We start from the raw sequence: 56755 nt of genomic DNA, 5'->3' as shown, positions 1-56755 counted from the left end.
ATTCACTTGATCTGGAGTTTTAGCGTTTGCACTGTGTAAATGGGCGATTTTCTCTCCATTCTTGAATACCAATAATGATGGGATTCCCATGACGGTCTGTTCTTCGGCAATTTCCGGGAACTCATCTTTATCGATTGTGAACCATTTCTTATCTTGATGCTCAGCTGTGATGTCACCGATGAACATGTCGAGGCGCTTGCAATCCGGGCACCATGTTGTCGTGAAAATCCCGACCGTTAATTCATCTTGTTTGATTTGTTCGCGGTATTCTTGTTCTGTACTGATCGTCTTCATATTATTCTCCTCCGAGCTTTTATAAAAATAGCCTATGTAACATAAGTTACTCAGTGATAAATATATAGGTATTTCCCTCATTGTTCAAATTCTAGCTATGGGTCATCGCTTATATTCCCCGATTAGATAATATATCATGCTATTATATGCAAATAATTATTTTCACATTATATTTAATAATTAAGGTAGGAGATATCGTTATCAGTAAAAAAGATTAGCTCAGTGGCTAATCTTTCAGTTAGTAGACAACGTCGGGTTGGTAGATATTATCGCTAGATTGAAAATACTATTTTTTATATATTAAGAAAGGTCTCGTTTTGAACTAAATCACTTTGATAGATGTGAATTATATTCCAAGTCGATATTGGTATTCTTCGAGGATTTATTTTTAAATAGCATGCCAATGATAAAGCCAATAATGCCGGTAATGATCCAGCCTGCGCCGCTCGTGAAAAATGGAATGAATGAGAATAAGTCATTGATTGTTGAAGTGGCCACATTTGCATCCTTTAGTGCATCCAAAATGGCGACAAGTGTTACGCCCACAATGGTTCCGATATACACCGATTGAGCTCCGCCAAACAGTTTGTCTAAGAAAACTAAAGCAATTAATGCGATAGCAATCGGATATAACAACATTAAGACAGGAGAAGCCATGCTAAGAATCGTATTCAAACCAAAGTTCGTGATGATCAAGCTCACAGCAGAAATCAGAATCAACCATTTTTTGTAGGAAATCGATGGAATGATCCGTTCAAAATACTCTGCAACTGCCGCAAGACAAGCAACATTGGTTGTAATGCCTGTTAAGAAGATGACAACGCCGATTAAGTATAAGCCAACTTGTCCAAATAATGACTTAGAGGCCAACGCAATCAGTTCACCGCCATTTTGCTTATATCCGATGGCATCTATACTAGATGCGCCAATCCAAGCCATGGAAACTTGCAATAAAATCAAGCCTATGAGCGTGACGATCCCGGCTTTAATGAATACCGAAGATACTTCCCTAGCGGACTTTACGCCTAAGGCATCTACAGATTTAATAAAAATACCACCAAAGACAAATGCCGCTAAAACATCCATCGTAAAATAGCCTTGCGTAAAGCCTTTTAGAAAGGCAGCGGTCGATGTTTCATAGCCTGCACCCGATATCGGGGCGTGAATCGAACCCATAGGTGTGAAAATGGATTTTCCCACTAAAATGACTAGCAGGACCCCGAAGATAGGTGTGATCATTTTACCAAGACGATCCACGAATTTGGAAGTCTCCCACGATAAATAGATGGTAAGTCCTATAAAGATGACAGAGAATATTAATAAGAATAATACATGTAAGTTAGAACGAGGAATCAACTGGCGAATACCGATTTCATACACGACACTTGTTGTTCTAGGGATCACGTATAATGGCCCTAATGCTAAAAACAGTAACACGCTAAATACCACGGCGAACTTCGGATGAACCCGCCCCGCCAATTTCTCAACGGTGCCGCCACCCTTCGTTAACGCAATAATCGCCAGGATGACTAAACCAACACCTGTGATGAGAAACCCACTCATGGCAATCACCGTATTCGTACCTGCTTCTTGGCCAAGGACCGGAGCAAAGATGACATTTCCAGCGCCTAAAAACATGGCGAAGAGCATGAATCCAATGATAATGACTTGATAGTTGGATACAGATTTCATAGAAACGCCTCCAAATTAGTATGTTAGAAAAATTAAATAGAGAAGCCTGTTTCATACACATCATGGTGCTGTAATACAAAAAGGTGTTCCCCGGTAATCCATGCCGATCCTGTAATCTCCGGAATAATGGCTTCAATCCCCGCCACTTTTGTATGTTCAACTAGGGTCCCTTTAAACTTTGAACCTATAATACTTTCTTGAATGATAGATTCCCCGGATTTCAAATTCAATGTTGCTATTTTCGCACAAGTTCCAGTCCCACAAGGAGAACGGTCTATTTGTCCATCGCCAAATATGACAACATTACGATAATGATTAGGCCCGACCTTTTCGCTGATTTCTATTAGGTCCACGGTATTGATTTCCGGCTTTAACGGATGTTCGATGGATAGCTGACTGTTTAATTTATCACGAATTTCCAAAGCCTTATGTATCATTTCATTTTTATTATCCAGTGATATTTTCATCCCTAAATCTTGAGCATTCACTATTCCAAAAAAACTTCCTCCAAAGGCCACATCAACCGGAACCTGGAGATTGTTAGAGAGTTGTATCGGGGTATCTTTGTAGAGAACGAAGGAAGAAACATTTTTAAAAGAAACGCTTTCGACCACATGGTCTTTGTATGTAATCAAGCATTCTATCAAACCTGCAGGCGTATCGATAAACACTCGATCTTTTTTTGGGATGATCTCTTTCGTCAGGCACATCGTCACCGTGCCGATCGTTCCATGACCACACATGTTCAGGTATGATCCACTGTCCATGAAGATGACACCTATATCCGCCTTGGGATGAGTCGGTTTTGTTAAGATGGCTCCGAACATATCCTTATGTCCACGAGGCTCATTCATCAGCAGTTTTCGTAAATCATCATAATGATCTCGTACATAATTCTTCTTATCCATCATGGTGTCTCCCAAGATTTCGGGAAATCCATCGATGACGATTCGTGTCGCTTCCCCCATCGTATGTGTATCGATCGTTTTGATTCTCACATTATAATTCTCCATCTCATCCTCCTATTTTTAACAAAAATGAAAGTAATACACATCATAATCCATAAATATCATTTTGAAAAGATAGAAAATAAAGAAAATTCAGTATCGCAACTCTGAAAAAATATATATTTTTCCTTAAAAATCCTTTATTACCAATACTTATTTTTGAATTTTCAAATAAAATCTCAAAAAACCGATTTGATTTTCTTGAAAAAATATTATAATCTTCAAATAATTTCATAATTTAGGGGGCCATCACATGATTTTACGTGATTTCTTTATTCATCTGTCAGAAAATAGAACCTTGAACAGTGCTGCGCAAAGATACGGGTTAAAACTTGGGGCACAAAGTGTTGTCGCAGGAACGAACATCGAAGAAACGATTCATACCATCAAAAACTTGAATCAACAAGGCATTTCTTGTACGGTAGATAATCTTGGAGAATTCGTATTCGAGAAAAGTGAAGCGACGGCTGCGAAGGAACAAATTATCAAGGTTATTGAAGCCATTCATGAAAACCAGGCAGATGCACATATTTCCCTCAAGCCTTCTCAGCTTGGCTTAGACATTGATTATGATTTTTGCCTTCAGAATCTATTGGAAATCACTGCAAAGGCGAAGGAATATAATATTTTCATCAACTTCGATATGGAAAATTATGAACGCTTACATCCTTCATTCGATTTGATGGAAAAAGTGCAAGAGGAATTTGGAAACGTAGGGACCGTCATTCAAGCTTACTTCCATGAGTCGATGGAGAATATTGAAAGATTCAAAGATTACCGTTTAAGAATTGTTAAAGGAGCCTACAAGGAACCTGAAAATATTGCATATCAAAGCAAAGAAGACATCGATAAACACTATATTGCCTTGATTGAATACCATTTACTACACGGAAAATTCACATCGATAGCGACACATGATCACCGTGTCATTAACCATGTCAAAAAATTCGTTATAAAAAATAATATCTCTAAAGATAAATTCGAATTCCAAATGCTCTATGGATTCCGTAAAGAATTACAACTTGAACTAGCAAAAGAAGGCTATAATTTCTGTACATATGTACCATTTGGTGCCGATTGGTATGGGTATTTCATGAGACGCTTAGCGGAGAGACCACAAAACCTGACATTGGTCACAAAGCAAGTCTTCAACAAGAAAACGAATATCGGTATTGGCGTAGCGACAGGAGCTTTCATTTTAGGACGACTTTCGAAAAAACGTTTGGTCAAACAAAAAACACTATAAGGTGAACTAGATGATTCCCGTCTAATACGGGGGTCATTTTTTTTGTTCTGCTGAACATAAAAAACCCGAATAAGGTGTCCATTATTCGGGAATGTATGTTAATCATTGAATTTCTTGAGGCGATATTGCAGGCTTTGCCTTCGCAAGCCAAGTGCTTTTGCCGTTTGTGAAACGTTGCCATCGAACATTTTCAACGCATTTTGAATATAGTACTCTTCGACTTCATTCATGAATACGCTTAATGGGCGAATGTCTTTTTCATTTTCCGCTATGAACATGCTCCCGGTCGTATCGGAAAGCTCTTCACTTTGAACCTTCCACCGGAAATATATCGGCAGCATATCAAAGTCAATGAGCGTTTCATTCGTCATCGTGCTTGTTATATCATCGAGCAATACTTCCAGCTCTTTCAAATTACCTGGCCAATCATAATCGAGAAAGATCTGTTCCACTTTAGCTGAAAGTCCCTGGATCCGGCTCCCAGTAGTGTTGCGATAGCGCTTGAAATAGTCCGATATAAAGGGCTTGATGTCTTCTTTTCGGTCACATAGTGCAGGGACGTTTATACAAACGGATGCAAAGAAGTAATATAAATCCTTCGAAAGCTGCCCTCTCTCAATCAAATCAATCGGGTCTTTTCCGACACTTGCTATAAAAACGTGACTCTCCAGATGTTCCTTGAACAGATTAAGAATCTTTTCCTGGCCTCCAAGGGAAAGGTATTCCACACGCTCACAAAAAATCGTGACTTGTTCATTTTTATCGATTTGCCGCTTCAGCTGGTCAATCAATGCTTGTTCATCATTCCGGCAAATCAGTGTAATGAATTGATCATTTCCCGGGTTCAAATCATGATGGATCCCCTCTGCAATCATATCCTTTCCCGTTCCCGACTCTCCATAAAGCAAAACAGGCATTCTATTTTTGGCAGCCATTTTAGCCCTTTCAATAACACCTGCCATAAGCGGGGAAACAGCCGTAATGATATCGAATGTCAGGGGTTGACCATACCGTCGCAACGGTTGATAGGCCATTAATTCCCTTTCCGTAATATCCTTTGAAATCTCGACAGCCCCAATCAATACATCGTCTTTTATAATGGGATGGATATCGGATATCGTCACAATTTCTTGGCCTACGCTATTCCAGAAATTCTTTTTATAGTTCTTGATGGGCTCACACGTTTTTAAGACCCGGTAGAGATGGCTATCGTTGATCTTCGCAATCATCTCCTGTTCAAAATAATCGTCCTCAAGTGGCAAAATCCCTTTTAGCTCCCGCATTTTAGCATTATAAATCACTGTTTTACCTTGAGCATCCACGGCGTGTATCCCCGATGAAATATTGTCTGTTATATATTTATAGATTTCATGTAAATCTTGCTGTTTCATTGGATCACCTCTTTTTAATTTTTATAAATTTTCTGAAAAGATATTGAATTATGCCAAAAAATGTTGCATTATATATATATTAACAATAACATATGTGCACAATTATTTGGCACCATGATTATAAGGAGGATATTAAATTGATTCCATACACAACTGAAAAACTAACTGACTTTTCAAAAAAAGAAAATCAACAAGCATACATTGAGGCGCTTCAAAAAGTCCAAAGTGAACTTGGAAAAGATTATCCATTAGTTATTGGTGGGGAACGGATTACAACTCATGATAAAATCACTTCTTACAATCCAGCTAAAAAAACCGAGGTCGTAGGCACTGTATCAAAAGCAAACAAGGAACTCGCTGAAAAAGCGATGCAAGTGGCCGATGAAACCTTTAAGACATGGAGCAAAGTTAAACCGGAAGTACGGGCTGACATTCTATTTAAAGCAGCTGCGATTACAAGACGCCGTCGTCATGAAATGTCTGCAGTCATGACCCTTGAAGCGGGTAAACCATGGGTTGAGGCAGATGCTGACACAGCAGAAGCCATTGATTTCATGGAATACTATGCACGTCAAATGCTTGAATTGAAAGATGGTAAACCAGTACAAAGTCTTCCGGGCGAATACAATAAATTCGGTTATATCCCACTGGGTGTGGGCGTCATCATTTCACCATGGAACTTCCCTTTTGCCATCATGGCAGGGACGGCCGTTGCGGCAGTGGTTACAGGTAACACCATATTACTGAAACCAGCCTCTACAACACCAATCATTGCGTATAAATTCATCGAAATTCTTGAGGAAGCCGGACTTCCAGCTGGTGTCGTGAACTACATTCCAGGACCTGGCGGCGAGGTTGGCGATTATTTAGTCGACCATCCACGTACTCGATTCATTAGCTTCACCGGTTCACGCGATGTCGGTTTGCGCATTAACCAACGCGCGGCAGCCGTAAACGAAGGACAAATTTGGATCAAGCGCGTCATTGCCGAAATGGGTGGGAAAGATACAATCGTCGTCGACAAAGAAGCCGATCTTGAATTGGCTGCACAATCGATCGTTAAATCCGCTTTCGGCTTCAGTGGCCAAAAATGTTCGGCATGCTCACGTGCCATCATCGTCGAGGATGTTTACGATAGCGTATTGGATCGTGTAGTAGAATTGACAAAAGAATTAACGGTTGGAGATCCAACTGACCATAACAACTTCATGGCTACCGTCATTGACGAAAATGCCTTCAAAAAAGTGACAAGTTACTTTGAAGTGGCAAAAGAAGAAGGACGCATCGTAGCTGGTGGTGAAGCGGATGATTCAACTGGTTATTTCATTCAACCAACTGTTGTGGCGGATGTAGCACCAAGAGCACGCTTGATGCAAGAAGAAATCTTCGGGCCAATCGTCGCTATTTCAAAAGCAAAAGACTTTGACGAAGCCCTAGAAATTGCCAATAACACCGAATATGGGTTAACGGGGGCAGTCATTTCAACAAACCGTGACCATATTGAACAAGCACGCGAAGACTTCTTCGTGGGGAATCTTTACTTTAACCGCGGCTGTACAGGTGCTATCGTTGGTTACCAACCATTCGGAGGATACAATATGTCTGGGACCTGTTCAAAAGCAGGCGGTCCTGACTTCTTGACCTTGCACATGCAATCGAAATCAGTCTCTGAAAAACTTTAATATATTTCGAGTTTCTTCCTATTATATAGTAAATCTAAAAGGAACTGTCCAATCGAGGACAGTTCCTTTTTGTGTTTTTCTACTATTATATTTTAACTGGCTTTTTTGAATGTGATTGTTTTTTTAAAATAAACCAACACTCCAAGCAAGATGCACACCACTCCAATGATCAGGCACATGCCCTTGAAGATGTTCCCTCCTACAGTCGGTGACTCCCAGACCAAACCGCTTAGCAGCCCTACTGTAACTCCCAGACCGGTTAGGAATGAAGCCGTTTTATTATGATTTCCTTTACATACTCTAAGGCCCGTTAGCATGACTAGATATAAGAGCGTCATCATCATCAGTGCCGGGAACATCGGTCTGAACTTGGCCGCATATACAAAATGGTCCAGATTGGAAATATCCTTCGAATCCTCCACCTCTTCTGAAAAAGGCGTTGAATACTTCCATTCCCCTGATCGATCTAAAATTTCACTTCCTTCATACCACGCACAAAATGTGAATAGTAATAGAAACAGCATGGCTACTATTCCTTGTAATGCAAACTTCACGATTCACTACACCCCCTCTAAGATGAGTACAAAAATGATAAAACAAACCATAATAGAGCATAGCCGAAATCTATAAGGTAGACCCTTCTATTCTCTCTTAATCTATAACTTACAACCCCATCTATAATCGAACTTATACCTGCTACAATGAAAACCAGCTTTAAATAGAAAGAATCCAGTCCATCGAATAAGGCCATTACTAAAAGGACCGCCATAACTACTGCCACTATAATATTGCGAACCACACTCTGTTTTGTTCTTTTCTTATTTTCTCTTGTGTTAAACAATAATCCCATTTCAAAACCCCGCCTATTTAATATCATACATCTTACACTTATCATATAAACTCGTTTTGGCAATCCCTAAAAGCTTGGCTGCTTTTAGTTTATTTCCATCTGTAAATGCCAGCATCTCTTTAATCGCCTGTCTTTCAACTGTAGCCATTGTATCTTTTAATGGTTGTATCGGTATGGAAGTAACGATGAATTGATTATGATTGTTTTTTGTTTTCTGTTTAACAGTATAAGTATCTTCTAATTTTGGTTCTTTTAAATATAACGGCAAGTCATGTAGTTCTATTGTTTTATTTTCTAATACATTGATTGCTCGTTCAAGGACATTCTCAAGTTCCCGTACATTACCTGGCCATGTATGTTGATAGAATCTTTTCAGTACTTCAGGGGAGATAGCTACATTTTGTCGATAAAATTTCCTTTCCAATTTCCTAATTAGCATTTCTGATAATAAAGGAATGTCTTCTTTTCTCATTCTTAACGGAGGAATGTCTATGTTAATTACATTTATTCGATAAAATAGATCTTGTCGAAACGTTCCTTCCCTCACCATATTCTCTAAATCTCGGTGAGTTGCAGCAATAATCCTTACGTCAATTGAGATGATTTTTTGTCCACCAACAGGAAGTATTTCTCTTTCCTGTAATGCTCTTAATAACTTACTTTGCATAGACAATGACATGTCCCCAATTTCATCAAGGAAAATAGTACCGTTGTTCGCAATTTCAAAAAGTCCTTTTTTGCCACCTTTTTTTGCACCTGTAAAAGCTCCATCTTCATATCCAAATAGTTCTGATTCTAATAACTCCTCAGGTATGGCAGCACAATTAACTGGCACAAAAGGATTCTGGTCACGAAAACTACTATTATGAATGGCATTTGCAAATAATTCTTTTCCGGTTCCTGATTCCCCTGTTATTAATATGGAAGAATCATTTCCCGAAATAACTTTTGCAAAATCTTTCAATTTCTTAAAAACTGGACTTTCCCCTAATAAATCATGAAATGTATACTTGCTTTTCATATTCTTTTCAGCTGCTGACCGATAATATCTTATATCGTTAACCAACTGTTGAATATGATTCCTATACATCCTTAATTTTTCAGGGTCAGAAAACATAACCGTTCCTACTGCTCCCTCTATATTTCCATCAATAACAATAGGAAAACGATTGGCAACCATTACACTATTATTTATTGGCTGAAGTTCTTGTATCTCTTCTTTTCCAGTCCGAGCTACAATGTGCATACGTGAATTTTCAACAACCTCTTGAATTGGTAATCCAATCACTTCATCTTGAGTTGTATCAATGAAATCACAATATGCCTTATCCATATATAAGATAATACCTTTTCGATTAACAACCACTATTCTTTCATTTAATAAATTTATAATTTCTTCTAGCCACTCACGCGGAAGCGTTTTCATATTTTTTTACTCCTCAAAGGCCTAATCTGTCACTTTTTCATTACCATTATTATATCAAACTATATTAGCAATTACTTGTGTATAAATGGAAGAAAAAACAAAAAAACGCACATACAATTGTTTTCTTTTTACAAACAACCGGAGTGCGGATTTATTAAAATATTTATTAAAATATTTATTAATCTTTTAAAAAGCCACTAATTTTATCACTAAATAAATGCGTATCAAAAATTCCAGCCATATGCCCTTTTTTGCTTTCAATTTCAAATAACTCTGCATCTTTTCCTTGCGTGTTCATGATATCAATTGTTTGACGGTTATAGATGGTTGGTTGCAGTATATCACTTGTACTTGATACTAATAATACTTTTGCCGATATTTTATTAAGAGCATCCTCGAACGATTGATCTCCATAAGTTATATCATGCATCATTACTGCTCGGGAAGTATAGTACCAATGACTTGCATCAACTAATGCTGACCCTACCTTAATTGCTTCATATAATTGATTTTCATAGGCCGTTTTTATTGTAATATCTTTATACGTTCCCGTTTCAGTACTATCACGTTTATATGTCTCTTCGAAAAATTCAGGAGTATATGCTCCAACATTCATCATTTGGACCGCTAAACGTAGGGACTCCTCAGGTTCGTTTCCATCCTCATAATTTCCACCTTGCCATTTTGGATCCAGTTCAAGCACACGCATCGCATGTTGACAGACATTAAATGAAGTATGAACTGGATTCTGAGGATTAGTAATAACACCTACCATTCTTTCTACCATTTCTGGATAAAGAATTGCCCAGTAAAAGCTCATAAAGCCACCTGCAGAAGCTCCCATTACAGCATATAACTTTTCAATCCCTAATTGTTTTGTTAGGAATTCATGTTGAATTTTCACCACATCTCTATATGTAAATGCCGGAAAATCCGAGCCATATTTTCTACCTGTTTCTGGATTAATTGTTCTAGGTCCTGTTGTGATAACCTTTGGATTTTTGGCTTGTACATTTGCTATGTTATCAGTACTAATAACAAAATATTTATCTGTATTGACCGCCTTCCCAGGACCAATTAACCCGTCCCAATATCCAGATGCAGTTTCATCTGGATTATATTTACCAGCTGCATGGCTAGAACCACTAAAATAATGATTGACTAGTATTACATTTGATTTATCTTCATTTAAATTCCCATATGTTTCATATCCTAATTCAACAGGTATTGACTTTCCATCTTCAAAAGTAAAACGATCAATTCTAAAGCTTTGTTTCTTAACAAGATTCATATCCATCACGATTTCCTCCTAATATTATTTTTTCGGGCATTTACCGAGTTGATGTGGCAAGGTTTTTCCGATTTCTTACCACATATTCCCTTCTTAATTTTTATGAATATTCTGAATTAATAACCAAGTGTCTAAATATTGTTATTAAAAAAGGTATATCAAATGCTTCAAAAATTAAAGTAGAAGAAAGTTTTTAATGATTAATCAAGATTAACACGTTATTTATAAAACTAGATTGTGTGTTTTATAAAGAAGCATATACTTCATCATGTTTTTATTAATTTTCTCTTACCTGTTTCAGGTAGCAAGAAAGACCCAATAAAGAAGGTTAAGCTCAAGACTACTGCCACTATTAAACCTGCTTTAAAGCCAGAAAGGTCAATCACCACACCGATAGCATAATATGCAATGGTTTCAACGATGTAAGAGAAGGACCAGAAGAATCCCATAATGACAGTTAACTTGGAAGGGGTCATATTCGGTAATTCTTGAGGTATCGTTACAAGCGCTGTAATTGGTAAGAACATGAGGAAACCTACGACCCCTGCCATTACTATCGACAAAGCTGGTGAATGAGTTAGAATCATAATAAATGCTGCTGCAGTCATAAATAATCCAGACCAGCGTAAAACCGGTAATCTTCTATTAATTTTCTTGGTTAGTAGAATTCCTACTGCAGAACCGGCAATTGCTGCAAATGCGACAGTTGCACTTAATAAAGCAGAATCGATTGCTGTAAAGTCTGCTACAGGGAAAATACTTAGTATAACGATATAAAGAGTAAGTAAGCCCGAGTAAGTAAAGGCAAATGTATAGTTGAATTTATCTTTTAAACCATCTTTAAAAGTATAGATTTCTTGATTAACCTCTAGCGAAGAATTTGAGGATTTATTAAGATTAAAATCTTCCCCCACAATCAACCAAAGAATTAATAGAATACCACTGAATGCTGCGAAAAATATTAAACTACTTTGCCATGTCAATAACCAATTGTATACTGGTAAAACAGCTAACATTGCAATGATACTACCTATATTATAGGCAACATTGTTAATCCCATTAATTATAGGACGTTGTTCAGGTGAAAAATACTTAATAACAATAGGACCAAAGTATACGATAAATAATGCACCACCAAATCCCATCACAAATCTTAGAATAATAAACATCCAATACTGACTAACAAAAGGAGCAGAAATTGAACCTACTACAATAAGTAATGATGCAAAACCTATTGCTTTTTTAGGGTTAAAGTTAACTAAAAACCATGCTGCTAGTAAATTCCCTATGATCTTCGCAATAGTTATAGCATTCGATAATAGTGTTGCGGCTGAGAAACTTTCTATGTTAAAGTGCTCCATTATTTGGGGGGTTAAGATGGATCCAGCAATCCAGCTAACTGCAAAAAATGCATATGTAAAAAGCATAATAATTTCAATAATTATGGCACGAATACCCACCTTTGATTTATCATTTGTTGGCCTATTATCATACGTTCTCAACGCCCTTTCCATAAAGAACCTCTCCATTCTAATAAATAGATTTTACTTACCCTTGATGTCGAGTATAGTATCTTGCATCACTGCGCAGTGTATCCGCCATCAAGAACAACTGCTTGACCTGTAATCCCCTTCGCTTTATCACTAGCTAGAAATAAAGCATAATCAGCAATCTCCTTAACATCTAGTAAGCGTTTTTGTGGTACTAGTGGATATAATACGTCTTCTTTAACGGTTTCTAAAGGTACATTACGTGTTTTAGCTAGGTCTTCAAACTGGCCTTGTACAAGTGGTGTATCCACATAGCCAGGACAGATAGCATTCACGGTTATACCATGTTCAGCTGTTTCCAAAGCTGCTACTTTGGTTAAACCAATAATCCCATGCTTTGCACTACTATATGCTGCTTTTCCTGCAAAGCCTATCAATCCATTAACAGATGCCATATTTATAATTCTTCCACTTCCCTGCTTTTTCATGAATGGCAATGCATGCTTCATCGCAACAAATGGTGCAATCTGCATCACTTTGATCATGAATTCAAACTTATCTATAGGGAACTCTTCAATAGGGGATATATATTGTAAGCCGGCATTGTTGAAGAGTACATCTAATCTTCCATATTTCTCTATTGTTGCATCAATTGCATTTTTTATATCCTCTTCTTTCGTTACATCTACTTTAAGACCTATGCAATCATATCCTTTATATCTCAGTTCTTTCGTTACTTCATCTAGTTTCTCTTCATTAATATCTGTAAAAACCACTTTTGCTCCATTTCCAAGAAATTCTATTCCGATTTGATGTCCGATGCCACTTGCTGCACCTGTAATAAAAACGACTTTATCCTTAACCATTTTGCTTCCTCCAGTAAAGTAATTACTCTTTTTGAATCTAATATAAGTTTTCTATTTATCTCTCTAATACGCTAGCACCAATAGAATTGGTTTACTTCAAATAAGGGTTTCTTTGATAACCGTAAGCAACTTATTACTAAATGATCCGACAAATCTACCAATAGCTGTTCGTACAAAACTAACAATTCCTTATAAATTTTTTTGTTACTTCTTTCTTTGAAATGAACTACCTCATTTCACATTAACACCTCCTGATGTTTTATATTTTCATAAGTAATGCTCGCTATTATACTTGCATAAAATATGCCAACTTTATTAAGAACCCCTTAATACACAGAATTTTTATGCAAGACTACGTTTGTATTGACTTTATGAAAAACAATTGAAAATTTATATAGGGTTAATGTCACTTTTGTTTGTACCCTGAAGAAGGAAACCGAAAGGAAGCTCTTTCCGCTTTCTCGGAAAATTCCGTTATAACGGAATTTCTTTGGCAATTATTCCGCTTTTCCGAAATTATATTCGTAGAAAAAGAATTGTAAAGTATAATATTATCCATTAACAAAAAGCTACATGGACACAAACTACACTTCCATGAATAACATAATGTAACTTCTTGTGAGGAGCATTCAACTATGAGTACAAGTGGAGAAGACCTCCTTATTACAGGAGCCTGGATATTGGGTATAGGATCGGTTGTAGAGGCGATTGGGCAGACCCAACAATCCTTGACAAGTTCCGATTTAGGAAAGGATTTAATTGTTAAGGGCAATGGTATCGAGGCGTTTGGCAATTCACTACAAGCCATCGGGAGAACGAAACTGTTCAACCCAGAAGAGCAACAGCTATCGCAAATTTATTCCATCTTCGGTGCCTGGCTTGAAGCTGCAGGGAATACGGGAAATTCAGTCGGAATCAGCATTGAACTGAGTGGCGAAGAGGAAGAAGGCACGATAATTGATACCCTAGGTAGTGGCATCCAAGGAACTGGCGCCGCTTTCGAAGCATACGGAGGCTATATTTCAGAGGACTCTCCGTTTAGGTCTCTCAATATTACAGGTAATAGCCTCATATCATTGGGCTCTTTCCTAGTCGCAATCGGTAATATCTTCATCTTACAGGAACAAACGGAAATTGGTGAAATGATCTTGTTGGTGGGAGGGTGGATTCAAGTCATTGGGGCTTTTGTCTTGATTAACGCCATTACAATTGAGGTGGAGTCTTTATCAGCCCCGGTAAATGATAGTGGTAATCCTTATTCGTATCACCACTATCATTTTGCTCATCCTTAAATGGATTCAGCAGGAGCCACCAATTCCACTTTCAATCTATCGGGATCTTCGAAGAATACGGCATAATGGTCCTTCCCACCAGCGAACGGATGCTTGTCGGGGTAAAGAATGGGCATTCCCTGTTCTTTTAATTTATGCGTCATCTCATCCACTTCCTGGCGTGAGCTTGCATGAAAAGCCAAATGGTTAAGCCCCACTCTCCCCCTGTGAAAGTGAATATCAAGAAACCGTTTCTCTGCTTGGACGAATACAATATACATGTCATCGATTTTCCAGCTTGCCCCGCCATCCCATTCCTGGAAAGGACGATAACCAATCTCCTCCAAAAACCAACTCCAAAACTCCACTGTTCGCTTTAAGTTGGATACATTTATTTCAATATGGTGAATCATGTGCCCTCCTCCTTATGTTATATTTCGAAAACCGTTTAGCCTTGTTATAATACCAGTAACTGGAATCTTAAGCATAAATGAAATGAAGACTAGCAACAAGTGGAAAGAACATGATCTCATTGAAAGGATTGGAGGAAAACAGCATGGAAAGCGATAATGGTTTCAACAAAGACCCGTGGGATGTCAGTCATCGTCTTTGGCCGCTGCCACGATTACCCTGGACGATGAAACAGACGTGGAATGATTTATTATTTGTCCATTATCCTATAAAAATCGAAGTCTTACGGAAGTTAGTACCGGATGTACTGCCATTGGATTCTTTTGACGGCATGGGATGGATAGGTGTCGTCCCGTTTCATATGACAGACATTCGATTACGAGGGCTACCTCCCGTTCCAGGCACGGATCGATTTCCGGAACTCAACGTCCGGACTTATGTCACGGTTGATGGAAAGCCCGGCGTATTTTTCTTTAGTCTGGATGCGTCCAATTTACTTGCGGTGAGGACTGCTCAAACTGTATACCACTTACCGTACAAGCATGCAGATATGTCCGTGCAGAAAAATGGGGATGTCATTGGTTATAAAAGCAAGCGAAGAAGTGGTAATCATGAATTTGAGTGTACATACAAGCCCATTTCAAATCCCTTTCTTGCCGAAAAAGGTACTTTCAATGAATGGCTCACTGAGCGCTATTGCTTATATACGCTCAACAAAAACGAGGTACCCCTTCGCTGCGATATCCTCCATCGGCCATGGCCGCTTCAGCAAGCCGAAGCGGAAATCAAAGTGAATACGATGCTGAGCAAGCAAGGCATTCCGGTTGAAAATACCGAACCCATCTTACATTTCGCTAAAAAGTTAGAAGTGCGGATGTGGCCATTGGTTCGTGCGAGCGACTAAATGAAGTGATTTTGCCATTATATCGGTCAGTTTTACACATTTATCGGTCTAAATCGGAATATATCGGTCAAATTAGGGGTTTATCAGTCTAAATCAATATTTTATCGGTCAAAGCAGTCATTCCTACAAACGGAGGGGTCTTGATGAAAAAATGGTTATGGTTGTTAGTATGCAGTTTATTCCTTGTCTCTTGTAATTCCCAATCAATCATTGATTGGGTCGATTTCGTTAAAATCAACGGCAATCACTATGAAAGGATATATTCTGGTATCATTGCTGATTCGGCCTCCATCGGTGAGAAAATAGGAGAAGTGAAATTCAAAGTCGCTGATCATGTTAACGATGTCGATTACAAGACGAAAGAAGGTGACGCCGCATTCTGGGAAAAGGGAACGAAGGTCTTCGCCATACAAGGAGAGCCTGAATTCGCTGCAATTCAGACAAAAGACGAAATCAATGGGTATGCAATCTATCATGAAGTATCGGAAAAACAAACATTTCGGGGCAAATACAAAGACATCGAAAAAGATTCTATCAATCAAATAGATATATACAAAGAGGGTAAAGATAATCATCCTGTACTCATCCATACAATTTCGGAAAAACAAGAGATTCAAGACTTAACACAAATACTTAAAGAAGGAAAAACGAACTCCAGCTTTAACCCGAATACCACCCAAGGAGATCCTATCACCTATCGACTTGCATTTTATACCGAAGAACCGATCGCCTATACGTTCCCCTTATTCTTCGATGGAGAACAATGGTACTGGATACCATGGGATACCGATCTTTTATCAGATGAAGTTGAACGATTCGTTACCGAAAAATAGTTAAGCTAGGCGATGATTCGTTTCACAACACTTATTAGAAACCGGCAGGCCATATTATCTACTAAATATATTCAACTACAAAGTCGATTCCTATAACGGAACCGATTTTGTAGATTGACCGAAGGGCCCCTATTGATGTTATTTTCTCAGAATGCTAAAGTACCAAAGTTTAGCCTCCTTCTCTATCAAAGAAATTAGTAGTTTCCCCCTTTTACAAGCCCAGCGGTTCCTTCACTTATAATCATGCTCTACTTTATACTTGTAAATCTTCTTTCTATTTTTTCAAGCCACTTTCCCCTTTTTTCACTAGAGCTAGCTTTTACCATATTTAAGCTCAACCACTTTACATTTTTAATGCCTGATTTCTTTAGCGTTCCTTTTATAAGTGACTTTTTAATGGCATTACCATACGTTAGCCTATACATGATTGCAGGTGTATTCATCGTAGTGATCACTGTAGTGGATATAAGATTATCCATCAATGTAACCATTCCGTAACCTGAACTAGTATAGTCGTAGGTTTCTCCTGGAAAGATGACTTTATCAATGAATCCTTTCATTAAAGCCGGCATTAATTCCCACCAAATAGGAAAGATAAAAACCAGATGATCGGCTTCTTTTATGCGCTGTATATATTCGATAGCATGTGAGTCGATGGATTTTTTATTTCTAAATGCTAATAAATCATCCGCTGTCATGACTGGTTTAAATTGATCCTGATCTAAATGTATGACGTCAATGTCATGCCTTGCTTTAGCAAGTCCCCTTTTAACTGAGTCTAAGATGGCATGACAATAACTTCCCTCATAAGGATAATTAAAAATAATGGCTTTGTTAAAGGTAAGGGTTGATTTTTAGTAAGGTGGTATTGTTAGTGAAATGTTACACTTAAACTAACGGGGCAGGATAGCTTAAGTACATTTCTTCATAGAGTAAAAAAGCTGATTTTCCAAATTAGGAAAATCAGCTTTTTTATTATCTATCGTCTAAAAAACATCAAAAAACACAATTAAGATGGTGGGGCTTTACAAGCCGATGGAAGACTATGCTTTTGTTCGTTCCGCCAGATTAGTAATCGACTCAATATCTTGTTCGGTTAATAAATCTAAAAAATACTCGCGTATAGCCATGGAAACTACAGGGCGGGCATCATCCAATGCTAATTTTCCCACCGAAGTAATGATTACCTGGACTCCTCGCTCAGTTTCTATTGGTTCCCTTAAAACAAGTCCGCGTTTTTCCATTCTAGTTAAATGATGGGATAAACGACTCTTGGTCCAATCCATCGAGTCTGCTAATTCTTGTTGGCGTAGTCTACCATAAAGATCCAATCGGTCTAATATACCAAAGTCACCCTCCGATAGCCCAGTTTTCTCGAACATGTCTTTTACTACGCTTCCAAAAATGTTCTTATAAGAACTTTTCCACATATGCCATATTTGCATTTCTTCTTTACTTATCATTTTTTTGTTCATAAACGGAGTATAACACTGTTGACGTGTCAACCACAAGGTGGTAAAGTGTAATTAGGTTGACGTGTCAACCTAAAGTGGAATGGCTGATATGTTAAAAGAATTTATCTTTAACGACAAAAGTCGCATGCAGAAAGGAGAGTTTAACAATGCATAATAAACCAGTCGCCTTGGTTACTGGTGCCAGTGATTGGTCTTCAAATCTCAAATGATCTTGCGGCACACGGATTCACTGTCCTTGTTGGATCACGAAATTTTGATAAAGGGAAAAAGGCTGCTCTTAATGTCATAAAGCTTGCTTTTGCTATTGAACTTGAATCAACAAGTATCAAGGTCAATGCGGTATGCCAGGGCTTTACTGCAACAGACCTCAACAATTTTGAAGGGACAGGAACAGTTCAACAGGCAGCTCGTCATCCGGTGAGCCTTGTTCTTCTTGATGAGAGCGGTTCTACAGGCACGGTTTCGAATGAGAGGCATAACTTCCATGGTGATGTTGGTGATAATTACAGAAGGAGTGAGTTATACAAATGGAATATATAAAACTCGGCAAGTCTGGCTTGGATGTTTCAGAACTATGTCTTGGAAGCATGAGCTTCGGAATACCTGAAAGAGGAAATGCGCCATGGTCACTAAATGAAGAAAAAAGCAGACCAATCATAAAAAAAGCCCTTGAATTAGGCATAAACTTTTTTAGTACTGCAAATATGTACTCTGACGGCACAAGTGAAGAGATTCTTGGACAAGCAGTAAAGGACTTCGCTCGCCGTGACGAAGTTGTAATTGCTACAAAAGTATTCGTTCCGATGCGTAAAGGTCCAAATGCAATGGGGCTTTCCCGCAAAGCGATAATGACGGAAGTTGATAATAGTCTAAGACGCTTGGGTACAGACTACATCGATTTGTATCAAATCCATCGATGGGATCCTAACACACCGATTGAAGAGACAATGGAGGCACTACATGATCTAGTTAAGGCAGGAAAGGTAAGATATATCGGGGCATCCTCCATGTCAGCTTGGCAGTTCGCAAAAGCTCAACATGTGGCGGAACGTAACGGTTGGACTCGTTTCATTTCAATGGAAAATAGACTTAATTTGCTTTATCGAGAGGAAGAAAGAGAAATGCTGCCTTTATGTAAAGATGATGGAGTTGGTGTTACGCCATATTTACCTTTTGCTGCAGGTCGATTAACTCGAGATTGGAATGAGCAGACCTCTCGATCAGAGAATGACGAAGTAGCAAAGGCCCTGTTTATCAAGACAGAAGAAGCCGATCGTAAAGTGGCTGAAAGAGTGGCAGAGGTTGCTGCGAATCGAGGTATTCCACGCGCACAGGTCGCACTTGCATGGTTGTTACAAAAGGAAGAGGTCACAGCACCGATAATTGGGGCGACCAAGATAAGCCATCTCGAAGATGCAGTGTCGGCTTTATCAGTTAAATTGACATCTGAAGAGATTAAGAGTTTAGAAGAACTTTATGTACCGCATCCATTGGTATAAATACACAGCTGCGATTAGATTGAACACTCAAAAGGTGTTCGCTCTTTTTTATATTTTCTTTCTTAATTGCTCAGGATAAACAAAGGAAGATACCTCTTGTTGTTCGAAAAAAAATTGAAAGGTAATATCTCTTCCGTCATCATTGAACCATAATCTCAAGCACCCTTGACTTATAAAATATAAACGACTTGCTATTTCTCCTTCTCTTAACAGAATAGTCTTTGGAGGAATTCAATTCTCAGTAAACATTGTTTGGATTTCGTCCCAATTATCTCTTATACAAGGAATGTGATTAAAATATGATTTCAACATCTAGATCCACTCCCCTCTGTAATATCATGCCATTTATCTTAGTTAATGATCTATAATTCATTATAAATCCAAGATGCCCAGTTTAGTTGAATACGATACTGTTTTTTCAATCATCCTTTCATCTAACCTTTATTCTAAAATGAAAACTCCCCTCATAAAAGGGGAGTTTTCAGCGAGCTCATTATTTGATGTAGACATCATACAATTGAATGATAGGATTCTTATCTTTCTTTTGGTCATCAGATTCGAGTCCCAATTTTGCTTTATAGAGAGTCTTTCCTGTCAGCGCATCTGCAATGAGCAGTTCGTCTGCGGTCATTACAAAGATACGTCCATCCTTTATTTCAGCAAAATCAACAGCGTTTAGATTGAATTCATTTATTAATTTTTGTTTTTCGAGATCAAAGGTGAAAATACGACTCCTCTCTTCCTCCAACCCTGTCATGTAGAGATTCTCCTCATCGTAGGAAAAATAACTTTCCATGTTTTCATAGGTGATAGCCAAATCTTTCGGTAGCTTGATTTTCTCTAGTGTCTTCTTGTCATAATGATAGGAGAACAGGGAGCTCGCCCCTACTTTTTCCGTGAATTCTCCCTCTTCGGAATAACTGCCTTTCACTAGCGCTATTACAAAAACGTTATTGGGTTTCCCATCAACCTTGGACGGCATGGCGAAATGTCCTTGATTGGATGAATCAAATGTTTCGGACAAAATTGTTTCATCGTTGACTACTTTTTTTCCAGCTAAATCAATGGTGTAGTGGTGAATTTCAACCTTACCTTCATTCTTCATCAAATCATTTTGAGTGATGATTTGTAATTTGGATTGAGCGAATTGCACATCCCTTATAACGATATCATCATATTTATCTTGATCTGGGAGATCTATCTCGAACGATTTTACCTCCTTATCTTTCTTTTCCAAACTATCAATGTAGAATTTCGGGTAAAACTTGCTATTGTCTTCATTCATTTTCGTAGTTACGAAGGTCAAGTTATCCTCGTCTTCATAATACGTATCAAAATATTGTTTGCCGCGCATGAAGGAACGATACTCTTTCTCTAATCGTTCAAAAGTAGGATTAATATGTCCATCTAGTCGTTCGAAAAAAGAACGTTCTTTTTGATAGGTAGTTTTACCGGAATCAACTGAAAAGGATTCACTTAGATTTCCCTCTTCATAATATCCATTTAAGATGATTGAATGTAATTCCCTTTCATCTCCTTCTACCGTTTTGAATGTAAGTTCGGGTAGGTTTGAAGCGTAGGAAGTTACTTGAGCATAATACGTTCCGATGCTAAGTATACTAACGACGATGATGAGGATGCTGCTAATATATCGTTTCACCCTGTTCACTCTCCTTTTATTGTTAAATGAATTTATACGGTTACACGTTTTTTCAATAACCAAGAGCCATACCAAATGGAAACGGCTGAAATGATAAGACCAAGTGCGATGAACATGCCGAAGAGTTCTGCCGGATAGATAAACTCTTCAAACAATATTGGGGATATTAATAATGCCCCAGCAAGTATGCAATACACAATTCCCAACACAATCCCTTTAATTCGATAGCTTCTTTCAAGCAGAATGGCTGTAAATACAACCAACATAATCATAAGTCCAATTCCATACGATAGGAGGAATTGCGTGAACGAACTAGGAATGATTATATCTAAAATTTGGTTGGTTTGAAGAATGCTCATTATACCCATTTCCTCAGTTAAGAATGCTTCGGGCACCATCGAATGGAACAGGGCATTCTCCATCGGAAGAATGATCAATTGTAAGGCAATCAATCCGAGCACCATCAAGAAAATTGCTGTTGCTTTAGAAAGGTAAAGGGACAATCTTGTGGTTGGCAACATCAACAGACGATAGATGAAGGTATTTTTCCCGAACCAGTCACGGTACCAAATAAGGAAGATATAGAAAATAAGGGCAACGGCACAAAAATAGATCGGTCCTAAGAACCAAAGCGACCCTGAAACCGAGTTAAAGTTTACTCCGCCAAAAGTTTCTATATAAGCGGCTTCGGTTAATTTTTCTTCCAACATGGTTTGGTCAGCATTGTTCAAAAACCCTTGTACCTTAATAATCACTGCCGCAAATTGAGAAAGGATCGTGATCAACAACAAGGAAAAATAGATTTTACTAAAACGGTTGATTTCGAAATTGACTAGCTTCATATAACGCATCATCCTTGATACACCTCTCTCATTACATCAACTACAGATTTCCCTTCCTCTTCACGCATTTCTTCTGTATTGAACTCTTTCAGGACATTCCCGTTTCCAAGCAAGATGACCTTGTCGATCAAATGTTCAATATCACCGATTTCATGGGTCGTGATGATGACTCCCCTGTCTTCAATCAGGTGGCTTGCAAACACATCGGCAATTTGTTCCCGGCTAAATATATCAATGCCGGAAAACGGTTCATCCATCAATACATAATCGACATCAAGAGAAAGCCCCAGCATCAGGTTGACCTTTGCCGTGTTCCCTTTTGATAAATCAGAAATCCTTGTGCTTTCCTCCAGTTTGAAAAAATCCAGCAACTCATTGGCTCGTGACTGATTCCATGTCGTATAGAAATCGTTCATGAAGACCATCGCCTGCTTGATTGTCATTTGCGGAAGCATAATCGGAGCGTCCGGAATGAAGGTGATCTTTTCATAACTCTTTGTATTGATTTTCTCATTATCAATCAAGATTTCTCCACGAAACGGCGTCAATCCCATAATGGCCTTCAGCGTCGTCGTTTTCCCTACCCCATTTATCCCAATCAGGCAGGTGATTTCTCCTTTGTTCGCGGTAAAAGACATCCCATCCAAGATCTTTTTTCGGCCGTATTTCTTAGAGATTCGCTTTACTTCGATCATTTCTCTGCCCCCTCTTTTGCATATTTTTCTTTCACGACCTGAAGCAGCTCCTCGACTGGTACATTAATGGGACGAATGGCCTCTACAAAAGAATCTACTGCGGCAAAGATAAGCTCCTGCCGGACATCGTGTAGCATCTCTTCATTCGTAGTGATGCGGCTTGGGAAATTTCTTTCTGTATGAATCAAACCTTGTTCCTCCATTTCTTTATACGCCTTTTGAGCCGTATTTGGATTGATATTCAGAGTTGCCGCCAATTCCCGACGCGAAGGGATTTCCTGTCCCGCAACTAACTCACCTATGGCGATTTGTTCTTTGAAATGCCGCACCACTTGCAAATAAACCGGCTCCCGGGCATTAAACGAAACGTTCATTAAACCACCCCTATATTTAATAAAAATCTGATTTCACACTTGATTACAAGTGTATGTATTAAGTGGTTCATACACCTTATACATGTACTATACGTGTAATACACTTTAGCTGTCAATAAAGTTTTAAAGATTTTTTTCAATTCACATTTGGAATAACTTGACATATCACTACTATGTGTTACTATATACTGGTAGTAAGTAATACTAATTAGTAACTCGTAAAACAACCAACATATGAGGTGAATTCTTTTGGAAAATCTGACAGAAATGCTGAAAGGGGTGCTGGAAGGTTGTGTACTTGAAATCATCAGCCGGGGCGAAACGTATGGCTACGAAATTACACAACAACTACAAAAACTTGGCTTCGTTGATGTAGTGGAAGGCACTGTTTATACGATTACGATGCGGCTTGAGAAAAACAATCTGGTAGACATCGAAAAAAAGCCATCCACGATGGGACCACCAAGGAAGTTTTACACCCTCAATGCAGCTGGTAAAGAAAAGCTGCAAGTCTTCTGGACAAAATGGGAATTCGTTTCAAGTAAAATGAATGAAATCAAACAGATTGAAAGGGGCGAAGTATTATGAGCTTTTTAGAAAAAATAATGGGAAGTTTCGATGAGAAGCGGGAATGGAAAGCGCTGGAGGCTCGGGCAAAGGCTCTTCCAAGTGAATACCACAACGCTTATAAAGCTATCCAAGAGTATATGTGGACCGCTGGCGATGCTCCCACCGACTGGGAAGGTACTAATCGCATTTTTTCCGGTATTCTTGATCTTTTCGAAGAGGGTGCAGCGGAAAGCAAGAAAGTCACTGACCTTACAGGTGAGGACGTCGCTTCTTTCTGTGACGAACTAGTGAAGGATGAGCAAACTTGGAAGGATAAATACCGTCAGAAATTGAATAATACCATTGGACGTATAGACTCTTAAACAATTGGGTTAATTCAGTCGCAGTAAATTGTCTATCGTAATGGGGAGGAACAAGAATGAACATTGAAGAAAGATTGTATCAAGCTGCTATTGAACTGATTAAAAATAGATACCCTTCTGGTTGGGGCGGTGCAGCAGCTATGTACACTGAAGATGGTAAAATCTTGACAAGTGTTGCTCCAGAGGTCATCAATGCATCTACAGAATTATGTATGGAAACTGGTGCAATCCTTGAAGCACATAAGCTTCATACAAAAATCACACATTCTATTTGTGTTGTAAGAGATGACGAAAAGGCTACATTTAAAGTTCTAACTCCTTGTGGGGTATGTCAGGAAAGACTCCTTTACTGGGGTTCTGATCTAAAGGCAGCTATTACTCATCCAGATGAGAGGCTTGTATTTAAAACATTGAAGGAAATACAACCATTTCATTGGTCTAAAGCCTATGATGATCAACATTCTTCTTTGAGTTGACGTGTATTTTAGGAAAATGGACGAAGAAAAGGAGCTTGGATATGCGTATCCAAACTCCTTTTCTATTAGACCCAAGCTTTTAACTCGGATCATTTTCATCCAGTGACAGTGTGACGACTTTTGTGTAGTCCCCTTTTGCGATTTCCTCCGGAGTGGCACTTTCGTCCAGCTCCTCTTGGGTGGTGATACCATCAGCTACGATTGGTTCTTCTTCATGTTTGTCACGCTTTTTCATGAGCTACACCCCTTTCGTTCATAGAATATCCAGGAGTGGTTTTTTCATTCTTAAAAATGCTTTACAGAAAAAGTGCCCGATTCATTAGATGAGCTTAATGGAATTTGCCGGTTAATCTAAAACTGATTTCCGCCACTACGGTTGAAAGAATAAACGTGCCTGTATAGACAACGAGTGAGATTACGACAATGCGCCAACCTAATTGTTTGAACTCTTTTAAATCTTTCCCGAAAGAAAGACCAGCGTAAGCCAAGATGGGTGTCGCCAACGCCATAAAATTCACTTGTTCGGTTACTTTGATGATACTAGCGTTTCCGGGAAAAATGGGTGTGGTAATCAATAGTGCCAACATAGAAACCCATATGACAATCGGAAGTCTAACGGGGCTGATTTTAGCCAAAAAGAACCCTATTATCGTTACTGCAACAATAATGATCATGCCAGGTAATGCATCAATAGGTGAAACATCATATCCAATCCAATTTCCCATAAGGGCTATTATTCCAATGATTATAAACGTCAAGATTTTATCTTTCATCTAGCTTCCCCCTTTTCGTACCCTACCTTATTTTCAATTCGCTTTTGTCTTACGCCCCAATATCGGCTCTAGTTTTTTGTATAAAAAGTTTGTAAAAGGAAGGGAGAAGAATACACATATGTACGTCCCCAAGATTGTGGTAATTAAATTGGCCGCTCCGGCAAATACGGCAATATCCTTAGCAGATTCCGGGAATATCACCGCTAACGCTCCAGACATGGCAGCCATCATGCTACCTGATCCCACTCCTGCGCCCATGGCAAGTGAGATGGGATGGAACCAACCAGTTTGAGCCAAAAAGCTTGCTAACACAGACAGATATAAGGCACCAAACAAAGTACCGCAAACATATACGCCTAGTGCTCCACGGCCTTCAGGTGAATCAGAGCCATATTTTTCTGCAATGATGGCTAGGTTAGGCTCTCTATCAATCGAAAAAGTGGCACCGACTGCTTCTCTTTTCATTCCAAGCAGTAATGCAATCGGTAACCCTAATAGGATTGTCCCTGCGAAATGCCCCACCTCTTGAAAACCTAAGGCAAGTCCCGCATCAAATATCTGCGGCAAGGATGGTCCCATCAACATGCCCAATTTGGCTACAAACAGCATGAATGATATCCCTAATATATTGGCCGCAACATTCATTTCCTTCATTTTCAAAATTTTAAAAGAAGGTAAACTAATGACCGCGCCAATAATTAATGCATACAACATCGGAAATAAGGCGATGGCTCCAATCCCGATGTCAAACGTCTTAACGCCAATGAATTCGGTTATACAGACTAATACCAAAACAAACAAATGAACCTTCCAGCTACGAAGAGAGTTTTCTTGCACATGTATCACTCCTTTTCTTCTACAATTTATTGAACTTTTTCAGTCGTATATAAGGCTATGCCGACGATCAATGAAATCCCCTGAATCATTGCTTTTTCGTCAGGTAAGAATACATCGCTGTGCAGCTTCATTGGATTTTCAGGATTTTCCGCTACTCCTAAGAAAACAAAAGAGCCAGGGACTTTCTCCAAATAGAAAGCGAAATCTTCACTTGCCATACTTGGTTTACTCAACCATTGGACAGAATCCTCGCCAAATAAGTCCGTTGCAATAGCAGCAGCATGTTCATTGAAAGTCGAATCGTTTATGGTAACAGGATATCCTACTGAAAAGTTAAAATTGATTTCAACTTCTAGTTTAAGAGCCGAGGCTACACCCTCAATGATGCGCTGAATACTAGTCGCCACTTCCTTGCGAGTATTCGCATTAAGAGTCCGAACCGTTCCTCTAAAACTAGCTTTTTCAGGAATGATATTATAGCCATCTCCCGCTTCTATCGTCCCGATTGTAACAACGACAGAGTCAACCGGATCGGTTTCCCTGCTCACAATCGTTTGGAGGGCCGTTACTACATGAGCCGCGCCTACAATAGCATCGACCCCTTGGTGAGGTGCTGCCCCGTGGCCTTGTTTCCCTTTTAAGACAACATCAAAGGAATCCATACTTGCCATGATTGCACCATTCCTGAATCCATATGTTCCAGTGGCTAACTCAGGCCATACATGAAAAGCAAAGGCATGATCAACCGGAGGATTACTTAACACACCTTCATCGACCATCATTCCTCCCCCGCCCAACATCTCTTCGGCAGGTTGAAAAATGAATTTTATCGTACCCGAAATATGTTGGGTATTTTGGGATAAAATTTTAGCGGCAGATAGTAACATAGCAGTATGCATATCATGTCCGCATGCATGCATAACTCCAGGATTTTTTGATTTGAACGTTGCATCCGTTTTCTCCAGGATCGGTAACGCATCGATATCAGCCCGGAAAGCAAGCACAGGTCCCTCCTGCTCCCCATGAAGAAGACCAACAACACCTGTCTTGGCAACTCCCGTAGTCACTTCCATTCCAAGCCCTTTCAAATAATCCGCAATCATTTCAGCCGTTTTGTGCTCTTCAAACCCAAGCTCAGGGTTTTCATGAATCATTCTTCTTAATCTCACGGCCTCTTCATAGATTCCTGACGCTTTTGCTATTATTTCAGAACGCGAAAGCCTACTTATACTCAACATCTTTCAACTCCTATACTATTTTTTCACACATTAACTAATTGAAAAATAAATACAAGATTACATAATATATTTAATTATCCAATAATAATGCTATATTACCATTTCATATATTGACTGTATATATCAGAAAATACCAATAATTATGCACAGTCATAGAATCAGTGTCTTCGAAATGAATCGCTAAATGACTAGGAAAGAGCTTACTCTATAAGGTTTAATAGTTATTAGGCATGAGACAAATAATTTATATAATTAGTGGGATTATTTTTTTACAAAATCATTAGTGATCATATATGGGGTAAGAAAGTCCCCTATGCAAAAAAAGTATGTTAAATAATATTCTTGATAAATGATAAATAAGGATCTGATTTAAGATCCTTTCAGACTGTAGACAAATCCATTGAAAAAAAAATGAGAACGTTGATTTCCACTTCAGGCACTCGCTTTCCGCGGGCGGGCGGTGAGCCTCCTCGGCTTCGCCTGCGTTGTCTCCCCTAGACCTTATTCCCCGCAGGAGTCTCGTACCTTCCGTTCCAATCAACTTTGCGTGATCATCCAGTGAACTCTATATATTCCACTAGTTTCGCGGGCAAAAGAGTTTAGGTTGGAAGATTACTCCAAGGGAATTTTCCGAAAAAGGGAGATGCCTTTTTTTCGACAATTTAAGATCTTTGTTTTAAATCCATATTCAACGTAAGCACCACTTAGTTGAACAAGGTTATATTTGTTCTCTTTTGGCTTTTAATAAAATTTTTTGGATGAATGGGGCCTTTGCTTCGGTGTAAGAAACTCTGTCAAAACGATATTTATTAGCTAAATCAACTTTGAATTCGTGATATTCTTTTAAAACATCATGATTATTTCTTAAAAAGTTTCTAAACAGTATTTGATTGTTCCAGTGCTCTCCTTCAAATTTATAGAAATGCAAATGATGTGTACCCGCTCGCCATTTACCCTTTCTAAAAAAACGTCTTTCAGGAAACTCTTTATGGTAAACGGATTCATATCCAAGTTTTTTTAAAGGTTCAATAAAACCATTTACGACCTCTAAATCAGCTATTCCGATGGCAATATCTACAATTGGTTTAGCCCCCAACCCTTCAACAGATGTGCTTCCAACGTGTTCAATAGATAGAACTCTGTCATCCAGAATTTCCTGTAATTTTATTTTTTCTTCGTTAAATTCTTTAGACCAATTAGGATTGTATTCCTCAATCGTTACTTCCTCCATCATCCTTTCCCTCCTTCGCAAAAAAAGAGTGAACCCTTTAACAGATTCACTCTTTGGCATTCCTTTATCTTTTTATCGGGCGTTCCAACGATAAAATTTCATCTTCCACGGAAGAAAATTGTTGTTCCACTACATGTTTAACGTCATGAACGGCAGCGTTATAGAAATGAGGAGCAAGTGACTCTTTGACGAAATCCAATACTCTTTCTGCGGCAAACTCCGTGATTTCTTCATCTCTTTCTTGTGAAAAGAAATATTGAATATCGGAAATCATTAATTGCTGTTGGTCTTTTGTAAGTTTTAAGAACAAATCGAACACCCCTTCATGGATAGTACCTGTAATTATAAAGAGTGATTCTCATCAATTACAGCCTGTTTTTTCATATAGGAATATGTACAGTACGTTACCTATTAAATTTCCTTTGAAATAAACACCTGTATGCATTACCATTAATTTCAAATGGTAAAAATAAGTGTTTATAAGGGTGGTTAGTATGACAAGCAGGAGGATTTTGTTCTATATATTCATTAGCCTAGTTTTTCTTAGTGGATGTGCTAACAAGGAAAAGAACAGCGAATATATTGTATTGGATATACCGAGTCCTAATGAATATACATCTTTGTCCATACAACCTATTGATGGAAATGGCGGAACTTCCGAAGCAAAGCAAAAAGTGATTACGGATAAGAAAAAGATCCTTGGCCTGGTACATAAGATGAACCAAATGAAGGTCATCCAATCGCCCAGTAAAGAATTTAATGAAAGCATCGAAGAATTGAATCAACATCAAAGTTATGCCGTTTCTTTAACTGATACGTCTGATAAACAGTTTGATATGATTTTTTTCAAAGATGGCAGCATTCAATTTTTTCAGCATACTGAAGAAGAAATTGTACCATCCCTTTCAAAAGCAAAACATCCTAAACTACTTCAGGAAATAACAAACCTATCGGAACTACAAAATTAATAAAAAAACGGCCTACGAGCGAGAAGCTTCGTTGGCCGTTTTCCGTGATATTATGCTTTTGCAGCTAGTTCGACTAAACGTTGTGCAGAAGCTTTTACTTCTTCAAGACCTGCAGAGATGATTTCTTGTGCTTTATCAGGCATTGCATTGTGACCTTCGATGATGACTTCGTCGATGATCTTCATTCCGAATACGCCACCGAATACGTTGCGCATGTAAGTAACAGCCATTTCCATCGGTGCTGTTTCCGGTGTTGAGTAGATTCCGCCGCGAGCGCTTAGGAAGATCGCTTTTTTGTCTGGCATCAATTGCACCATGTTACCATTTTCATCATATTTGAATGCGAATCCTGCAGTGTACACATAATCGATGAACGTTTGCAATTTAGCTGGAATCGTCAAGTTCCATAATGGGAAGGCGAATACTACTACGTCTGCAGCTGTAATTACATCCATCGCTTTTTGTTTTGCAGCCAATAGGCGGGATTCAACGTCTGTTAATTCTTCACCTGTTTGTACTTTACCGAAAGCATTGAATAGTTCTTGCCCAAAGTATGGAGTATCTTCTTCATATACATCATAAGTTGTTACGTTTACGTCTTTGCCTTCTAATGAAGCCATGAACGTTTCATACATTTTACTTGAGATTCCTTCTGTTGCCGGACGGTTGTTTGCTTTTACTACTAATACATTCATTTTATAAAATCTCCTCGTATTGAATATTTTCATTTAAGTTATCTTTAATTCAAGATAAATATATAATAATTGAATCAGGTGTATTTGTCAACACACCTGATTCAATTATTATCCATATTCTTCAAAAGTGAATGATCTTCCAATTTCCTAATCCCCAGATGTTCCGCAAACCTTAATAAATACCCGTCAGGATCCATGATTAAAATTCTTTTTGTCCGATTAATACCGAATCTGCCCGGTACCAATTCTCCTGAATCTCCATCTTAATGGGATACTGATGTTTCTTTATACGCTGATGTAATTCATCGATTTCCCTGACTTGTATTTGAAAGTTAATTCCTCTCCCAAATGGATAAACCAGTTCACCTGTCTTCCAGTATTCATTCGTTTCTTCCAACATCAATTGACAATCATCTATCGAAATCATCGCGAATTTATCCTCTGGACGTTGGTAGTCCACCTTGAACGAAAGAATGTCCAAATAGAATGAAAGACTCTGGTTTATATCCGACACTGACAACTCCGGCACACATGCTTGTCGTTTTATCACTATTCCCATCTCCTACTTGTTTCGAGTATGTAACAATCCATTTATAGAACAGCAATTACATTCATTACTTTTCATGAGCTCCACCTGGCCAGCATACATACGTAATCCTGCTTGTCTCAATTTAAAACATCTAACAGTGATATTTGAATTCGAGTCAAAATGCTATTGAAAAAGACAACGCATTTAATTTGCTTCGTTCACTTAATTATTTACCTCGTTCTATAATAATTTTCAGCTGTGTATATAGGCCAGTTCCAAAACCCTACACCTTGCGATATGATATAGCGGTCTAAGAAGATTTCAAAATTAAGGTTAAGAATTTCTAGATCTGTAAATTCTAGAATGTTAAGGTAGTTTGGATTCCCACCCTTTAATTTTTCTATATCTAATATTAGATAACAATCTTCCAATAAATGCGCGATAGGAATTCCATGCTCACTTATATATTCAACTTCTTGTTTTTTTTCTATTTTATCTAAGCTAAATAAATGGAGGCCTCCCCCTATATTAGTACCGTCGTCATCAATCAAATCATATATTCTTGCCCCGTTATGGAGTGTCAAGAACGCTTTATAGTCGTTAGGAAGCTTTATATTGTTTTCACTTTCAAACTTTTTAATTTCAGCTGTCTGGATAGGAGCGTTAAAAGAACAAGAAACATTTTGAACTTCCCCTTCATCTAATATGATCTTCATTTGGTCATTTTTGTTCAACAGCTTTTTTAGTCCAGATAAGGTGTTTTGAACGAAGTAACTCATTATACTTATCCCTCCAAAATTTAATTCCCCACCATGGAGTTACTAATTGTTGATAGATATTCATCGAGATCTTTCTACTATTCATGATTTATATCAATCCCTGGCCATCTTTTTCCTTATTTTAGGTTACTTTAGTATACCATATGCTAAATTTTCTAAAGTTTAGTATCTCTCTAGGTTCGCTCATCTTTTTGCTACCCTTTTATCAGCTAACACCTCGTCTTTTCTCCGTCACTTGTTTGAAGTGTGCCCTTCATTTCCTTAGTAATAAAACGTGTTTAAACAAAAAAACCGGGCAGATACGCCCGGTCTTACCTGTCACACGGTTTCTCTAATTGTATTAGCCAACGTATTGGCTGGTCGATTCAGTCCTAAGTTCCCGCGTAATGTATCTTCTGTGTATTCGGTACGGAAAAGTCCGCGTCTTTGTAATTCTGGGATGACTTGATCGACGAAATCTTCAAGTCCACCTGGTAAATATGGAGGCATGACATTGAATCCGTCCGCTGCTCCATTTTCAAACCATTCCTGCAGTTGGTCTGCGATTTGTTGTGGAGTTCCTTTGATTTCGCGATGTCCTCTGGCACCAGCTGTTCTTTGGTATAGCTGGCGAATGGTCAGGTTTTCGCGTTCAGCAAGATCCTTCAATAAGGTAAAACGGCTTTTCCCTCCATTGACTTGCTCTACTTCCGGCAGGTCAGGCAGTGGCCCATCAACGGGGTATCCGCTTAAATCCACAGAGATCATCGCCGATAAAAGAGCAACACCGGCTTCCTCTGGGATCAATTCTTCGAATAATTGTTTTTTCCTTTCCGCTTCTTCTTCTGTTGCCCCAATGATTGGGAACACACCCGGCATGATTTTCAGTTCCTCAGGAGAGCGGCCATACTTCGCCATCCGTCCTTTCACATCCGCATAAAAGGCTTGAGCTTCTTCGATTGTTTGCCATGCTGTGAAAATCACTTCTGCCGTGCGTGCCGCAAGCTCTTTCCCCGCTTCGGATGAGCCCGCTTGAACGACGACCGGATGACCTTGAACCGGACGGGAAATATTCAGTGGGCCTTCAACGGAGAACCATTCCCCCTTATGATTGACGCTATGGATTTTCGAGCCATCTGCAAATTGGGCGGATTCCTTATCCATGACCAACGCTTCATCTTCCCAGCTATCCCAAAGCTTCTCTACAACATCTACAAATTCCTCGGCCCGTTCATAGCGCCTTTCATGTAAAAGATGATGATCGGAATTGAAGTTCTTCGCTTCGGCATCCGTATTGGACGTGACGACATTCCAGCCGGCACGCCCATTGCTTAAATGGTCGAGCGAAGCAAACTTACGCGCTACATGGTAAGGTTCGTTATACGTCGTGGACACCGTGCCAACGAGCCCAATTTTTTCCGTCACCGCTGAAAGAGCCGATAACAGCGTGAACGGTTCAAAACTAATGCCCGCCCTTTGAACGTTTTTAGAACCGTTATGCTGAAGCGCATTAATATCGGCAACAAACAACATATCGAATTTTCCGCGTTCTGCTGTTTGGGCCAGCCTTTTAAGAAAATCGAAATTCAATATATTGTGCACCTCTGCCTCCGGGTGACGCCAACCTGCCACATGGTGTCCAGGGATCATGAAAAAGGCACCTAACTTCATTTCGCGTTTATTATTTGTCATCATCTATTCCTTCTTTCTTCTATTATTGATTGATTTTCCAAGCGGAGAATTTCTTTTCCAGGGACACTAATCCATAGTTCAATAACAATCCAAGTAAAGAAATCGTAATAATACCGGCATACATTTCAGCGATTTGGAAATTCATTTGGGCGTAATTGATTAAATAACCCAAACCTTCCTTGGCACCTACCATTTCAGCTGCAATTAACACGAGAATGGATGCCGTTCCTGCCATTCGTATTCCGGTAAAAATAGTCGGAATAGAAGCCGGTAAAATGACCTTATAAAATAGTTTACGAGAAGATAATCCCATCGATTGTGCTGACTTGATGAGCAATGGATCCACATTCTGAACAGCATTGATGGTATTTAAAAGGACGGGAAACGTACAGGCGAACAGGACAATCGCTATTTTGGATATTTCACCAATCCCGAGAAGTAGGATAAAAACAGGCAATAACGCCAATGCCGCCGTATTCCGGAATAATTCTAGTACAGGATTCAACAGATCCTTGGCTAAAGGAAACCATCCAATCATCAAACCTAAAGGGATCGCAATCAAAAGGGCGAGACCAAACCCGATGAACGAACGTATAAAGCTTGCTTTGAAATGGGCAAATAATTCTCCTGATGTCACCAACCCCCACCATCCTACTACCACTGATGAAAAAGGTGGGAAGAATACGGAATCGACCAGCCCAATCCTCGGTGCTACCTCCCAAAGTATCAGTAACAGGACAATCACCGCTGTCTGCTTCACCAGTTTTTGTAGCCAGGTAAAGGATAAGGCGATAGGCTTCTTTGTTTCTATTGGTACGGCCATAGCTTTTTCCAGACTAGACATGATAACCACTCCTTTTTGTAAAGAATTAAATGGATGCCCCTTGATAGACCTTTTCGTGAAGAAGGCTCCATATGCGATGTCGCGCTTTTACAAACTCTGCATGTGACCGGATGTCTACCTCTTTTAATCGTGAATCCAATGGGATATCCACCATATACTTAACCGTTCCAGGATTTGTGGACATGACCGCCACTCGTTGCCCTAAATACACAGCCTCATCGATGCCATGTGTAATGAAGATGATCGTCTTCTTCGTCTTCTCCCAAATCTGTAATAATTCACTTTGCAAGGTTTCCCTTGTCTGTGCATCCAACGCGGCAAACGGTTCATCCATGAGCAACACATCCGGATTATAAGCAAGACTCCTAGCAATGGCGACGCGCTGCTTCATTCCTCCTGACAATTCATGCGGAAACCGATCTTCGAATCCCTCTAACCCCACCAGTGATAAGTAATATTGCGCTAGCTCTTTCCGTTCTTTTTTCAAGACTCCCTTGGCTTCTAGACCAAACTCGACATTGCCGCGCGCTGTCTTCCACGGAAACAAGGCATATTGCTGGAACACGATTCCGCGGTCCAATCCAGGCCCCGTGATTTCTCTCCCATCAAGAAGGATCCTGCCAGCAGTCGGCTTCGTCAATCCGCCAAGTAAATCCAGTAAGGTGGATTTACCACAACCACTTGGGCCGACCAACGTTAAGAATTCACCATCTTTCACGGAGAAGTTTAAATCCCTTACCGCCGTGAACTCCTTCTTCGAGCCCTTCCCCTTTTCGGTATCCCGTACAGTGAATACCTTTGTCACTTGATCAAATCGAATTTTATCCGCCATATCCACACCCCGTTTATTTAGTCTCAAGCTCTTTTGTATATGGATTGAATTCATTCGTGTATACATCATCCAACTTCACTTGGCCCTTTTTGATTTCCCCATTATCCTCAAGCCAATCCGCCCAGACTTTGAATTCTGATTCTTGTATATAGCCCCCTTTTGTAGCGACACCCGGACTTTTCCAGTATTGAACGGTTTCTGAATCTTCTTTTCGATTTCGTTTCTCAATGATCGATGTAAAACGTGCTATCACTTCTTCACGAGGAGTTGTACGTGACCATTCAATCGCTTTTGCCGTTGCCTCTACAAATTTTTTCGTGGTATTCGGATTTTCCTTGATGAATTTATCTGTAAAGACTAAACTTCCCGCAGTAAAGGTTCCAAATAAATCATAATCACTAAATAATTTACTGATGCCCCCATTATCCAGTGCCCTGTCACGTGCAGCTCCATTTAAAGCCACGACATCGATTTGTTTTTGCCGTAATGTTTGTTCCGCATTACTTGGTGGCACCACCACTAAGGTAACCTGTTTGATTTCATCATCTGTTAGCCCATTTTGTTTCAAATATTCTTTAAGAGCCAATTCTAAATGCGCACCAAGCGTATTCACTCCAACTTTTTTTCCGATTAAATCACGTGCTTCTTTGATCGGGCTTCCCTCTAATGTGTAATAACCAACATAGGTTTCTTCATCACTCCCATAATAGCCAAGGACCGCTTTGATTGGTGCCCCGCTTGATTTCAATTTAATGATGGCCCCATTAAAGGCCCCACCGAAATCCGTTTGACCCGTCGCAGCCGTTTGAATATCCTGCGGTCCCCCATTCACATTCCCCACCCATTCCAACTTGATCGGTCCTAAATAACCTAAATCCTCCGCCAGTTCTGGGTATGTAACCACCCCTGCCGACCCCTGATACTTCAGTTCCACTTTTTCATAGCCATCCTCGTTTTTTTCCACTGCCTTTCCTGACGAGCAACCAACTAAAACAAGTAATGCACCAATCCATGCTAAAAATAAGGCCTGTCGAGTCTTTTTCATTTTTTTACTCTCCTTTAGTAACGGGGCTATCACACACAAAAGGCCCTCGATTAATTTTTCAATTAAACGAAGGCCTCCAGTAGTCCAGTCAGCCACACTAATTCATTTTGCTTTCATGCTAAATTTTATCTCCCCCTTTTTTTAAACAAAAGAGGCTCCCAATTTCACCATCTGGTGAATGTAGGAGCCTCCGGTTAACCAGTAAGCCAGCGTCATTTAATTCCAATAAAGTTTATAGGAATAATATATGTATTTCCCTTTAGATTGTCAATAGTTTTCTAAAAATTCTTTCATTTAAACAATTATACAAAATACCCCATGTTATAAAGACTTAAGGAATGCGTACTTCCACCATTTCATGAATGAAGATTTTTAAGGAACATATCAGCCTCCGCCATTGTTGGCTGTAGCCGCGTTACCTTTTTTCCTCTTATGTATAGCATTTATCCCCATCACGACGGCGATTAGTTCCTCATTCGTAATTTTTTTATGGAAGTTACTCAGCTGATATGCCGCGGACTCAAAGAATCCATTTACCTTTTCAAACCTTCCAACAAGATTGGAGGCTTCATCCAAAATTTCATATTGCCTAGAGAAAGACTCTCCTTTAATTTGGTAGGTTCCATTTCCAAATGAAATGTATTCATATTTCTTAGATAAAAAGGACAGTTTTTCTTTAAGGACACCTATTTCTTCCTCATTAGTATGATAGATGCTCCACTTATTACTAAAGAACTTAAACTTCCCTGTAACCACAATATTGTCATTCCTATCTAACACATCAACAGCTGTAGAAAAGGCACTCTTTAAATCAAGCTCTCCTATCTTTTCTTTTGAACTATTAAATATTTCTGTCCTGCCTGATGAAAAGAAATTATCTTTAAAGTAAATTATATGATCATTCATCTATCTGCCTCCCATACTTTCTATTTTCTAACATACGATTGCATTCAGTAAAAGTTCCCCTGAAACACTTAGCAAATCCCGTTCCATTCTTCTTCACTTGCCCCCGATAAAAGATTTTCTTATTAAGACAATCTTTCATATCTTAGTTAGTGTGTTTTTATGCATTTGATAACATTAACACGGCAATTTTATTAGCTAATTCCTCTCGTTCAAACAAAACTTGTTCTGTTCCCCATAGGTATCCTGCTTCATAAATGATATTTGCATAAATAGGAATATATAATTCCCTCTCTCTCTCTGTATATTCATTTTTCAAACATTTGGAGAGATATTCTTTTAATGCCTTTATCATCTTATCTTTTAACAGGGGTGTAGTCATAACTACATCACTTCGCTTACATTTTTCTTGGAATTGTTGATAATAGCCACATACAGCAAATAAAAGCTGGGAAATTGTTTCATGATTAAATGCTACTACTCCGTTTGTATGATTAAGAATAGTCGTGTGTGCGGAATCACCAATAGTATGGTCCATAAGTTCGTACTTATCTTTAAAATGAGCATAAAAGGTAGCTCGGTTAATTTGTGCTTTTTTCGTTAAATCTAGTATCGTTATCTTCTCAAAGCTTTTTTCATTTATTAACTCACCAAAAGCATCAATTAAGGCCTGCTTTGTGCGGGTCATTCTTATATTTCCAACTTTTGAAGTCATTTTTTACTCCTTAAAACATTACTTTCTCAAATATGTTGTTATAACGACATTTCAAGCATAATGTTAGTTGTTATATTTCATTGACAACCTTATGCTATTAAAGCGACATATGTTGGTTTAATCATATCATATAAAAAGGGAGTTCAAAATATAAAAACAATAGCAATTATTGGGGCAGGACCAGGATTAGGTTTATCCTTAGCTAAAAAATTCGGTACAAATGGTTTTAATGTAGCTGTCATTTCCCGTAATCCAGAAAAATTATCAACAATGGTAGATGAACTTACAAAATTAAATATTGAAGCAAAATCTTATATAGCGGATGTGACAAACCTAGATGCATTAAAAGAAGCTTTACAAAATGCTAAAAAGGACTTTGGAAGTATTGATGTACTAGAGTTTAGCCCCTATGGCGGTTGGCAACAATTCACCCATGTATTATCAACAACACCAGAAAACGTCTTAGAACAAATCAATAGCTATTTACTACCAGCGATTCTTTCAGTCAATGAAGTATTACCTGCTATGCAAGAAAAAGGAGAAGGCGCCATTCTATTTACAACAGGAATCTCTGCAATGTTTCCATTACCAACTGTCGGAAATGCTGGCATCGTTATGTCAGGTATTCGTAATTATGCAACGAACTTATATAATGAATTAAAAGACAAAGGCGTATATATTGGACATCTTTCAATCGGTACGATGATTGCACCTGGTACCGAAGGAGATCCAGATATCATTGCAGAAGAATGGTATAACTTATTCGAGCAAAAAGGTCATTTTGAAGAAACATTCCCAAAAGGATTTGACCTAACAAAAATGTACTAGTTTATAATTTTTAAGAAATGAGTGATTAATCGAAAAAGATTAACACTCTTTTTCTTAGTGAAAAGGTGCAAGGAATCTAAAGATAAAAACGAATTTCATATAAACTTTTCTAACTATTCTACTTTTTCATTACTTCTTCAACAACCGATTCTCCCTCACTTTGTTCACGATCTGACCACTTCCACTTTTCCTGCAACCTGATTCTCCCATCAGATAGGACCTCAGGTGTGGAAAAGCAGTGCCCGCCCCTGATCTCATGCTTAACATTCACATGGTTATAATTGAACTGTAAGCAGCCATTTTCCTGTACGATCCCAATCATGGTCCCTTTAACGATTTCCCCTCCACTATAGGTCGCAAAAAGGATATTCCCTTCTTGTTTATATTCAAAGATTGTTTTGGAAGAGACCTCTCCGTTTGCTGTATTATCAATCGATACAAATGTACGTCCATCGTAATTAATCATAAATATAGGCTCCTTTTGGTATGTCCTTTAGGGCTAAATACTGCCAGGACCAAAATAATTTCGTTTAACCAATTTACATTTCCTCACAAGCCTATCTAGGCCCTCTCATGTTCGATAATTTAATATCTTTTCTCTAATTATTTTTTCATAGAAAGGAAGAAATACTTGTACAAATAATCATAAGCATAGGTGAAACATTTTGCGATGTATCAAGACTTCAGTAACCGTTCGATGCTTGGCTATTTATCCATGATTATAACCGTGAATATTATTTGGAAGCTCCGTCCCTCTTATTATCGGTAATATACATTCATTTCCTTATATTTCACCAAAGAAATGGCAGGAAACGAATAATGGGTTGACTACTTTAAACCACTAACTCCTCAGTTCTTCAGTATGAAGTTTGTTTGCAAATAAATATAAAAAAAGAGAAAAAACCTCCTGCCTACTTAATGACCGAAAGTTATTTCTCTTTTCTCTATGTCCATTCATAAATTACGACTAAAAGCGAATAGATCAAAACTTAAAATCACTCTTATATTTTAACGAAAGCGTGATCTTATTAGAAGTAGAATAGCCCCTACAACACTAAGAGCTGCTAAAGTTAGGCTAATTGAGTAGTCCATATTGCCGTTTATGAATAATACGAATGAACAAACTTCTATGATTGCGATGATTAAACCAATTAAAAAGTCTTTCTGATTTTGCCTGCGAAAAGAAATAAATAATTGAATCGTAATTATATTAGCTAATAGGACAATAGAAAAGGCTATTAAATAATCGAGTGAAAAAATGCTCGTTCCTTCAGATGTTCCGAATAAAGAAAAAAGAGCTATAGGAAAAGCTCCCATATTAATCACAATTAAGACGAGACCCCAAATAACTCCATATATTGTTTTTTTCATATGCCAATACTCTCCCCTTTGTTAATACCTATCTACAATCGTGCCGAAACTAGATGCTTTTATATACTTTTTATCTCGTAGTGCTTGTAATTGTTGTTTATCTCCAACAACCACAACACCAATAATTTCTACGTTTTTATTTGTAAGTGAAGCTTGATCTTTTTTTAGTACATTGTGAAGATGTTCAAATTCTTTCTTATAAGTACCACCTTTACTTAACGCTAAATCTAAAGATGATATAAATGAATCTATAGGATTTTTTATTTGTTCTCCTGTTTTTGAAATCGTTGGAAAGCCAGCGACTTCATGTTCTTTTAATGGGAGAAGATTTCCTGATTCAGTAAGGCTTGGTTCTTTTAATTCATCAAGTTCTCCTGTCGAATAAGAGTTTACCCAATTCCATTGTAGTGAAACATCATGAGGTAACATAGAAACAACCTCTTTATAGGTATAAGCCCGGTCGAAGGATAATGCCATTTCAATCCATTTACCATCATTGACTTTGTTCAATTCATTTAAATCTTTTGCATATTCTTGATACTGTAAAGAAGGGTGAAAGAAGTTCATTACGCGATTTCCTGCATAAGTGTATTGCTCATACTCGGAATTACCAACTGTAATTTCTAGATTCGATGTGTCCAATGACACTTCCCCAATATTAACCAGCTTTCCGTTTAAGAGCTTATATTTTGGTGCAGTAGCTGAGCTGCCGACTAATTTATACTGCTCGCTCCAAGTACCCGTATAAATATTTGCCCCGTATATTTCATAATATAATTCTTTGGCTACCATTTTTTGATTCACTAAATAGGGAGTTAATTGTATCTTCAGTAGAACCAATAAAATAAGAACACAAATTGAAACGAGAAAACTAACTCCAGTAATGCGAAAATAACTTTTTCTTTTTACTGATTTAATTAGATCTTTATCATTAAATGTTGAATCAAAAAAATGATCTATTTCATGATCCTCTTTCATTTTTTTCACTCCATATCCCTTTGAATTCTTTTCTTGCTCTATATAGAGTAGTTCGAACAGTTTCCACCTTCATATCAACTATGATTGAAATCTCTTCATAAGATAATTCTAAGTCGTATTTCAAAAGTAATAAATTTTTATAACTTGGTTTTAATTCATCTAGTATTTTCCGTATATCTCCATGAAGCTCTTTTAGCAATAGTAAATCCTCACCTGTCTCTTCCTGGATAAAAAAAGTGATAAATGTAGAATCATCAATATTCACTTTAGGAAAATGTTTGTTGCGTCTGCACATATCATAAAATTGGTGAATGGAAACTTTAAATAACCAGGCAGATAAGTTCTTCACTTCAAGGTGAGCCATATTTTCAAGGGCTTTATAGAAAGTGTTTTGTACAATATCTTCAGCATTTTCTCTCGAACAACCCAGGTTGAGTAAATGCTTGTAGATTATTTTGAATTTCTTTTGATATAAATCCTCTAAGGTTACAATCTGTATTTCTCCTCCTTTAACATGTATAACGAATAAGTAAGGAAAAAGTGTACAAGTATTCATGAACTTTTTATTATTATTTTTAAATTGCATGTATTCTAGGCTCTACATGGTTATAAAAGGAGCCTTTTCCTACTCTTATTACTATATAGTGTTTCTAAAATAGTAAACGTACTATAATTTTTGAAAGGTTATTCCAACATCGTTTTATTTTTTTCTTGAGGTAAAAAGCTGGGGACCGAACGAGGAAATGCATGAATATTGTTAATAAAAAAACCTTCCAGAGTAGAAGGTCTTTGATATAGGAAAGCAAAATTCTATTTTAGGTTAAAATGTTCCTTTCGTGCATACCTGTTCAAACCCACTAAGCTTACTCACAAAAGGCAGACAGGAAAAAGAGCGATTTTAGTTATCGCTCACTCTTCATCCTCCAAGGTCAAATAGGTGACGTCTCCTTTTTTGACCACCGTAAATTCTTCGTTATCCTTTGCATATAACACAGTAACTCCATAGCTATAATCTCCATGGTCAAAGGAAATTCCGAATTTATTATTTTCCGGATAGCCATATATGTAACAAACGACTTCTCCATCTTTCATGAACACGATTTGATTCATGCCCTCATTGACGGTTTCGCTAATTCTATCCCACTTATATCCGACCGTTTCATAGACATCTTCTTTGACATAATAAGGGGGAAAAAGAATAGACTTTATCCCATTCAAACGGAGTAAACCCAGTCAAAACCACGGGTTCGTCCGTCATCTCCATCGACAGAATCTTATCTTCTAGCAGCTTAGCATTCGCATCCCAAACCTCCTCTTTAAATGGATTCATCCATATGAGGACAATCACGAACACCGAAGCTAGCATATACTTTTTCTTATTATTCATATCCAACCTCCTTCATACTTTGATTTTTAAAAGTAATCCGGGATTTCAATAGGGATGTGACTAACTTTGTCCCTGTTCTCACTTAGTCCATATCAGGTTTTTATAGTAAAATGACTCAAAGGAGGTGACTGATATGGAATTACATTTACCTAAACGTATCCATAAGTATTATTGGTCTTTGTTCCCTATAATACTTGTAATAATCGCCTATCAAAATATCTTTAACAATTGGGAACTTCCACTCTATGGCTTCAATGAGCTTGAAGATATCGGAAGACTCTTATTTGTATGTGGTTTAAGTGTATGTGAAAGTGCCTTAGTGACCGTTTTCCTTTGGTGGATAATTGAAGTTCTAAAGCAATGGTTAAGAAAAAAAAGCTAAATCATTCTTCAACCCGTCATGCTTTTTTCGCTTTCTTTAAAATACTGTGCCTTGGAAGGGAAGAATATGGTCATACAAAGGGCTCCAGCCAGCACAATTCCTAAGAGGCAAAAGCCGATACAAACCATTTGCAATGAAAACCAGTCGGCCATTAATCCAAGCAGCAACGTTAAAATAATTTGTACGATACCTTGAACCATTTCTGCCAAACTGCCGAACCTACCCATAATCGCAACCGGTACATTGTTTTGGAAAAAGGTTGCGTACCCTGCGTTCGCAAAAGCCATCACGAAGCCTAAAAACACGAAAGCGGATGTTGCCGTTATAAAGTCCACCGAGGCATAAAATAATAGGTATCCGATCGTCGAGAGTAACAATCCCCCTCCCACGAAAAAGGTAAGTGGCAGTTTCCTAGACACCGCAGCTGCAACGGCCGCTCCTGCCAATGCCCCAGCACCCGTGAGGCTTGTAATGAAGCCATATTCCTTATCCGTCAAATCCAAGTGCTGTTTAATGAACGTGACTTCTTGTGAATCCAAGGCATAGCCGATGAGCACGGCACTTTGAAACAGGATATATACAGTTATGAAGAACTTGGCTGTCTTTGTGAATTCCCTGACTGCTTCCCAATCATTTAGGAGCGTTTTCAAGGAAACGGATGTCCCTTCTGCTTTTTCTAAATCCCCATCCACATCAGGAAGAAGGTAGATGAAAAAAGCACAAACGAAGAACGTAATGGCATTAATCACAATACATAAATCCGTCCCTACCGACATGATGAGAAGCCCTGAAATGGCTGGACCTAATAAGAACGCACCTGAACTGGTCAGACTCATCATCGAATTGAATCGTTTTCGGTTTTCAGGTGGTACAAGCTTCGTTATGTAGACCGATGAACTGGGACCAAAAAAGGAGCCCGCGATATTAATCAGTAATAGGAGCGCATAGATCGACCATAATGACGAGATAAAAGGGATTATGAAGATAAAGATTCCCCTCACTATATCAATGGTGATCATCAATCTACGTTTATTCACACGATCAATGACACTCCCGGACCAGGTATTCGTGATCAATGTCGCGATCGGTCGTATGATGTACAGTCCAGCAACGGCCGCTGCAGAGCCGGTCAAATTCAAAATAGACACATTCAGTGCGATTAAATAAATCCAATTCCCTAAATACGAAACCCCGATTCCCGAAAGCAATAGAATCGGATTCTTCCAACTCTTCATTCAATCACCTTTTTCTGAATTCATTCGAGAAACAACATCCTCCTTGAAGAATCCTAATAAATTATTCATGCTAAAAAAATCCTAAACTAAACTCTTCTTCAAAACCATCCGATCTCGGTGCACCTCATAGCCGTTTTTCCGATAGAAGGTTTCGGCCACACCTCCGTGTGCCGTTAATAAATAAAGACTATGAATATCCTTATTCTTTAGCTCCTTTTCTAAATGTCGCAGCAGAATTGTTCCATACCCTTTGCCTTGAATTCGATTACTAATACAGAGTTCGGCCAAATAAAAAGTTACCCCTACATCTGTTTTTTTACCGTTTCCTGCTACGAGTCCAATTAATTGATTCTCTTCATATAATAAATAGCCAAGATATTTGGGAGTATGTATAAAATCCGTAAGTCTTTCTTTAGTAGTTGAATAGGTCCACCTCTCATTCCAAGGTTCACTATTAAAAACGTCAATATAGAGTTCGATGCATGGTTCGATGTCATCCATTGTCATGGGTACGATTGTTTCTGCCACTCTTTTCCTTCCTTCCTGTCATGATTTTAATCAGATTGATTATTCTTTAATAGGATCCTTACAATCTAGTGATTCGATAAAGGTATAAAGAGTTTGGGAATATAAATTTGGCTGATCTCTATGCACCAAATGACCGGCAAAAGGAATGACTGACAGATGGATATCAGGCTTCAACTGTTTATAAGATAAGGCAACTGATATTTCATTTTCCTCTTCTTCGCCGACCATGCATAAGGCGGGAACGCAAAGTTTGGAAAGATCGCCCGTTTCGTTAAAGGGATAAAAATCATCTTCTTGAAAAGAACGGAGTAACGCTTTCCAGTCATTTTTTCCATGCATCTCATCGAGAATTGGAACCACTTCTTCATTTTTGAATAGTTGTTCATATTGGTCCGCTTCTTGTTTCGAGAGTTCCTCCCAATTAGCTGGCTCAATCGGGAAGATGCCGGAGAAAGTTAGGGAGGCCACTTTATCAGGATATTTCTTAGCAAATAACAGTGCCGCTATTCCACCAATGGAAACACCCGCGATGTGGCATTTCTCAATCTGCAGGTCCTCTAATGTGTCGTGCAAATCTTCTGCACAGTGACTGAAATATTGATCAATAGGGCCTTCCGATTGACCGTGTCCTCTTAAATCAGGCCGGATCACCTTGAAGTTCCTTTGCGAAAAAAATTCGCTTTGTTCCTCATACTCCGTCACTCCTGTCATCCCACCTGAATGAATCAGAACAAGCGGGAATCCTTCACCTAAAATCGTTGTATGTAAAATCAAATTATCCCCTCCAATCTTTCAATACGTTTGCACTTATTATACTACTATCAATACATATATTTACATAATATCCAGATAAAAGAGTTGCTAAAGCAACTCTTTTCCTTTCATGACCACACTCTACCTAGACATTTAGCTTCAATCGATTTCTTTAAAGAAGCGATGAACCTTTCCAGTTTTATTTCAATCGATTTGTCCTGCCCGTATTGCCTCACGTTGACGGAATGATGATTTCGTTCATGATCGCCAACGACGAGGATATAGGGAATCTTCTTCAATTGCGCTTCCCTCATTTTATAACCCAGCTTCTCCTCACGTACGTCCAGTTCCACCCGGATGCCCTCTTGTTGTAAGCGCTGTGTGATTTCTTCCACGTATTCTTTATGAATGGCATTCGACACTCCCATCACCTTCACTTGAACGGGTGCCAGCCAATCGGGAATTGCACCGCCAAAATGTTCAATCAGGATTCCTAAGAAACGATCGATTGAACCAAAGACGGCACGATGGATGATCACCGGACGTATTTTTTTGTTTTCTTCATCGATATAGGACAAATCGAATTTCTCCGGCATCTGAAAATCCAGTTGGACCGTAGCGCATTGATGGCTTCGTTTCAGTGCATCCTGGATATGAATATCTATTTTCGGTCCATAAAAAGCCCCATCTCCTTCATTGATCGTATAAGCGTAGCCGAGTTTCTCTAACACATTCCTTAATGCACCTTCCGCTTTATCCCACAAGGCCTCGCTCCCCATGTAGTCGTCAGGCCTTGTCGAAAGTTCAATTTCATAGCTAAAGCCAAACTTCCGGTACACATAATCGATCAGTTGAAGCGCCGAGGCGATTTCTTCCTCCATTTGGTCGGGTCTCACAAAGATGTGGGCATCATCTTGGCAGAAGGTGCGAACCCGCAACAGCCCGTTCAAGGCACCACTGAATTCGTGACGATGCACCTGACCAAATTCAGCCATCCGTATCGGAAGGTCCCGGTAAGAATGGAGCTTATCCCTGAAAATGAGCATATGTCCGGGGCAATTCATTGGCTTGAGGGCAAAACGTTGATTGTCCACTTCGGAAAAGTACATATTTTCTTTATAGTGCTCCCAATGCCCCGATTGTTCCCATAAACGTTGGTTCATCATCATCGGTGTCCGGACTTCTTTATAATCGTAGGCATACTGCAGTTTTCTCAAAAACGACTCCAGTTCATTGCGGATCAGCTGGCCATTCGCTAAATAGAAGGGCATGCCCCCAGCTTCTTCTGAAAACATGAATAGCTCCAATTCACTTCCCAATTTACGATGGTTCCTTTTTTTCGCCTCCTCCACAAAATGAAAATAATCATCCATTTCCTCTTTTGTGGCAAACGCGACCCCATAAATACGCTGAAGCATTTTATTTTGACTATCTCCTCGCCAATAAGCCCCAGAAACATGCGTCAATCTGAAAGCTTTTATGAAGCGAGTTGCCGGTAAATGTGTACCGCGACATAAATCCACAAACTCTCCTTGACGATAGACAGTCACCGCTGTGCCTAATGGAATATCCTCTAACAGTTGCTGCTTCAAAGGATCATCCGCAAAGATTTCCTTTGCCCTCTCACGTGATACTTCCTCGCGTTTCACTTCAAGATTTTCAGAGACGATTTTACTCATCTCTTTCTCTATTTTCCCTAAATCCTCCATCGAAAGTGGCGTTTCACTATCCATGTCATAATAAAAGCCATTCTCGATGACTGGCCCGACCCCCAGGTGGACGTCTTGATACAGTCGCTTGATCGCTTGGGCCAAAACATGTGCCGCCGTATGCCTCATGATTTCAGTACCTGGTTTCGATGAAAGGTCATATAATTCGATTTCAGCATCCTCCTCGATGCTTCGCCTGTAATCGTACAAAGCTCCATTCACCTTGCCGGCCACCGATTTCTTTTTCAAACTTGGGCTAATCGACTGAGCTATTTCCTCTAACGAAACCCCTTTTGGATACATCTTCTCTTGACCGTTTGGAAACTTGATTTTCACTTCTTGATTCATGATTCAACACTCCCTTTGACTTTTTAACAACAAAAAAAGCACACCCATCCCTCTTAAATAAGAGGGACGAGCATGCTTACCCGTGGTTCCACCCAACTTCCCATCATCCAAAAAAAATGACGGCTTCGTTTAAGCGGTATCGTAGCTTACACGGCACGGACTACTATCATTTCACCCACGCTGTTCAAAGGTGGTAAGTCTTTTTGACGCATTAGGAAGCTTCCAGCCAAAGACTTCCCTCTCTGTAAACCGCCATAAAAAACCCATGTCCTTATCATCACATCGTTATTTACAAAACAAAAAACGCACATCCATCCCTATACAAAAGGGACGAGCGTGCGTTATCTCGTGGTTCCACCCAGATTCCCATCATGTTTCAAGAACAATGACGGCTCCATTAGCTGTATCGTAGCGGCTACGGTATTGATTACTATCATTTCACCAATACTGCTCAAAGGCGGTAAGTCATCCTCACGTGTTAGGAAGTTTCCAGCAACCCTTCCCTCTCTGTAAACCGTTTAAGAAAGCTCATGTCCTCATCTCTGCATTTATTTGAATGTTAAATCAATATAAATGATTATCCCATATAAGTCAATATATGTATTTTTTAAAAAATGAAAAGCACCTTAAAGCTTTGCGGGCTCTAAGATGCTCTTGAAAGAAGCTAAAGTATTATACAGAAGATCAATAAGTTGTCCAACCGCCATCAGCAGTCACGACTTGTCCATTAATGAAGCTTGCATCTTCAGATCCCAAGAAAATCGCCAATTTAGCAATTTCCTCTGATTGACCGATGCGTGGGTTAAGGGCCATGCCTAAACCTTGACGAGCTATCCCCACTTCAGAGACGCTAGTCATCGATGAACTGATGTTCGTCATGACAGCACCCGGTGCGATACCATTACAGCGAATGTTTTTGTCAGCAAACATGAATGCCGTGTTTTTAGTTAAACCAACAACTGCATGTTTAGAAGCGGTGTATGCTGCACCTGCACGTCCACCATGTAGCCCGCCTGCAGAAATATTATTCACGATGACGCCATGTCCTTGTTCAAGGAATAGTTTTGTCGCGATGCGCATGGATTTCATGACGGCCGTTGTGTTCACAGCGAAAATCATATCCCAACGATTGTCTTCGATTTCGTTAACCGGCTCCATGCCATCCATGATTCCAGCATTATTCACTAAGATATCAAGTTTTCCGTATGTTTTTACCGTTTCATCGAATAAGCGCTCTAGATCTTCATCCTTCGTTACATTCGTATCGATGGCAAATGCCGTTCCACCATTAGCCACGATGGCTTCAGCAACAGCTTTAGCACCTTCTAAGTTCATATCCGAAACCACTACTTTTGCCCCTTCAGTTGCATATCCTTCAGCAATGGCTTTCCCCATACCTGATGCTGCACCCGTGATGATCGCTACTTTATCTTGTAATTTCATGATAAATCCCCCTTTGATAGTGTCTATTATTGAACACTTGTTCAATAAAAATTATAATGAATGGAATGGGTATGTGCAATCGACAAAAAAAGATGGAAGTGTTCATAAATGAACAGATTCGTCCTATTGTGTCCGATAAAGGAGAAAATAATGAAAAAAGATTTAAGGGTAATCAAAACGAAAAAGAATTTGCAAACGGCACTATTAACCTTACTTGAAGAAAAGCCACTTGAGAAAATTTCGATAGCAGAGCTTTGCAGAGAAGCGAACGTGAACCGGGGTACATTTTATTTACATTTCCAAGATGTTCCGGAGTTATTTGAGATGTATTTTCAAGAAATAACGATTGATTTGAAGAAAGCCTATTACGAGCCCTTCCATTTAACCAATAATCATATTTCCCATTTAGAGCCGCATATGGTCCGTATTTTTCATCATGTGAAGACGTTTGATTCCTTTTATTCCATTGTTTTCAACAGAAAAGCACCACTTATGTATTATTACACCTTATTTGATATTATCCGCGTTTACTTAAAGGACTCAATTGAGGAAAATATGCACCATGCAGAAGACCTCCATTCGGAGTATACGGCAAGTTATCAGGCAAATGCCATCTTAGGGATGGTCATCGAATGGGTGTCCAGAGGGTTTCAAGAAACGCCTGAGTATTTAAGCGAACCATTACTTCGCATGAACAAAAACATTCAATAAAAAATAACCGTTATTATTCCATATAAACAAGAAACCCAGTAATCCCTAAATCCTGTTACTGGGTCTCTTCGTTTGGAGTTGCTTATATTTTCATAATAACCCCTCTATTCGAACTGGACTTGAATCGAAACGATTTCAGAACGTGTACCAATCCGGATAGGAGGACCCCAAAAACCAAAACCGGATGTCACAATCGATTGCATCTGTTCCTTTTTCAAATAGCCCCAATCATTTTCGTATATGGCATCAGTAATGAGATTACCCGGGAAGACTTGCCCGCCATGGGTATGTCCAGAAACCATCAAGTCAACGCCTTCCTGCTGTGCTATATCAAGTTCATATGGTTGATGCTCCAATAAAATGGTAGGTTCCGTAAGGTTTACACCTTCCATCAGTGAGTCTAAAGGCAGTCTGTCGCGGTCGGTCCGGTCTTTGCGGCCGATGAGCGTGAATTGCCCTTGAACGTCTACCTTCTCATCATATAGGATAGTGATCCCACCTTGTTCCAAAGCCTTGATTAGTTCCTTCATAGTCCCATCGTGCTTATCATGGTTCCCAAGCGAAGCATAGACACCGTATGGGGCATGGAGCTTGGATAATGTCTGATCGATTTTTTGATCAAGGAATGGCTGAATATCATCATCAAAGAGATCGCCTGGCAACAGGATGACATCTGGATGGAGGGCGTTCATTTCCTTAACCAAACGCTCCGCATGATTCTTACCTGACAGCAGGCCAAAGTGTGTATCCGCCGCCATCGCAACATGAAGACCATCAAGAGTCGAAGAGCCTTTTTCCACCTTGATATCATAGTTGCGAACAACAGGACTGTATGCGTTATACGTTCCATATACCAGAAAAAACACCAACAGCCCCATCGTCACGACACCCGCCCATTTCTGAGTTCTTTGTCTTGGCAGCCGAGTAAGACGCAAGAGGATCACGCTCATATGTGCAAGTGGAACTAGCAATAACAGTAAATAAAAGCATGCCATCCAATACGCACCAATGATATTTATAAAGGTGAGTCCGGACATCCGACCGACGATAAGCGAACTGGCCGCCAACACGAGGACGAGACTATAAAGAATCTTGAAACGCCAGCTTGAAGATTCCGGACGGAGCCAACGGAACCCCCGCAAGCCGATATAATAGACGAGACTGCCGTAAAGCAGCGACGCGATGATCAGAATGAGGATGAACATATGTATTCTCCTAAAATTTATTTTTCAATATCCAGAGCGCCTTTTCTTACTCTAAATTCCAGCTTGGTCACAACAAACCACAGGTATGCATCAACTCGTTGTGTGGACAGCTTTAAAAGAAGAAGGATTAGGGACATCTTTACAATATTATAATCCACTAGTCGATGCAGGAGTGAGAATTTAATTGCCCAACTCCGTTTGGTCATTCGATTTCCTAACGGTTGAAAAGGTTGCATCAAATTTAACATAATAAAAACAGGAAATGTAAGAAGGCAGATGCATTAAAGTCTGATACGGTTTGACAACGCATCAGACTTTTCTAGTGGCTTAATTCAACGGAATCTCAATCACCTGATCGTAAAAAGCAGTGCTGGAGTAGCCTTCAATCTCAATACCTATAGGGACAAAAGGTTCCTTCTCGTCATCCGTGGATAGCTCGATTTGATGATGAGTCGGGAAGAATCTCGGTTGCTCCAATTCGTTTAAGCGGTGTAAGTTCTTGCTCGCTTTATACGTATGTCCCTCTTTATCTCTGTAATATCCATCCACACTATTACCTGATGCTCCTTGTCCATTTTTGTCATAAAAATAAAAATGAAGCATTTCATATTTTCGTTTTGGTTGAAACTCTTCGGTCATCACGACTTTGGTTGGCTTACCGACCTTTATTTGATTAATCGATATGTCATTCCCTAAATACTCAAACGTTTGCGGGAGGTCTTTGGAAGCGTCTATTGCAAATCGAGCGGATTCCTCTACAAAAAACGAGGCAGAACCGATATGAACAGAGATTTCCTTAGGAGTATTGAAATAGAGGGATTCGAACGTAGCCTCGGTCGATACCCAGCCATCTTCGCTTCCTCCACCTCCACCTCCACCCATTACTGGATAAACAAACTTTCCGTCACTTTCGATACTGTCCATTTGCAGGTATTCCATGTTTTTCTCTTCAGTATCATTTCGATACCGGTACGATAAGATCGTGGTCGTCGGGGCAATCGTTACTTTATCAAAAATAACAGGATTGCCTTCGATCTTCGTTTCCTTTTTAATCGCATATACAAGGGCTGGATGTTTCTTTACAGGAATGTCAAACTGCCATTTTCCTTCTATATACTCATCGCTCCCACCTGGTATCCTTTCAGAGGCTTCTCCATCTGAAGTTTGATTGATCATCTTCTCTAGCTTAGTAAGCTTGAGTTGAATCGTCCCCTCATCAGCGGACATCGGTAACGCACCAAGCTTGCCTTTATAAACATAATCATTATCCGAATAGAGGGCCGAGCTACTATTGATGGGTGAAAACATTGAATCTTCTTCATGGTCCCAATCTCTATCTTGATTTAAGATTTTCACCCCTTCTGTATAATTGATACTATATTTATTTTTCTTCTTCACATCCTCCACTTCATAGTAAATCAACGTCTGGATGTCATCGGCCACCACGCTTGTGATCGTCACTTTCACTCCATTACTCTGTGCCACCAGGTTCAATTTCTCCCCCAGCCCTTTTTGGATATAGCTTTCCACCTGCTTGTTTTGTTCATTGGTTGAATCCTTCCACCAATCCATCACGCTTTCAAAACCGTTCGTCGCTACGGCAGTTCCCATGAAAATCGTTAAGAATAGGGCAGCGGCCAATCCCATCAGTACCCGATGTTTATAAAATGAACGTCTGCCTTTTTGAGTGTTTATAACCTTCACCCGGACCTTATTCATGAAGCCATCCGGCACTTCCATCCTTCCGCTTCCTGACTCAAGACCGGCAATCACCTCCTGAAACTCTTTCAGTTCTTTTTGGCAACCCACACAACTTTGTATGTGTTTCTCCAGCTCTTTTGTTCTCGCCTCATCCAGATTTCCATCCAGATAATCCAGGATATCCGCTTGAATTGCTTCACACGTCATCTGCCTCACCCCCTTCTATTATTTTTCTCAGCATCAAAAGTCCTCTATATAATCTCGATTTAACGGTCCCGACCGGCAGTTTGAAAATCGTTGCGATTTCCTTTTGTGAATACCCTTGCAGGTACCGTAACATAATCAATTCCCTATACTTTTCATCCAATCGATCCAGGTCTTCCAACATTTCTAAGTCCGATTGAAATGTCGGATTGTTCACCGAGTCTTGTTGAACATCCAACGAACTCGATCTCCGTTTTCGATAAATGGCCCGGCACTCATTGATGAAAATCGATGTCACCCATGATTCGAAGTACTGCTCTTCCTTCAACTGACCGATTTTATCATGCACTTTCATGATTGTATTGTGAAAAACATCCTCTACATCTTGATGGTTCTTCAGATATGACCACCCTAGTTTGTAATACTTTGATTGTCTAGCAGTAAACCAATCTATCACTGCATTCATATCTTGTTTCTTGATTTTTTTAAGTATCTTATCCCCCGAAATTGATGTGATCACAACGCTAGCCGCTCCTTCCCACCTGTCCCTTTTACAATTAGAGCATGTATGTATGCAAAAAGTTCCCTTGTTCCATAGTTTTTTTTAGATTCTAACTACCTTTCATAGTAAAATTATACAAGAAAGAGAAATAAGTAGGAGACGCACTCGATTGGTGTGGGTAAATTATGTATGAATCAGGAGGATAAGATGGCGAATACTAGTAGTGAAAAACGACACATGAGAAAAATCAGGACGTTTATTTATCTATCGATGGGGCTCCTTTTTTCGGTGATTTTTATGTTTATTAGTATGTTCCTTTTATATTTTCCGATGATAAGTCTATCAGACCTTACCTATTTCCCACCAAAACTCGCAATTGGATCATTCCTAGCATCGCTTGTATTCTCCATCTTAGCCATACGAAATCCCTTTGGTAAGATCCTGATAGCCGTAAATGTGATGCTCATGCTCTTTATGATTTTTCAGGATAAACTATAGATTTTAGTCGGCTTCAGTTTGTCGACAAAAGGGGTTCGTCCTTTTTTAAACATTCACTTAGATGAATCATCCAACCTATACTCATTTGCCCGCGAAACACTTCTAAATATATAGATTTCACTCGAAGATCCCGCAAAGTGGATTGGAACGGAAGGTACGAGACTCCTGCGGGAAATGTGGGACAGGTGAGACACCGCAGGAGCGTTATGCGACAAGGAGGCTCACCGCCCACCCGCGGAAAGCGAGTGCCTGTAGTGGAAAGGAACGTTATTTTGTCTACAGTCTAAAGCCGATTTCAGTCGGCTTTTTTCTCTTGCTTTCTCAAAAGCAACTAACTGGAAATACAATTGGAAATGGTCATATGATGCGTCTTTTTGTTCTCAATAGAGAATTACACCGCAAAAATTGTCTTATAACAGGGTGAAAAGGAAAAGTATGCGCATTTATTGTTTTTCCATCCCCTATATGGAAGGGAAAATGAATCATTCAACCTTCCATTATTTTGTAAATGTTTTCCTACTAATCCTTTAAGAAATATATGTTTAGCCGACCTCCAGGATGGCTAAAATATTAGTAGATTACTATTTTGAAGGAGGAGATTTTCTTGAATATCTATGAACAGCAAAAAAATGGACAACCGGGACAAACACAGTCCAAACAGCCTGGAATTGAATCAGAGATGAATCCACTCCCTATTCAACCAACGGACTACATAGGAAGCGGTAAGTTGAAAGACCAAGTCGCCTTGATTACTGGCGGAGACAGCGGAATCGGACGTGCGGTCGCCATTGCCTATGCAAAAGAAGGCGCCCATGTGGTCGTGAATTATTTGGACGAACACAGTGATGCAGAAGAAACGAAGAAACTGATTGAAGCGGAAGGCGTGCGTTGTTTACTACTTCCTGCTGACGTTTCCGTGGAATCGAATTGCAAGGAATTGGTGCAAAAGACATTGGATGAATTCGGTAAACTGGATATCCTCGTCAATAATGCAGCCGTACAATATCCGACCGAGAAAATCGAAGATATCACGGGCGAACAATGGGACAAAACGTTCCGCACCAATATTTATTCCGTCTTTTACATGAGCAAATATGCAGTTCCTCATATGAAACAAGGGAATTCGGTCATTAACACGACTTCAATCAACCCATATAGAGGACACGCGACATTGATGGATTATACAGCGACAAAAGGCGCAATCGTCGGATTCACACGTAGCCTCGCACAGAATGTGGCAAGTAAAGGAATCCGTGTAAACATGGTAGCGCCAGGTCCAATCTGGACACCACTAATCCCTGCTACATTCGACGAAAAATCCGTAGCAGAGTTCGGTACCGAGGCACCACTTGGCCGTCCAGGTCAACCAGCCGATCACGCCGGAGCCTACGTATTACTCGCATCGAATGAAGGTGCCTACATTACAGGACAATGCATTCACATCAACGGCGGAATCACAATGTCATCTTAATACCAGAAAGACCGAAAGCTTTTGCGCTTTCGGTCTTTTTTCTGTTGTTGAGATTGAGTAAAGTTGTTTTATAGAAGATTAGGTTACTTCACTGTAATGATGTCTAAATGATCCGTTGTCGAAATCAAATCGATTTTATGGTTTCCTTTTGTGTAATAAACGGAAGCCCCTTCTCTTTCTCCCTTTTTCCAGCCATTCGCTTTAAGGACTACTTTATATCCAAATGGTATGCCATTTTCTTCAGATGCCTTTGACCAATCATAGCTTTTCCCATTTCCATTTTCCTGGACTAGCTCAGCATTTATAGGAACTGGGAAGTCAAATGAATCCTTTGACGGTTCGTAAAGAGATAACGTTATGAAATAATAAAGGACTCCACCTATCAAAAGCGTAGCTAAAGTCAGTGTCCAACCAACCACTTTCTTCATATAACACACCCTTCCTTCAGAAAACTCCCTTCTTGATATCACTGGTCGATGCGCAGATCTGTAGTATCACGTACTTTAACTCAACCTAAAAATTCAACTAACAATTTTCCCCTCAATCTCATGGATGTAAGCATTCAAAATAACAATTTGCTCTTCTAATTTTTTCTTATGCTGAGATAGAATTGTTTTCATATTCGTATCTTCATGTTCTAAATTTATGTTTGAAAGGCTTGCTCTTATATCTTCAATCGACATGCCTAGACTTCGGAAACATCTTATTAAATTGAGGATTTCAATGTCTTTGTCATCGAATGTACGATGGCCTTGTTTATTTCTTTTAATCGGAGGAATTAAGTATATTTTTTCATAATATCTAATAGTGCTTGAAGGAACTTGAGCTAATTGGCTAGCTTGTTGAATGGAATACAAAATGCATCCTCCTTGACTTAAAGTATGGTTTAACCTTTAAGGTAAATACTATCAAACATAAAGGAGAATGCATAATGAAAAATATATTAGTAGTAGTCACTAATGTTTCCAAATATCCAAATCAAGAACGTGCAACAGGACTATGGTTAGCAGAAGCTGTTCACTTTGTAGATGAGATGGAAAAAGAAGGATGTAAAATCGATTACGTTAGCCCTAAAGGTGGGTTTACACCGATTGATCCACACAGTCTAGAAGCAGATCAAATGACTGAATTAGATTGGAAATATTATTCAAACAATGAATTTTTAGCGAAACTAGGTACTACTTTATCTGTGGATGAGGTTAATCCTGAAGATTACGATGCCATTTATTATACAGGTGGACACGGGGTAATGTGGGATTTCCCTGAAGATGAAAAGTTACAAAGCATCGCTAGTACAATCCATGCAAACGGCGGAATCGTTTCAGCTGTATGCCATGGTTCTGTAGGCTTATTAAATATTAAAAATGCGGCAGGTAACTATTTAATCGCTGACAAAAAGGTTGCGGGCTTTGCCAATACGGAAGAAATCGCACTTGGCCTAGACAAAGCAGTTCCTTTCTTAACAGAAGATGAGCTTGTCAATCGAGGTGCAAATTACGTGAAAGGCGAAGACTGGGCAGCATTTGCCGTATCTGATGGTCGCGTTGTCTCTGGACAAAACCCAGCATCAGGTGGTTCAGTTGCCAAAGAGGTTATCCAATTATTAAAATCCGCAAAATAACAGGCTAATAATAGAAAGGAGAAGCAACCGAATAAAGGTTTGCTTCTCCTTTTTTTGTTAGTAGGGTTGGTAAAGGACAAGGCAAATGAGCATTAATCAAGTCTCGCACTAAACGCAGCAATCCAACCATTTGTAGCGATTATAATGTCTTCTAATTTTAGATCCCCATTATATCTTGTTGGTATATAGAGGGTATCTTTCGGATAAAATACT

General features: G+C 39.1%; 64 protein-coding genes, 1 pseudogene and 1 other annotated feature (2 of these 66 running past the window's edge). Of the genes and pseudogenes, 17 read left to right on the top strand and 48 right to left on the bottom strand.

Annotation, left to right across the window (positions count from 1 at the left end; all coding sequences use genetic code 11):
• From ACIQXN_RS14005 to ACIQXN_RS13995, 3 genes are all read right to left on the bottom strand, one after another.
• Positions 1-294, bottom strand: partial view of a thioredoxin family protein gene (locus tag ACIQXN_RS14005; protein ID WP_402967443.1) — the 5' portion only. The gene continues 21 nt to the left of window position 1, outside the view; only the first 294 of its 315 coding nucleotides appear in the window; it begins with the start codon at positions 292-294; its stop codon lies off the left edge, out of view.
• Positions 295-621: 327 nt separating this feature from the next.
• Positions 622-1986: a branched-chain amino acid transport system II carrier protein gene (gene brnQ, locus ACIQXN_RS14000; RefSeq protein WP_402967440.1), complete on the bottom strand. Its 1365-nt coding sequence runs from the start codon at positions 1984-1986 to the stop codon at positions 622-624.
• 32 nt (positions 1987-2018) lie between these two features.
• Complete coding sequence (locus ACIQXN_RS13995) at positions 2019-2999, bottom strand: proline racemase family protein (protein WP_402967437.1); 981 nt, start codon at positions 2997-2999, stop codon at positions 2019-2021.
• A 247-nt stretch (positions 3000-3246) separates the two neighbouring features.
• Between ACIQXN_RS13995 and ACIQXN_RS13990 the strand changes: the two genes are divergently transcribed.
• Positions 3247-4239: a proline dehydrogenase family protein gene (locus ACIQXN_RS13990; RefSeq protein WP_402967434.1), complete on the top strand. Its 993-nt coding sequence runs from the start codon at positions 3247-3249 to the stop codon at positions 4237-4239.
• Between the two features lie 98 nt (positions 4240-4337).
• Here ACIQXN_RS13990 and ACIQXN_RS13985 read toward each other — a convergent pair whose 3' ends face one another.
• Complete coding sequence (locus tag ACIQXN_RS13985; protein WP_402967431.1) at positions 4338-5630, bottom strand: AAA-type ATPase lid domain-containing protein; 1293 nt, start codon at positions 5628-5630, stop codon at positions 4338-4340.
• A gap of 92 nt (positions 5631-5722) precedes the next feature.
• On the opposite strand from ACIQXN_RS13985, the gene pruA reads away from it, so the two are divergent.
• Positions 5723-7312, top strand: coding sequence for an L-glutamate gamma-semialdehyde dehydrogenase (gene pruA / locus ACIQXN_RS13980; RefSeq protein ID WP_402967428.1), 1590 nt, complete (start codon positions 5723-5725; stop codon positions 7310-7312).
• Positions 7313-7404: 92 nt separating this feature from the next.
• Here pruA and ACIQXN_RS13975 read toward each other — a convergent pair whose 3' ends face one another.
• From ACIQXN_RS13975 to ACIQXN_RS13955, 5 genes are all read right to left on the bottom strand, one after another.
• Positions 7405-7866: a YjdJ family protein gene (locus ACIQXN_RS13975; protein WP_402967426.1), complete on the bottom strand. Its 462-nt coding sequence runs from the start codon at positions 7864-7866 to the stop codon at positions 7405-7407.
• Between the two features lie 309 nt (positions 7867-8175).
• On the bottom strand, positions 8176-9588 hold the full coding sequence (locus ACIQXN_RS13970) for a sigma-54 interaction domain-containing protein (RefSeq protein ID WP_402967423.1): 1413 nt from the start codon (positions 9586-9588) through the stop codon (positions 8176-8178).
• Positions 9589-9766: 178 nt separating this feature from the next.
• Positions 9767-10879: an alpha/beta fold hydrolase gene (locus ACIQXN_RS13965; protein ID WP_402967607.1), complete on the bottom strand. Its 1113-nt coding sequence runs from the start codon at positions 10877-10879 to the stop codon at positions 9767-9769.
• A 266-nt stretch (positions 10880-11145) separates the two neighbouring features.
• The gene (locus tag ACIQXN_RS13960; RefSeq protein WP_402967420.1) at positions 11146-12393 is read right to left on the bottom strand and encodes an MFS transporter; all 1248 of its coding nucleotides are present in this window, start codon (positions 12391-12393) and stop codon (positions 11146-11148) included.
• A gap of 65 nt (positions 12394-12458) precedes the next feature.
• The gene (locus tag ACIQXN_RS13955; RefSeq protein ID WP_402967417.1) at positions 12459-13235 is read right to left on the bottom strand and encodes a 3-hydroxybutyrate dehydrogenase; all 777 of its coding nucleotides are present in this window, start codon (positions 13233-13235) and stop codon (positions 12459-12461) included.
• A gap of 635 nt (positions 13236-13870) precedes the next feature.
• On the opposite strand from ACIQXN_RS13955, the gene ACIQXN_RS13950 reads away from it, so the two are divergent.
• Entirely contained in the window at positions 13871-14527 is a 657-nt protein-coding gene (locus ACIQXN_RS13950) for a DUF6944 family repetitive protein (protein ID WP_402967414.1), read from the top strand.
• Here ACIQXN_RS13950 and ACIQXN_RS13945 read toward each other — a convergent pair.
• Entirely contained in the window at positions 14524-14919 is a 396-nt protein-coding gene (locus ACIQXN_RS13945) for a VOC family protein (RefSeq protein ID WP_402967411.1), read from the bottom strand. The genes ACIQXN_RS13950 and ACIQXN_RS13945 overlap by 4 nt on opposite strands.
• Positions 14920-15062: 143 nt before the next feature.
• On the opposite strand from ACIQXN_RS13945, the gene ACIQXN_RS13940 reads away from it, so the two are divergent.
• Positions 15063-15821, top strand: a complete 759-nt coding sequence (locus tag ACIQXN_RS13940; protein ID WP_402967604.1) for a YqjF family protein — start codon at positions 15063-15065, stop codon at positions 15819-15821.
• Positions 15822-15964: 143 nt separating this feature from the next.
• A complete protein-coding gene (locus tag ACIQXN_RS13935; RefSeq protein WP_402967408.1) occupies positions 15965-16654 on the top strand; it encodes a hypothetical protein in 690 nt (229 codons plus the stop codon).
• A gap of 248 nt (positions 16655-16902) precedes the next feature.
• Here the strand turns inward: ACIQXN_RS13935 and ACIQXN_RS13930 are convergent, their stop codons facing one another.
• Together ACIQXN_RS13930 and ACIQXN_RS13925 are read right to left on the bottom strand one after the other, a co-directional pair.
• Positions 16903-17478: an NAD(P)H-dependent oxidoreductase gene (locus tag ACIQXN_RS13930; protein ID WP_402967600.1), complete on the bottom strand. Its 576-nt coding sequence runs from the start codon at positions 17476-17478 to the stop codon at positions 16903-16905.
• Positions 17479-17697: 219 nt separating this feature from the next.
• Complete coding sequence (locus ACIQXN_RS13925) at positions 17698-18036, bottom strand: MarR family winged helix-turn-helix transcriptional regulator (protein ID WP_402967405.1); 339 nt, start codon at positions 18034-18036, stop codon at positions 17698-17700.
• Positions 18037-18312: 276 nt separating this feature from the next.
• Here ACIQXN_RS13925 and ACIQXN_RS13920 point away from each other — a divergent pair, with 276 nt between their 5' ends.
• Together ACIQXN_RS13920 and ACIQXN_RS13915 are read left to right on the top strand one after the other, a co-directional pair.
• Positions 18313-18669, top strand: a complete 357-nt coding sequence (locus tag ACIQXN_RS13920) for a Rossmann-fold NAD(P)-binding domain-containing protein (protein ID WP_402967402.1) — start codon at positions 18313-18315, stop codon at positions 18667-18669.
• Positions 18657-19628 carry an aldo/keto reductase gene (locus ACIQXN_RS13915; protein ID WP_402967399.1) on the top strand — a complete coding sequence of 324 codons (972 nt, stop codon included), beginning with the start codon at positions 18657-18659 and terminating at the stop codon, positions 19626-19628. Before ACIQXN_RS13920 ends, ACIQXN_RS13915 begins: the two co-directional genes overlap by 13 nt.
• A gap of 493 nt (positions 19629-20121) precedes the next feature.
• Here ACIQXN_RS13915 and ACIQXN_RS13910 read toward each other — a convergent pair whose 3' ends face one another.
• The 4 genes from ACIQXN_RS13910 to ACIQXN_RS13895 are packed head-to-tail and all read right to left on the bottom strand — an operon-like array spanning position 20122 to position 23199.
• Complete coding sequence (locus ACIQXN_RS13910) at positions 20122-21288, bottom strand: hypothetical protein (protein WP_402967396.1); 1167 nt, start codon at positions 21286-21288, stop codon at positions 20122-20124.
• Positions 21289-21320: 32 nt separating this feature from the next.
• A complete protein-coding gene (locus ACIQXN_RS13905; RefSeq protein WP_402967393.1) occupies positions 21321-22130 on the bottom strand; it encodes a hypothetical protein in 810 nt (269 codons plus the stop codon).
• An 8-nt stretch (positions 22131-22138) separates the two neighbouring features.
• Entirely contained in the window at positions 22139-22825 is a 687-nt protein-coding gene (locus tag ACIQXN_RS13900; RefSeq protein ID WP_402967390.1) for an ABC transporter ATP-binding protein, read from the bottom strand.
• Positions 22822-23199, bottom strand: a complete 378-nt coding sequence (locus tag ACIQXN_RS13895; RefSeq protein WP_402967387.1) for a GntR family transcriptional regulator — start codon at positions 23197-23199, stop codon at positions 22822-22824. The genes ACIQXN_RS13900 and ACIQXN_RS13895 overlap by 4 nt, the downstream gene beginning before the upstream one ends.
• A gap of 249 nt (positions 23200-23448) precedes the next feature.
• Between ACIQXN_RS13895 and ACIQXN_RS13890 the strand changes: the two genes are divergently transcribed.
• From ACIQXN_RS13890 to ACIQXN_RS13880, 3 genes are read left to right on the top strand one after another with little or no spacing between them, the layout of a single operon-like run.
• Positions 23449-23787, top strand: a complete 339-nt coding sequence (locus ACIQXN_RS13890) for a PadR family transcriptional regulator (RefSeq protein WP_402967384.1) — start codon at positions 23449-23451, stop codon at positions 23785-23787.
• Positions 23784-24131, top strand: a complete 348-nt coding sequence (locus tag ACIQXN_RS13885) for a DUF1048 domain-containing protein (protein ID WP_402967381.1) — start codon at positions 23784-23786, stop codon at positions 24129-24131. The genes ACIQXN_RS13890 and ACIQXN_RS13885 overlap by 4 nt, the downstream gene beginning before the upstream one ends.
• Before the next feature lie 56 nt (positions 24132-24187).
• Positions 24188-24607, top strand: coding sequence for a cytidine deaminase (locus tag ACIQXN_RS13880; RefSeq protein WP_402967378.1), 420 nt, complete (start codon positions 24188-24190; stop codon positions 24605-24607).
• A gap of 79 nt (positions 24608-24686) precedes the next feature.
• Here ACIQXN_RS13880 and ACIQXN_RS13875 read toward each other — a convergent pair whose 3' ends face one another.
• The 6 genes from ACIQXN_RS13875 to ACIQXN_RS13850 all read right to left on the bottom strand — a co-directional run bounded on the left by ACIQXN_RS13875 (position 24687) and on the right by ACIQXN_RS13850 (position 28996).
• Positions 24687-24842 carry a hypothetical protein gene (locus tag ACIQXN_RS13875; protein WP_402967375.1) on the bottom strand — a complete coding sequence of 52 codons (156 nt, stop codon included), beginning with the start codon at positions 24840-24842 and terminating at the stop codon, positions 24687-24689.
• Positions 24843-24936: 94 nt separating this feature from the next.
• The gene (locus tag ACIQXN_RS13870) at positions 24937-25380 is read right to left on the bottom strand and encodes a hypothetical protein (RefSeq protein ID WP_402967372.1); all 444 of its coding nucleotides are present in this window, start codon (positions 25378-25380) and stop codon (positions 24937-24939) included.
• Between the two features lie 33 nt (positions 25381-25413).
• The gene (locus tag ACIQXN_RS13865) at positions 25414-26217 is read right to left on the bottom strand and encodes a DUF3100 domain-containing protein (RefSeq protein ID WP_402967369.1); all 804 of its coding nucleotides are present in this window, start codon (positions 26215-26217) and stop codon (positions 25414-25416) included.
• A gap of 26 nt (positions 26218-26243) precedes the next feature.
• A complete protein-coding gene (locus tag ACIQXN_RS13860; RefSeq protein ID WP_402967366.1) occupies positions 26244-27455 on the bottom strand; it encodes a M20 metallopeptidase family protein in 1212 nt (403 codons plus the stop codon).
• 718 nt (positions 27456-28173) lie between these two features.
• The gene (locus tag ACIQXN_RS13855) at positions 28174-28689 is read right to left on the bottom strand and encodes a GrpB family protein (RefSeq protein ID WP_402967363.1); all 516 of its coding nucleotides are present in this window, start codon (positions 28687-28689) and stop codon (positions 28174-28176) included.
• Positions 28690-28750: 61 nt separating this feature from the next.
• A complete protein-coding gene (locus tag ACIQXN_RS13850) occupies positions 28751-28996 on the bottom strand; it encodes a DUF2164 domain-containing protein (RefSeq protein ID WP_402967360.1) in 246 nt (81 codons plus the stop codon).
• Positions 28997-29180: 184 nt separating this feature from the next.
• Between ACIQXN_RS13850 and ACIQXN_RS13845 the strand changes: the two genes are divergently transcribed.
• Positions 29181-29654: a hypothetical protein gene (locus tag ACIQXN_RS13845; protein ID WP_402967357.1), complete on the top strand. Its 474-nt coding sequence runs from the start codon at positions 29181-29183 to the stop codon at positions 29652-29654.
• Between the two features lie 50 nt (positions 29655-29704).
• Here ACIQXN_RS13845 and ACIQXN_RS13840 read toward each other — a convergent pair whose 3' ends face one another.
• From ACIQXN_RS13840 to ACIQXN_RS13800, 9 genes are all read right to left on the bottom strand, one after another.
• Entirely contained in the window at positions 29705-30349 is a 645-nt protein-coding gene (locus ACIQXN_RS13840) for an FMN-dependent NADH-azoreductase (RefSeq protein ID WP_402967354.1), read from the bottom strand.
• 199 nt (positions 30350-30548) lie between these two features.
• Positions 30549-30899 (bottom strand): bleomycin resistance protein, encoded by a 351-nt coding sequence (locus ACIQXN_RS13835; RefSeq protein ID WP_402967351.1) that lies wholly within the window; start codon positions 30897-30899, stop codon positions 30549-30551.
• A 209-nt stretch (positions 30900-31108) separates the two neighbouring features.
• Positions 31109-31657, bottom strand: coding sequence for an SMI1/KNR4 family protein (locus tag ACIQXN_RS13830; RefSeq protein ID WP_402967348.1), 549 nt, complete (start codon positions 31655-31657; stop codon positions 31109-31111).
• 318 nt (positions 31658-31975) lie between these two features.
• Entirely contained in the window at positions 31976-33328 is a 1353-nt protein-coding gene (locus ACIQXN_RS13825; RefSeq protein ID WP_402967345.1) for an LLM class flavin-dependent oxidoreductase, read from the bottom strand.
• A gap of 22 nt (positions 33329-33350) precedes the next feature.
• Positions 33351-34172 carry an ABC transporter permease gene (locus ACIQXN_RS13820; RefSeq protein ID WP_402967342.1) on the bottom strand — a complete coding sequence of 274 codons (822 nt, stop codon included), beginning with the start codon at positions 34170-34172 and terminating at the stop codon, positions 33351-33353.
• A gap of 25 nt (positions 34173-34197) precedes the next feature.
• Positions 34198-35004, bottom strand: coding sequence for an ABC transporter ATP-binding protein (locus ACIQXN_RS13815; RefSeq protein WP_402967339.1), 807 nt, complete (start codon positions 35002-35004; stop codon positions 34198-34200).
• A 13-nt stretch (positions 35005-35017) separates the two neighbouring features.
• A complete protein-coding gene (locus ACIQXN_RS13810) occupies positions 35018-36049 on the bottom strand; it encodes an ABC transporter substrate-binding protein (protein ID WP_402967336.1) in 1032 nt (343 codons plus the stop codon).
• Positions 36050-36433: 384 nt separating this feature from the next.
• Positions 36434-36955 (bottom strand): LURP-one-related family protein, encoded by a 522-nt coding sequence (locus ACIQXN_RS13805; protein WP_402967334.1) that lies wholly within the window; start codon positions 36953-36955, stop codon positions 36434-36436.
• Positions 36956-37112: 157 nt separating this feature from the next.
• Positions 37113-37667, bottom strand: coding sequence for a TetR/AcrR family transcriptional regulator (locus tag ACIQXN_RS13800; protein ID WP_402967331.1), 555 nt, complete (start codon positions 37665-37667; stop codon positions 37113-37115).
• A 96-nt stretch (positions 37668-37763) separates the two neighbouring features.
• On the opposite strand from ACIQXN_RS13800, the gene ACIQXN_RS13795 reads away from it, so the two are divergent.
• The gene (locus tag ACIQXN_RS13795; protein ID WP_402967597.1) at positions 37764-38495 is read left to right on the top strand and encodes an SDR family NAD(P)-dependent oxidoreductase; all 732 of its coding nucleotides are present in this window, start codon (positions 37764-37766) and stop codon (positions 38493-38495) included.
• 118 nt (positions 38496-38613) lie between these two features.
• On the opposite strand, the gene ACIQXN_RS13790 is transcribed toward ACIQXN_RS13795, so the two are convergent.
• From ACIQXN_RS13790 to ACIQXN_RS13765, 6 genes are all read right to left on the bottom strand, one after another.
• Positions 38614-38961: an avidin-fold protein gene (locus tag ACIQXN_RS13790; RefSeq protein ID WP_402967328.1), complete on the bottom strand. Its 348-nt coding sequence runs from the start codon at positions 38959-38961 to the stop codon at positions 38614-38616.
• A gap of 542 nt (positions 38962-39503) precedes the next feature.
• A complete protein-coding gene (locus ACIQXN_RS13785; protein ID WP_402967325.1) occupies positions 39504-39866 on the bottom strand; it encodes a hypothetical protein in 363 nt (120 codons plus the stop codon).
• Between the two features lie 21 nt (positions 39867-39887).
• Positions 39888-40844: an anti sigma factor C-terminal domain-containing protein gene (locus ACIQXN_RS13780; protein ID WP_402967322.1), complete on the bottom strand. Its 957-nt coding sequence runs from the start codon at positions 40842-40844 to the stop codon at positions 39888-39890.
• A complete protein-coding gene (locus tag ACIQXN_RS13775; RefSeq protein ID WP_402967319.1) occupies positions 40828-41430 on the bottom strand; it encodes an RNA polymerase sigma factor in 603 nt (200 codons plus the stop codon). Before ACIQXN_RS13775 ends, ACIQXN_RS13780 begins: the two co-directional genes overlap by 17 nt.
• A 323-nt stretch (positions 41431-41753) precedes the next feature.
• The gene (locus ACIQXN_RS13770; protein WP_402967316.1) at positions 41754-41954 is read right to left on the bottom strand and encodes a hypothetical protein; all 201 of its coding nucleotides are present in this window, start codon (positions 41952-41954) and stop codon (positions 41754-41756) included.
• Positions 41955-42003: 49 nt separating this feature from the next.
• Entirely contained in the window at positions 42004-42231 is a 228-nt protein-coding gene (locus ACIQXN_RS13765) for a hypothetical protein (protein ID WP_402967313.1), read from the bottom strand.
• A 133-nt stretch (positions 42232-42364) separates the two neighbouring features.
• Between ACIQXN_RS13765 and ACIQXN_RS13760 the strand changes: the two genes are divergently transcribed.
• A complete protein-coding gene (locus tag ACIQXN_RS13760; RefSeq protein WP_402967310.1) occupies positions 42365-42613 on the top strand; it encodes a hypothetical protein in 249 nt (82 codons plus the stop codon).
• A gap of 8 nt (positions 42614-42621) precedes the next feature.
• On the opposite strand, the gene ACIQXN_RS13755 is transcribed toward ACIQXN_RS13760, so the two are convergent.
• The 5 genes from ACIQXN_RS13755 to ACIQXN_RS13735 form a co-directional block, all read right to left on the bottom strand.
• Positions 42622-43848: an MFS transporter gene (locus ACIQXN_RS13755; RefSeq protein WP_402967307.1), complete on the bottom strand. Its 1227-nt coding sequence runs from the start codon at positions 43846-43848 to the stop codon at positions 42622-42624.
• Between the two features lie 81 nt (positions 43849-43929).
• A complete protein-coding gene (locus ACIQXN_RS13750) occupies positions 43930-44376 on the bottom strand; it encodes a GNAT family N-acetyltransferase (protein WP_402967304.1) in 447 nt (148 codons plus the stop codon).
• 39 nt (positions 44377-44415) lie between these two features.
• Positions 44416-45150, bottom strand: a complete 735-nt coding sequence (locus ACIQXN_RS13745; RefSeq protein ID WP_402967301.1) for an alpha/beta fold hydrolase — start codon at positions 45148-45150, stop codon at positions 44416-44418.
• 107 nt (positions 45151-45257) lie between these two features.
• The gene (gene thrS / locus ACIQXN_RS13740; protein ID WP_402967594.1) at positions 45258-47189 is read right to left on the bottom strand and encodes a threonine--tRNA ligase; all 1932 of its coding nucleotides are present in this window, start codon (positions 47187-47189) and stop codon (positions 45258-45260) included.
• A 320-nt stretch (positions 47190-47509) separates the two neighbouring features.
• Positions 47510-47738: a binding site (T-box leader), on the bottom strand.
• A gap of 132 nt (positions 47739-47870) precedes the next feature.
• Positions 47871-48629: an SDR family oxidoreductase gene (locus ACIQXN_RS13735; RefSeq protein WP_402967299.1), complete on the bottom strand. Its 759-nt coding sequence runs from the start codon at positions 48627-48629 to the stop codon at positions 47871-47873.
• A gap of 150 nt (positions 48630-48779) precedes the next feature.
• Here ACIQXN_RS13735 and ACIQXN_RS13730 point away from each other — a divergent pair, with 150 nt between their 5' ends.
• Positions 48780-49340, top strand: a complete 561-nt coding sequence (locus ACIQXN_RS13730; protein ID WP_402967296.1) for a TetR/AcrR family transcriptional regulator — start codon at positions 48780-48782, stop codon at positions 49338-49340.
• Between the two features lie 104 nt (positions 49341-49444).
• Here ACIQXN_RS13730 and ACIQXN_RS13725 read toward each other — a convergent pair whose 3' ends face one another.
• Complete coding sequence (locus tag ACIQXN_RS13725; RefSeq protein WP_402967293.1) at positions 49445-50545, bottom strand: metallophosphoesterase; 1101 nt, start codon at positions 50543-50545, stop codon at positions 49445-49447.
• Between the two features lie 58 nt (positions 50546-50603).
• On the opposite strand from ACIQXN_RS13725, the pseudogene ACIQXN_RS13720 reads away from it, so the two are divergent.
• Positions 50604-50723: pseudogene (locus ACIQXN_RS13720) on the top strand (nitroreductase family protein); the annotation flags it as partial.
• 149 nt (positions 50724-50872) lie between these two features.
• On the opposite strand, the gene ACIQXN_RS13715 reads toward ACIQXN_RS13720, so the two are convergent.
• Together ACIQXN_RS13715 and ACIQXN_RS13710 are read right to left on the bottom strand one after the other, a co-directional pair.
• On the bottom strand, positions 50873-52453 hold the full coding sequence (locus ACIQXN_RS13715; protein ID WP_402967290.1) for a DUF4179 domain-containing protein: 1581 nt from the start codon (positions 52451-52453) through the stop codon (positions 50873-50875).
• Positions 52443-52970: an RNA polymerase sigma factor gene (locus ACIQXN_RS13710; protein ID WP_402967287.1), complete on the bottom strand. Its 528-nt coding sequence runs from the start codon at positions 52968-52970 to the stop codon at positions 52443-52445. Before ACIQXN_RS13710 ends, ACIQXN_RS13715 begins: the two co-directional genes overlap by 11 nt.
• A 1084-nt stretch (positions 52971-54054) precedes the next feature.
• On the opposite strand from ACIQXN_RS13710, the gene ACIQXN_RS13705 reads away from it, so the two are divergent.
• Complete coding sequence (locus ACIQXN_RS13705) at positions 54055-54921, top strand: SDR family oxidoreductase (protein WP_402967284.1); 867 nt, start codon at positions 54055-54057, stop codon at positions 54919-54921.
• Between the two features lie 83 nt (positions 54922-55004).
• Here the strand turns inward: ACIQXN_RS13705 and ACIQXN_RS13700 are convergent, their stop codons facing one another.
• Together ACIQXN_RS13700 and ACIQXN_RS13695 are read right to left on the bottom strand one after the other, a co-directional pair.
• Positions 55005-55349, bottom strand: a complete 345-nt coding sequence (locus tag ACIQXN_RS13700) for a hypothetical protein (protein WP_402967281.1) — start codon at positions 55347-55349, stop codon at positions 55005-55007.
• A 93-nt stretch (positions 55350-55442) separates the two neighbouring features.
• Positions 55443-55778, bottom strand: a complete 336-nt coding sequence (locus tag ACIQXN_RS13695) for a MerR family transcriptional regulator (RefSeq protein WP_402967278.1) — start codon at positions 55776-55778, stop codon at positions 55443-55445.
• A gap of 74 nt (positions 55779-55852) precedes the next feature.
• On the opposite strand from ACIQXN_RS13695, the gene ACIQXN_RS13690 reads away from it, so the two are divergent.
• On the top strand, positions 55853-56542 hold the full coding sequence (locus ACIQXN_RS13690) for a type 1 glutamine amidotransferase domain-containing protein (RefSeq protein ID WP_402967275.1): 690 nt from the start codon (positions 55853-55855) through the stop codon (positions 56540-56542).
• 92 nt (positions 56543-56634) lie between these two features.
• Here the strand turns inward: ACIQXN_RS13690 and ACIQXN_RS13685 are convergent, their stop codons facing one another.
• Positions 56635-56755, bottom strand: the 3' portion of a protein-coding gene (locus ACIQXN_RS13685) for a hypothetical protein (RefSeq protein ID WP_402967272.1). Its footprint extends 257 nt past the window's final position; the window shows 121 of its 378 coding nt (coding positions 258-378); its start codon lies beyond the right edge, outside the window — the gene reads right to left on this strand; the stop codon is at positions 56635-56637.

Origin of the sequence: Peribacillus sp. NPDC097295 (assembly GCF_044761665.1) — a bacterium.
Classification (GTDB): Bacteria; Bacillota; Bacilli; order Bacillales; family DSM-1321; genus Peribacillus.
The sequence above is the reverse complement of the archived record's forward strand: the minus strand, read 5'-3'. Positions and strand labels throughout refer to the sequence as shown.

Excerpts from the sequence above, each read along its gene's own strand:
- ACIQXN_RS13945 (WP_402967411.1), bottom strand. The coding sequence starts at position 14,919 with ATGATTCACCATATTGAAATAAATGTATCCAACTTAAAGCGAACAGTG.
- ACIQXN_RS13845 (WP_402967357.1), top strand. The coding sequence starts at position 29,181 with ATGACAAGCAGGAGGATTTTGTTCTATATATTCATTAGCCTAGTTTTT.
- ACIQXN_RS13855 (WP_402967363.1), bottom strand. The coding sequence starts at position 28,689 with ATGATGGAGGAAGTAACGATTGAGGAATACAATCCTAATTGGTCTAAA.
- brnQ (WP_402967440.1), bottom strand. The coding sequence starts at position 1,986 with ATGAAATCTGTATCCAACTATCAAGTCATTATCATTGGATTCATGCTC.
- ACIQXN_RS13780 (WP_402967322.1), bottom strand. The coding sequence starts at position 40,844 with ATGAAAGAGGATCATGAAATAGATCATTTTTTTGATTCAACATTTAAT.
- ACIQXN_RS13690 (WP_402967275.1), top strand. The coding sequence starts at position 55,853 with ATGAAAAATATATTAGTAGTAGTCACTAATGTTTCCAAATATCCAAAT.
- ACIQXN_RS13730 (WP_402967296.1), top strand. The coding sequence starts at position 48,780 with ATGAAAAAAGATTTAAGGGTAATCAAAACGAAAAAGAATTTGCAAACG.
- ACIQXN_RS13815 (WP_402967339.1), bottom strand. The coding sequence starts at position 35,004 with ATGGCGGATAAAATTCGATTTGATCAAGTGACAAAGGTATTCACTGTA.
- ACIQXN_RS13765 (WP_402967313.1), bottom strand. The coding sequence starts at position 42,231 with ATGAATAATAAGAAAAAGTATATGCTAGCTTCGGTGTTCGTGATTGTC.
- ACIQXN_RS13960 (WP_402967420.1), bottom strand. The coding sequence starts at position 12,393 with ATGGAAAGGGCGTTGAGAACGTATGATAATAGGCCAACAAATGATAAA.
- ACIQXN_RS13885 (WP_402967381.1), top strand. The coding sequence starts at position 23,784 with ATGAGCTTTTTAGAAAAAATAATGGGAAGTTTCGATGAGAAGCGGGAA.
- ACIQXN_RS13775 (WP_402967319.1), bottom strand. The coding sequence starts at position 41,430 with ATGCAATTTAAAAATAATAATAAAAAGTTCATGAATACTTGTACACTT.
- ACIQXN_RS13770 (WP_402967316.1), bottom strand. The coding sequence starts at position 41,954 with ATGAATCAAATCGTGTTCATGAAAGATGGAGAAGTCGTTTGTTACATA.
- ACIQXN_RS13970 (WP_402967423.1), bottom strand. The coding sequence starts at position 9,588 with ATGAAAACGCTTCCGCGTGAGTGGCTAGAAGAAATTATAAATTTATTA.
- ACIQXN_RS13725 (WP_402967293.1), bottom strand. The coding sequence starts at position 50,545 with ATGTTCATCCTCATTCTGATCATCGCGTCGCTGCTTTACGGCAGTCTC.
- ACIQXN_RS13825 (WP_402967345.1), bottom strand. The coding sequence starts at position 33,328 with ATGACAAATAATAAACGCGAAATGAAGTTAGGTGCCTTTTTCATGATC.
- ACIQXN_RS13900 (WP_402967390.1), bottom strand. The coding sequence starts at position 22,825 with ATGATCGAAGTAAAGCGAATCTCTAAGAAATACGGCCGAAAAAAGATC.
- ACIQXN_RS13995 (WP_402967437.1), bottom strand. The coding sequence starts at position 2,999 with ATGGAGAATTATAATGTGAGAATCAAAACGATCGATACACATACGATG.
- ACIQXN_RS13950 (WP_402967414.1), top strand. The coding sequence starts at position 13,871 with ATGAGTACAAGTGGAGAAGACCTCCTTATTACAGGAGCCTGGATATTG.
- ACIQXN_RS13940 (WP_402967604.1), top strand. The coding sequence starts at position 15,063 with ATGGAAAGCGATAATGGTTTCAACAAAGACCCGTGGGATGTCAGTCAT.
- ACIQXN_RS13990 (WP_402967434.1), top strand. The coding sequence starts at position 3,247 with ATGATTTTACGTGATTTCTTTATTCATCTGTCAGAAAATAGAACCTTG.
- ACIQXN_RS13800 (WP_402967331.1), bottom strand. The coding sequence starts at position 37,667 with ATGACTTCAAAAGTTGGAAATATAAGAATGACCCGCACAAAGCAGGCC.
- ACIQXN_RS13760 (WP_402967310.1), top strand. The coding sequence starts at position 42,365 with ATGGAATTACATTTACCTAAACGTATCCATAAGTATTATTGGTCTTTG.
- ACIQXN_RS13870 (WP_402967372.1), bottom strand. The coding sequence starts at position 25,380 with ATGAAAGATAAAATCTTGACGTTTATAATCATTGGAATAATAGCCCTT.
- ACIQXN_RS13985 (WP_402967431.1), bottom strand. The coding sequence starts at position 5,630 with ATGAAACAGCAAGATTTACATGAAATCTATAAATATATAACAGACAAT.
- ACIQXN_RS13715 (WP_402967290.1), bottom strand. The coding sequence starts at position 52,453 with ATGACGTGTGAAGCAATTCAAGCGGATATCCTGGATTATCTGGATGGA.
- ACIQXN_RS13965 (WP_402967607.1), bottom strand. The coding sequence starts at position 10,879 with ATGAATCTTGTTAAGAAACAAAGCTTTAGAATTGATCGTTTTACTTTT.
- ACIQXN_RS13895 (WP_402967387.1), bottom strand. The coding sequence starts at position 23,199 with ATGAACGTTTCGTTTAATGCCCGGGAGCCGGTTTATTTGCAAGTGGTG.
- ACIQXN_RS13880 (WP_402967378.1), top strand. The coding sequence starts at position 24,188 with ATGAACATTGAAGAAAGATTGTATCAAGCTGCTATTGAACTGATTAAA.
- ACIQXN_RS13700 (WP_402967281.1), bottom strand. The coding sequence starts at position 55,349 with ATGAAGAAAGTGGTTGGTTGGACACTGACTTTAGCTACGCTTTTGATA.
- pruA (WP_402967428.1), top strand. The coding sequence starts at position 5,723 with ATGTGCACAATTATTTGGCACCATGATTATAAGGAGGATATTAAATTG.
- ACIQXN_RS13860 (WP_402967366.1), bottom strand. The coding sequence starts at position 27,455 with ATGTTGAGTATAAGTAGGCTTTCGCGTTCTGAAATAATAGCAAAAGCG.
- ACIQXN_RS13755 (WP_402967307.1), bottom strand. The coding sequence starts at position 43,848 with ATGAAGAGTTGGAAGAATCCGATTCTATTGCTTTCGGGAATCGGGGTT.
- ACIQXN_RS13810 (WP_402967336.1), bottom strand. The coding sequence starts at position 36,049 with ATGAAAAAGACTCGACAGGCCTTATTTTTAGCATGGATTGGTGCATTA.
- ACIQXN_RS13925 (WP_402967405.1), bottom strand. The coding sequence starts at position 18,036 with ATGTTCGAGAAAACTGGGCTATCGGAGGGTGACTTTGGTATATTAGAC.
- ACIQXN_RS13785 (WP_402967325.1), bottom strand. The coding sequence starts at position 39,866 with ATGAAAAAAACAATATATGGAGTTATTTGGGGTCTCGTCTTAATTGTG.
- ACIQXN_RS13875 (WP_402967375.1), bottom strand. The coding sequence starts at position 24,842 with ATGAAAAAGCGTGACAAACATGAAGAAGAACCAATCGTAGCTGATGGT.
- ACIQXN_RS13840 (WP_402967354.1), bottom strand. The coding sequence starts at position 30,349 with ATGAATGTATTAGTAGTAAAAGCAAACAACCGTCCGGCAACAGAAGGA.
- ACIQXN_RS13915 (WP_402967399.1), top strand. The coding sequence starts at position 18,657 with ATGGAATATATAAAACTCGGCAAGTCTGGCTTGGATGTTTCAGAACTA.
- ACIQXN_RS13805 (WP_402967334.1), bottom strand. The coding sequence starts at position 36,955 with ATGAATGATCATATAATTTACTTTAAAGATAATTTCTTTTCATCAGGC.
- ACIQXN_RS13935 (WP_402967408.1), top strand. The coding sequence starts at position 15,965 with ATGAAAAAATGGTTATGGTTGTTAGTATGCAGTTTATTCCTTGTCTCT.
- ACIQXN_RS13820 (WP_402967342.1), bottom strand. The coding sequence starts at position 34,172 with ATGTCTAGTCTGGAAAAAGCTATGGCCGTACCAATAGAAACAAAGAAG.
- ACIQXN_RS13830 (WP_402967348.1), bottom strand. The coding sequence starts at position 31,657 with ATGAGTTACTTCGTTCAAAACACCTTATCTGGACTAAAAAAGCTGTTG.
- ACIQXN_RS13790 (WP_402967328.1), bottom strand. The coding sequence starts at position 38,961 with ATGATTAATTACGATGGACGTACATTTGTATCGATTGATAATACAGCA.
- ACIQXN_RS13955 (WP_402967417.1), bottom strand. The coding sequence starts at position 13,235 with ATGGTTAAGGATAAAGTCGTTTTTATTACAGGTGCAGCAAGTGGCATC.
- ACIQXN_RS13735 (WP_402967299.1), bottom strand. The coding sequence starts at position 48,629 with ATGAAATTACAAGATAAAGTAGCGATCATCACGGGTGCAGCATCAGGT.
- ACIQXN_RS13905 (WP_402967393.1), bottom strand. The coding sequence starts at position 22,130 with ATGAAGCTAGTCAATTTCGAAATCAACCGTTTTAGTAAAATCTATTTT.